We start from the raw sequence: 43,928 nt of genomic DNA, 5'->3' as shown, positions 1-43,928 counted from the left end.
CTTCCCTCCCCGGCGGCAGGGTCAATGACCCGGCAGGAGCCAAAAACTACGCCTCCACCAGGTTGGGCGCCCACGGCTGGGGGCAGGACCAGTTCCTCTGCCTGGCCCAGCTGTGGACCAAGGAATCGAACTGGCTGACCACCGCCACCAACCCCTCTTCCGGCGCCTACGGAATCGCGCAGGCCCTGCCGCCGGGCAAGTATTCAAGTGCCGGTGCCGACTGGCTTACCAGCTACCGGACGCAGGTCGACTGGGGGCTGGGCTACATCAGGGAGCGTTACGGCTCGCCGTGCGCCGCCTGGAACCACTCTGTGGCCAGGAACTGGTACTGACGCCGCGCTAGGCTTTTCCCATGCCCGACTATGAACGGTTCCGGATCCTGCTTGAGGAGGAACGGGAGCGGAAGGTGGCCCTCCTGCCGGCCCTGCGCGCAGACATCGCCTCCGCCAACTCGGCGCGCCAGGATTCGAATGTGGACGACGAGCATGACCCGGAAGGCTCCACCATCGCTTTCGAGCTGTCCCAGGCGTCTGCCCTGCTGAAGCAGAGCAGCGCAGGGCTCGACCAGGTGGAGGCCGCGCTGGCGAGGATCGCCGCCGGCACGTACGGGATCTGTGCCGTGTGCGGGGAGGCCATCGCCGAGGGCAGGCTGGAGGCGCGGCCGTGGACCCCGTTCTGTATCCGCCACGCCTCTGCGGGCCGCAGCCAGTGAGCGGCACCCTGGACCAGGTGGCCGCGGCTGCAGGCTTCGTTGACCGGACCCTGCAGAATGAGGGCGCCTGGTACCGGGCGGACGACGTCGAGGCGAGGCTGGGCGGGCAACTGGCCTCCTACGGCTCCTCGGTGGGCGCAGTCCGGGGAACCGTCCGTGACGCCCTCCGGAAGTACAAGGAACTCGACCACGACGCCGTTGTCCACCTGGCGTCCGCCCTGTGGGGCCAGCCCGGCCCCGGTTCGAGGGCCGTTTTTGAGCGCCGGCTCGCTGCTGTTGTCCTGCTGCAATCCACCAGGACACTCCTGCGCCATTCGGACCTGACCCGCATTGAGGGCTTCCTCCGGTCTGCCGGGACCCGGGAATTGACGGAACCGCTGCTGGCCGACGTCGTGGCGCCGCTCGTGGCGAGGCTCTGCGGGCGGGACAGGCAGCGCGCAGCCGTGGTCCTGGCACGGTGGCGGACGGACTCCGACAGCCAATTGCGCTCCGCCGCCGCCTTCATTGACCAACAAGCCCCACTACAAGGAGACACCCATGAACGATCCCTATAACCTCGACAGGTTCGTCGCCGCCCAGGACAGCGGCGGCACGTACAGCCAGGCGCTGGCGGAACTGCAGCTGGGACGGAAGACCGGCCACTGGATGTGGTTCGTCTTTCCGCAGTTCGCGGGCCTGGGCCACAGCGACATGTCGCGACGGTACGCCATCAGCTCCCTTGATGAAGCACGGGAGTACCTGGCCCATCCGGTGCTGGGTCCACGGCTGCTCGAGTCCGCCCTGGCCGTTACCAACCACTCAGGCAGCCCGGCCGGGGACATCTTCGGGAGCATCGACGCCCGCAAGCTGCACTCCTCCATGACGCTGTTCCTCCGGGCGGCTCCGGGGGAAACCGTGTTCAAAACGGTCCTGGCCCAGTTTTTTGATGGACAGCCCGACGCCGCCACTGACGAACTGCTGGCAGGCGAGGACGAGAAGTAGGGGCCAGGAGCTAAAATGCCGACGGCGGTGCCCCGCGCATCAGGCGCGGGGCACCGCCGTCGGGATTTCGGGACAGCCCGGGGCTACGGCGTGGGGCTGCCGCCGTTGACGTTCAGCGTCTCGCCCACAACATAGCTGGATTCCGGTGAGGCGAGGAAGACGTAGGCGGGGGCGAGCTCCGCCGGCTGGCCGGCCCGGCCCAGCGGCGTCGACTGCCCGAACTCCGGCAGTTCCTCCTTCGGCTGGCCGCTGCTGACCTGCAGCGGGGTCCAGATGGGGCCCGGCGCCACCGCATTAACGCGGATGCCCTTGGGCGCCAGCTGTTGTGCCAGGCCCTTCGTGAAGTTGTTGATGCTGGCCTTGGTGGTGGCGTAATCCACCAGGGTCGGGGACGGGCTGTAGGCCTGGATGGACGTGGTGTTGATGATGGTGGATCCGGCCGGCATATGGGGGAGTGCTGCCTTGGTCAGCCAGAACATTGCGTACACATTGGTCTTCAGTGTGTGGTCGAACTGTTCATCCGTGATGTCGGCGAGGTCCTCCTGCGCCACCTGTTTCCCGGCGTTGTTGACCAGGATGTCGATGCTGCCCAGCACCGCCACGGCTGTGTCCACCACATCGCGGCACACGGAGGCGTCCTTGAGGTCGCCGGGGACCTTGATGGCCTTGCGCCCGGCGGCCTCGATGAGGCCCGCAATGCGGGCGGCATCCTCTTCCTCCTCCGGAAGGTAGGAGAGAACGACGTCGGCCCCCTCACGGGCGAAGGCAATGGCCGTTGCTGCACCGATGCCGGAATCCGCGCCGGTGACGATCGCCTTGCGCCCTTCCAGCCTGCCGGTACCTCGGTAGGTCTCTTCGCCAAGATCGGCCTTGGGTGCCAGCTCCGCGTCCAGTCCCGGCTCGGGCTGGTGCTGCTTCGGCGGGGAGATCTTTTCGTAGGCGGTGACCGGATTGCGGAAGGTGTACTGGTCTGTCATGGTGGTCCTCCTGGTGCTCGGATGACAAAAAGCTAAGCATGCTTACCGTTCAAAGCCTAGGCACCTGGGGCCTGCCTTGCCAAACCCGGTCAATCCCGGAGGACCTCGTGCAGCCGGACGTCCCCCAGCTTTTCGGAATCCACCGTGGCGGTCATGAACGTGCAGGCCGGCTGCCGGCGGCGGTCAGTGGGCGATCCCGGGTTCAGCAGCCGCAGCCCGCGCGGGGTGGTGGTGTCCCACGGGATGTGGCTGTGGCCGAAAACCAGCACGTCCGCCTCCAGGTGCCGGGCCTCGCACCTGGCTTCTCGCCCCTTGGCCTGGCCGGTCTCGTGCACCATGGCAAACCGGACGCCTTCCAGCGTGATCTCCGCCGTTTCCGGAAGGCTCCGGCGCAGTTCCGGTCCGTCATTGTTTCCATAGACGCCCACCAGCAGGCGGCTCCGCCGCCGGAACTCCTCCAGATGGGTTGCCGACACCCAGTCGCCGGCGTGGAAGACCACGTCGGCGCTTTCGACGGCGGACCACACCTGTGCAGGAAGGTCACGCGCGCGCCTGGGGACGTGGGTATCGGCGACCAGGACAAGATTCAGCGGCATGGGAAAGATCCTGCCATGCCCGCCGGGTTCCCGGGGACCGGTCTCTCGCCCCCTCCTGCGGACCCTTCCGGCGTTCTTTCGATTCGCCCTTTTCCCGGCGGGCAGCCGGTCGTACTCTGGGCTCGGAGGTGATTGCCATGGAGGCAACGCAGGGCGACCGCATCATCGTGCACGGCAGGACTGTGGGGGCGGCGGACCGGCATGGGGTGATTCTTGAGGTGCGCGGCCAGGGCGGAGCGCCGCCCTACCGTGTCCGCTTTGATGACGGACACGAGACGATCATGTACCCCGGCGGTGATTTCGCCGTCGAGCGCGGTACAGCAAACCAGGCCTGACCGGCGCAGCGGACTGGCGGGTGCAGCCCACCCGCCCCACCTGTCAGACTGGAACGATGGATCACTTTCCGGCGTCCACCGCGTCCTCCGTCCCTCCCGTCCGTACCGGTCCCAGGGACCCCGGCGACGCCTGGGTCGAGGGAAGCCGCGGGCGCTTCTGGGGGCGTTTCGGCGCGGCGGGGGTGCTGGCCCACGATCCCGGCAAGGGGGTGCTGCTGCAGCACCGGGCCGTGTGGAGCCACAACGGTGGAACCTGGGGGCTGCCCGGCGGCGCACTCCATGAGGGCGAGGAGGCCGTGACCGGCGCGCTCCGGGAAGCCTATGAGGAAGCCGCCGTGCCCGCGGACAATGTGGACGTGCTCTTCACGTCCCGGCTGGACGTGGGGTACTGGAGCTACACCACGGTTGTGGTGCTGGTGCGGGAGGCGTTTGACCCCGTCATCAGCGATCCCGAAAGCCTGGAGCTCCGGTGGGTCCCGCTGCCCGAGGTGGGTGCCCTGGAACTGCACCCGGGATTCGAAGCGTCCTGGCCGGACCTCCGTGCAAGGCTCGAGTCCTAGTAGTCCGGGCCGTACTCGGCCGTGACCAGGATGGGGAGGTGGTCTGAGTTGCCGCGCGGCAGCGTCTCCACGCTTTCGATATCCAGGCCCAGCGACGTCGCGAAATCGAAGTGGCCCTTGAACACCTTGTACCGGGTGTAGGTGCGCCGGTTGCTCAGGGACAGTGCATAGCCCGAGTTTTTCATGTGCAGGTCAAGGTTCTTGGTGAAGAACGGGTAGTTGAAATCGCCCACCATCAGGGTCATCAGGCCCTTGCCCATGCTCAGCAGCTCCGCGTGGGCCGCGTGGATCTGCTTGCGCCGCAGCGAGTTGGAGGCGGTAAGCGGGGCTGCGTGGAACGAGCCGATCACCAGTTCATGCTGCGTTTCATTGTCCATGACACGGGTGCCGATCAGCCGCTCATGGGCCGGGGCCAGGACGCGGTCATGCATCGACTTCTTCAGGGCGAAGGACTGGGTGTCCAGGGCGGTGAAGCGGCTGGTGCGGTAGTAGATGGCCAGCCCCAGCCGGTTGCCCTTCGTGGCGTCCGCCAGATGCAGCGGGCCCAGGGTTTCCGGAAGATCGCTGGAATCCACCTCCTGGAGGCAGAGCGCATCAATGTCATGGTTCCGCGCCAGGGCGAGGAGTTCGCCGCTCGCCTTGTGCTTGCGGAGGTTGTAGCTGATGACGCGCATGGAACACCTCTTCAGAGGGTTGCTGACAGGACCAGTTCCTGAGTCTAGTCGGATGGATCCCGCCAGCGGCCAACATTTCGCCGCGTCCCTTTGGGCGAAATGCCGTGCCCGGGTCCGGCGCAGGCGGGGCACCCGTCCCGGATAGAGTTAAGGCCGATTCACTGGAACTCCAAAGGGGCCAACGTTGACCGCAGAGCTGCCTGAACTGGCTGAAGGAAACTTCTACTACCTGAACCTGGGCGGTGGGCGTTTCCGTTCCACCATCCATGCCCAGGGTGCCTGGAACGTCCACGAGCAGCATATGGCGCCGGCGTCCGGCCTGCTGGCGGACAGCCTGGAACGCCATAACCCGCGGCCAGACATGCGGATGGCGCGGATCAGCTACGAGATCCTCGGCCTCATCCCGGGCGGCGAGTTCAAGATCGCAGCCACCACCCTCCGGCCCGGAAAAACCATCGAACTCCTGCAGGCCGAGCTGGTGGCGGGCGGCCGGACCGCCATCCGTGCCACCGCCTGGCGGCTGGCAACCAGCGATACAACGCCGGTGGCCGCCATCGAGGACACGACCATTCCCGGTCCGGAAGACTGCAAGCCGTACGACGGCGCGTCCGTGTGGCCCGGCGGCTACATCCGCTCGCTGGAAATGCGCGTGGCGGAAGGGCACCGGCCCGGGGCCGGAAAGGTCTGGCTCCGTACGGAACACCCCCTGACGGACCGCGCGGACAGCGGTGCCCTGGCCAGGCTCATGGGCATGGTGGACACGGCCAACGGCATCGCGGCCAGGGTGCCGCCCGGGAAGGACAGTTACTCCTTTCCCAACCTTGACCTGCAGATCCACATGTACCGCCGGCCCGAGGGGGAGTGGCTGGGCCTGGACAACGCGGTCTCGTTCGGTGGGGACGGAATAGGCCTGACCTCCACCGTCCTGCACGACCTCCAGGGGCCGTTCGGGCGCGCGGAGCAGATCCTCACACTCCGAAAAACCTGACGGGACCGCCGGGCGTGGAGCGCGGCAGTGGATGGCGGTCATTTGGGAGCGTTACTTCGCCTGTTCAGGGTTGCTGGTACCGCCTGAAGGAGGGAGCTTGGGACACTCCGGGATCGCGGGCAACCGGCGGTTCGGGATCGTTGCCTTCGGTGCGAAGTTCGTCGGCGAAGACAGGAATGTACTGGGTGGATTGCCAGAGCCTGTCCAGCGTGGTGGTCGCAAGAGTGTCCCATCGATCAGCGCCTCGAATGCCTGATCACGTGAGGTCGTAAAGCTCCCGCTCAGATATTCCGTGAGCAACGTGGTGGACGTCGCGGCGGACGCCGGCGGCCAGAAGATCCGCCTGTTTTCGATGAGTGGACCGATGCCGGTTGAGCTGCCGGGTAGCCAATAAGTTCCGTCGTGGGCTGCTTCGAGGTGTCCCATAACTAATGATTGGTATGCCGAATAAGCCCGCAGGTTTTGAGGCATAGTTATAAGAATCGCCGACCGGGAGGAAGCCGCGGGATATCGCCCGAATTAGGGTCTTGCCGGCTTGGCCTTTTCGACGGGCGTGAGCCGCCACGTAAGACAAGGGTCACGAGACGATGTGATGTGCTGTGTGTGGATTATTCTCCTATGGCACTTACTTGGGGGGTGAGTATCTACTTCTCGAGGACGGGGATACCGAGTCGGGAGCAGACATCCGCAGGACCCGGTATCACTGCGACTGTGTTGTCGACTACGCAGGCCCTGAGTTCAGGCACAAAGTGCCCAGGGCCAAAGGTGTTGGGGAAAGCCGTGCCGGGGTTGCCTTGAGCATCCGTTACGGTCCCTGTCGGGGCGGGAGCCGGGGCAGGCTCTTGGTAATCCGGAGGAATAAGGTCATCGGTGATCCCTCCCGGGTTCATCAGTCCCTGGTCCCAGTTGAAAGCGCAAAGGCCGATCGGATCGCTAATCTGCTTCTTTCCTGCGTTTGGGTCCCCCTGCAGGGCTTCGGCGTCATAATTGAAACCCTCATCCATAGCCCCGGCAAGGAGATAGGGTTCCATCCTGTTTCCGGGGGAATGAGGAGATGGGTAGGTGGCGGTGAGGTCTGCGCGGTAGTAGCACCGGATGTCCCGTTTGTCCTCAACCGGAGCGAAGGCCACGTACGCCACTGCCGCCGTCGAGCCCGCCAACGCGAGGCCGGCCAGGGACAACGCCATCGGTCGGCGCCACCACGGCCTGCGACGGGACTGCGCAGCCGCTTCCCTAACCACCGCGTCCCGCACAGCCTGCCGTGTTTCGGCCGGATAGTGGATGTCTGAAAGTTTCATGACTGCCTCGATTCCACAGGATTGTTCTGCTCGGCCAAGAGCAAGGGTGAGGCCACCGCGGCGGCCCGCAACTTTGTTTTCGCACGGTTCACACGGGACCGGATAGTGCCAACGCGGACCTGAAGGGCCTCCGCCGCCTCAAGGTAGGAGTAGCCGTTGACAGTGCACAGCAACAACGCGTCCCGTTCACCGCGTGTGAGGTTCCCGGCGCCGTCCAGCAGTTCCTTCACGAGGTTTTCGGCGTCGACCCGGTCTGCGATTGAAGACGAATGATCGGGTTCCACAGCAGCGTGCGGCAGCTGCCTGAGGAACTGCTCGTGGCGGCGCACAGACCGGGCTCGGTTCCGTACTGAGTTGGTAGCCACGCCCAGAAGCCAAGGAAGGATTGACTTCCGTTCCAGCGTGAGCCGGGTGCGCTGCCGCCACGCCTCGAGGAACGTGACAGAGACGATGTCTTCGGCATCCTGCCATGACCCGGTCCGGCTCAGGCAGTACCGGAAGACAGCATCTGCATGGCGGTCAAACAGCCCGCCTAGCGCGTCTGCGTCTCCCTGTCTGCACCTATCCCACAGTTCCGCATCTGTTTCCCCCAGCTGTTCCATACCTAATAGTGTCCGGGAGTCCCCAGAAAGTTCCCCGCCCACCACGACGGAGTCCTCCTCTGCCAGATCGTCACAAGGGAGTCAGTCCGAATGTCGCTGACGAACTATGAGAGTTATCTCCCATCCATCCGAGGTGTCCCTCAACCCATATGCCTCGAAACACTAGGGTCTCGAGACTCTGAGGCTAGGAGACACCCAGATGGGCTTAGAGAAGGAGTCGGCGCCAGCGGGCGGATCGAGTACCGTATCAGCCGGTTACTTGTCGGACCTGAACACGATCGAGTCGAAGACGGCGCCTGCCTCCCTCGTCAGCTCCGGATTGATCGACTCGTGGAACTGGACCACCCAGATCACGCCGCGCTGGCCGTTCATGTCGACCACCCGGTAGGTTTCGCGTTCAGCGGCGCTGGAGTACCAGCGTGTGCATTCGTTTGAGAGTGATGAGTGGACACAGAACTTGTCGCGGTCGCAGGCTGTTATGTCCACGTCGCCCTCGACCGAGCGGTCGAACTCGAAGCCGGAGTAATCGCCCAGCAAGACCTCGACGGGAGGAGTACTCACCGTTGACGTTTGAGCCCTTACCGCGTCGACGAAGGCCTGAGCCGACGGATCGACTTTGACGAGCGCGTCCTGCCAGGCGCATGCGTCTGTCGGCACATAATGGGCGGGCCACCAACCTACGAAGACCCCCCATTTATCCGGGTGATCCGGGTCGTCCTTGGCCAGGCCTTCGCCGTCGGTAACCGACCAGCCGTCTGGGACGGTGATCTGGAAAGGCGCCGTGAAGCCGGTGGCGAGGACGAGGTATGTGCCGGCAGCGATGTCACCATTCTCCGGCAGCGGTGAGACCCTACGAGTGTCGTCACTCTCTGGCGTCGGCGGAACGGTGCGAGACTCCGTAGTCGAAGTACTGGCGGACGGGAGGGAGACGCCGTCGGACTCATACTGGCACCCGCCGAGGAATCCAATCAGTGCGATAGCCACCAGGGGCAGGAGATGGCACGGCCGCTGAGCGGCCTTTGGGAGGGGTGCCATGGAGCTCATCGATCCACCAAGCCGCTGCAGGGTAACTGTGAGGCCCCGCAGCCGGGTGGCCCCGCGGGCGGTCCGGGATGGGATGCCGTCGCCCCAAGTCTCCTCCGGCGCAGAACCCGTGACAATGAAGGGTTGTACGGAAATCAGTTTCGATTAATGCAATTACCAGACATGGCAGGCGCGTGCACCCGGTCACCGATCCGAAGCACCTCTCAGCGTTCCCAGAACGCCGCCATATGGCGGCAACTCCTGCGGGCCCGATGGATGTATCGTTGAGTATCGTTGTATATCGTTGGCGGTTTACAGAGGAGATCATCATGCGTGGTTCATACCCGGCAGCCGGATTCGGCGGGAGCAACATCGACGGCATGTGGCAGGCCGTCGAGGAGCTGCGTTCCCGGTTTGAAAAACGCGCCGGAACCCGTGCCGGCAAGGGCGAGGTGAGGTCGGCAGTGCTGGCGCTTCTTGCCGAGCGGCCTATGCACGGCTACCAGATCATCCGCGAGATCGAGGAGCGCAGCGGCGGCAGCTGGAAGCCGAGCGCCGGTTCCGTCTACCCCACCCTGCAACTGCTCGCGGACGAGGGCAGCATCAGCGCCGAGGAGTCCAACGGCCGCAAGATCTATTCGCTGACCGAGGCCGGCCGGGAGGAAGTCGCGCAGGACCGCGGGGCAACGCCCTGGGACACGCCGGGCTCGCACGCCGGCAGCTTTGGATCCCTGCCCAAAGCGGGGGTGGAGCTCGCGCAGGCTGCAGCCCAGGTGGGCCGCACGGGCTCGCCTGACCAGGTGCAGCAGGCCGTGGCAGTGCTCGACGACGCACGGCGCCGGCTCTACGCGATCCTCGCCCAGGATTGACCCGGGTGGCGTCTGTCCGCCTGCATCGTGCCGCTCCGGCCGCGGGCGCCGGGGACACCCGTGCCCGCTACCGCCGGATCCTGCGCTTTGCGGCCTGGAACCTGGCGGTGACGTGGTGGTTTGAACTGTTCCTTCCGCGGATCGGACTTGCCCGGGTCGCGGAGCGTACGCGGCCGCGGAGGATGCAGCGCTTCGCCCGGCGCTTCCATGGACTGGCCGTGGAGCTGGGCGGCTTGATGATCAAGGTGGGGCAGTTCCTTTCCTCCAGGCTCGATATCCTGCCGCCGGAGATCACCAGGGAGCTTGAGGGCCTCCAGGACGAGGTGCCGCCCGTTCCGTTTCCTTCGATCCGCGCTTTGGCCGAGGAGGAGTTGGGCGCTCCGCTGGACCAGGTATTCGCTTTCGTGGAGGAGGTACCGATCGCTGCCGCGTCGCTGGGGCAGGCGCACCGGGCACGCCTTCGTTCAACGGATGCGGCCGACACCGGGTTCACCGATGTGGTGCTCAAGGTGCAGCGTCCGGGCATCGACGCGATTGTCGACGTCGACCTTGCAGCCCTGCGCAAGGTGGGCGGCTGGCTCAGCCGCATTCGCCTGGTGTCCAGCCGCGCCAATATGCCGGCCCTGGTGGAGGAGTTTGCGCAGACCAGTTTCGAGGAGATCGACTACCTGCACGAGGCGGCGAATTCCGAACGCTTTGCCGCCGATTTTTCCGACGACGGCAGGGTCTGCGTGCCCGGCATTGCCTGGGAGCGGAGCACCCGCCGCGTGCTCACCCTTGAAGACGTCACGGCCATCAAGATCACGGAGGCAGGGGCGCTCAGGGCGGCGGGCATCGACCCGGCCGAGGTGGCTCCTGTGTTCGCCGCCGTTATGTTCGACCAGATGTTCACCAATGGCTTCTTCCACGCCGACCCACACCCCGGGAATATCTTCGTCACCCCCGTCGCGGCAGCGGCCGGCGACCGCCCGTGGAAGCTGACGTTCATCGATTTCGGCATGATGGGAGAAATAACCGCCTCCACCCGCAGCGGACTCCGGAAATTGCTGATTGCGGCCGCCGCGCGTGACGGCAGTGGGCTGGTGGCGGCGATCAACGACGTCGGCGTGCTGGCGCCGTCAGCCGACACAGTGGAGATGGAACGCGCCATGACGCACCTCTTCGCCCGCTTCGGCGGGATGGGCTTCGCCGAGCTCCGGGAAGTGGATCCGAGGGAGTTCCGTGACTTCGCGGTGGAATTCGGCGACGTTGTCCGCTCGCTGCCGTTCCAGCTCCCGGAAAACTTCCTGCTCATCATCCGGGCGATGTCGCTGACCTCGGGGGTGTGCTCCTCGCTCGATGAGCGCTTCAACCTCTGGGATTCCGTGGAACCGTATGCTGCCCGGCTCCTGCGCGACGAGCGCGGCAACATCGTGGAGGACGTGGCACAGCAGGCCCTCGATGCCGCGGCAACCGCGCTCCGCCTGCCCAAACGCCTGGATGCGCTGGCCGGCCGGCTCGAGGAAGGTTCGCTCGCCGTCGCAAATCCGCGCCTTGAACGGCGCATCGCCCGGCTGGACCGCTCCACCCGGCGCTCTGCTTCCACCCTGGTGTTTGCCGCCCTCCTCATCGCCGGCGCCATCGTGCGGTCCGACGACGCCGTCCTGGGCGGCATCCTTATGGCCGGTTCGGTGGTTCCGTTGCTGCATGGCCTCTGGGCAGGCCGGCGCGGCCTCTGACAGCGAAGTGCCCAGGCTGCAGCCGTTTCGGGCGCGGGCGTCAGGTGCGGGCGTGGAAAACCAGCCAGCCCGCGAGCGTTGACAGGCCAGTCAGCACGGCTCCCCACAGCATGTCCACGACAATGAGCTGCAGCGGCCACACTTTGAGGGTGGCTGCGTTCGTGAGGTCGTAGGTGGCGTAGGCGAAGGCGCCCAGCGCCGCGCCGTAACCCAGGGCCGCCAGCCAGCTGCCGCCGTCGAGCGCCGGCCGGAGGGCAAAGAACACAATTCCGGCGATGTAAATGACGTAGAACGCCACGGCGTAACCTAGGTGTGGTTTGTCCGCCAGCAGTTCGCCGATGTGGCTGCGGTAAAAGGGGTTCATCAGCTTGAGCCAGATGGCGTCGATCGCTGCGAAGGCGGCGGCGACAACGAGGAATTGCAGAATGACCATAAGGGAGCTTAGCAATATGAACGACGGCGGTCCGGGGCCCCGCACCCTGACAGTGGTGCGGCAGGAAAAGACGCTGGGCGCCGGCCGGGACCTGGAGTTCGGCCTGGAATTGCTGGCCAAGGCCAAAAGCGGGGACATCGGTCCCACGCTGCGGCTGTACCGGCCCGCCCCCACGGTCGCGTTCGGCCAGCGTGACACCCGACTGCCAGGGTTCGACGCCGCTGCGAAGGCGTGCCGTGCCAACGGCTTCGAACCCCTGGTCCGCCGGGCAGGGGGACGGGCGGCCGCCTATCACGAGGGAACCCTGGTGGTGGACCACATTGAACCCGATCCGGACGCCATCGCCGGTTCCAAGACAAGGTTTGGGTACTTCGGGGAGCTTTTTGCGGACGCCCTCCGCCGTGTCGGCGTGCAGGCGGCCGTGGGCGAGATTCCGGGGGAATACTGCCCCGGGGAGTTCAGCGTGCACGGCACGGACCCGGCTGACGGCGCACACCGGGTGAAACTGGTGGGCACCGCCCAGCGGGTGGTGGCCGGCGGGTGGCTGTTCAGTTCGGTGATCGTGGTGGAAAACTCGGCGCCGATCCGCAAAGTGCTGACCGACAGCTACGCCGCCCTGGGGCTGGACTGGGACCCTGCCACGGCAGGGGCGGTGGACGACCTTGTGCCTGGTGTGGACGTCGCAGCGGTGGAGGATGCCCTTCTGTCCGTGTACGCGGACCATGCCACCCTCAAAACCGCTGTGTTCAGCAGCCTTGGGGCATAACCGGCCCATTGACTGCCAGGCAGCACAACGGGACCAACATTGGAAATGCCGGTCCCGTTGTGAAAGGGCTAGGCTGCGAGGCGCTGCTTGACCTCGGCGGCTGACGGGTTGGTGGCAGCAGTGCCGTCCGGGAAGAGGACGGTGGGCACGGTCTGGTTTCCACCGTTCAGCTGCTCCACGAGTTCGGCGGTGCCTTCCACTTCCTCGATGTTGATCTCGGTGTAGCCGATGCCCTGGGCGTCAAGCTGCTTCTTCAGCCGGTTGCAGTAGCCGCACCAGGTGGTGGAAAACATGGTGATAGTGCCGGATTCGGGAGTGAAGTCCACGGAGCTCTCCTCTGTGCTTGATAACGGTTTCGTTCCTGTAACGGTAGCGTGCAGTCCGGTATTCCCCCGCTTCCGGGCCGGCCGCACCCCCGCGGATGACAGCTCCTGCCGCCGATGGCATGCTGGAGCCATGTGTGGACGTTACGTGATGGCACGCGCCGTGGGGGACCTCCTTGCCGAGTTCGACGCCGAACTTGAGGACGAGGTCAACATCCCGCCGTCGTGGAATGTGGCGCCGACGGACCCGGTCCCCATCGTCCTGGAACGCCTGGTGGACGGCGAGGCCGGGAACAGGCACGTCCGCCAGCTCCACGCCGCCCGCTGGGGGCTGGTCCCGTCCTGGGCCAAGGACCCTGGCATCGGCTCGAGGATGATCAACGCCCGCAGCGAGTCCGTCCTTGAGAAACCGGCGTTCCGTAAAGCCATGCAGTCCCGCCGTTGCGCTGTCCCGGCAGACGGCTACTACGAGTGGAAGCAGGGGCCCGGAAAGTCCAAGCAGCCGTACTACGTGCACCCGGGCGTTGGCCATGGCCTGGTGTTCGCGGGCCTCTATGAGTGGTGGAAGGATCCCTCCTGGCCAGCAGGGGAGCCGGGCGGGTGGCTGCTCTCAACGTCCATCCTGACCACGGACACGCCCCCGCCGGGCAGTGAGTCCACGGTGTTCGGCAAACTCACGGCACTCCATGACCGGGTACCCCTTCCCATGGACAAAGCCACGATGCAGGCCTGGCTGGACCCTCAGACCGACGATCCGGCCGGACTCGTGGACCTGGTACGGGCAGGGGTCAAGGACGTAGCCGCCGACTGGCAGGTGGAATCCGTAGGGAAAGAGGTCGGCAACGTCAGGAACAACGGGCCGGAACTGATCCGGCCCGTTGAAGCGCTCTTCTAGCAGCCGGCCCTGTGAGCAGCCCGGGCCAAACCCTGGGGGAGGCTAAACGGTGACCGCGCCGTCGTCGTCCACTGCCCAGGTGGGGTTGTACGCCACCTCCCAGCGGAAACCGTCCGGGTCCGCGAAGTAGCCGCTGTAGCCGCCCCACGGCTGGGTGATGGGCTCGGCAATGATCTCCGCTCCCGCGGCGGCGGCCTCCTCCATCACGCGGTCCACGTCCTCCGTGCCGGGAAGGTTGTGGCTCAGCGTGATGCAGGGGACAGCTCCGGACGCGGTGACGCCGGCGTCGGCCTGCATCTGGCGCACGTCCCACAGGGACAGCACCAGCCCGTGGTTCACCTGGATGAACACCACGTCGCCGGGAACTTCCCGGTGGACAGGCCAGCCAAGCCCGTCAACATAGAAAGCCCGGGACGCGGCAACACTGCGGACGCCCAGCGAAATGAAGTCGACTCTTGGCTGCATGCTTCGATACTGTCAGACGATGGCGACAATTCAAGGAAACGATAGAGATGCTTTGGCCGACAAGGAACAGCTCGCTGCCGTCCGTGTTGCTGTTGACGAGGTGGATGAACAGATTGTCACCCTCATCGCCCGCCGCGAACGGCTGATCCGCATCGCCGGAACACTCAAGGGTGACGACGCCGAAGTCCGCGCCCCTGGCCGGGTGGAGCGGATCATTGAACACGTCCGCTCAGCCGCGGAAAAGAAGGACATCGACCCGGACATCGTCGAGTCCACGTACAGGGCCATGATCTCCGGGTTCATCGAACTGGAACTGAAGGTCCACAAAGAGAACAGCTGACCTCCCGCCCTGCGGGCCTGGTTACAGGTGTTCCTCCACGGGAACGCCGTGCTGGTATTCCCTGCCCTCCGCCTCGCTGAAGGCTGACATGAGGTGTCCCTTGCCCAGGCCGTTCAGGGCGGCAAGGGGAAAGCTGCCGGTGATGGTGTTCTCGGAATGGGTTACCCCGGACAGGTCGTAGTCCTCCTCGACTCCCTGTTCGCGGTTAAAGGAATAGAAGGCAATGGCCTTCCCGTTCATGAACTCAATACACAGCCTCCGCTGCGAGGAATAGTCGGGGGTGGCCCCCATCAGCCCCACCACGTAGGCACCGGAATCCGGGATGGTGCCGTCTATATCGAACGTGGCCACCACGGTGGAATCCTGGGCTGTGATGCTTGCCTGCTTCAGAAGTGCGTCTTGGGTTTTCATGGCACAATCCTGCTCCCTGCCGATCGGTCCGTCCACCCTTCCCGGCCAATCTCTTTGTCCCTCCCGCAGCCCATCTATGCTCCCGTTCAGGGCAGGGGTAGACTGGTTCTATTCGAATATGTGTTCGAATACTTTCAGCTACATCCACTCGGGGAGGGTCCATGGGTATGTTCAGCGAATCCGTGGACGTCGACTGCACTGCGGGCGGCGAACCCATCGGCCTGCTGTGGGCTGGACGGTCCTATGCAGTCTGCGCGGAACCGGTGCGCTGGTACGAGCGCCGGCAATGGTGGGCTGAAGAAACCCGCGCACCGCTGGGCAGTGGCCCCGGAGTGGTGGACCATGAGATCTGGCGGGTCCAGGTGTTGCCTTCCGCACCGGTGCGGGGTGCCCAAGCCGCTGAGCCGCTGACCCTCGACCTCACCCGGCATATCCGCAGCGGCAGGTGGCGGCTCCTGCGCATCCATGACGCACTCCGGCCCAGGACAGCATGAGTTTCACCCATCTTCACGTTGCCACAGCATTCAGCGCCCACTACGGCGTTTCCTGGCCCGAGGAACTGGCGCAGGCAGCAGCCGCTGACGGCGCAACCGCGCTCGCCTGTACGGACAGGGACGGGTTGTACGGGACCATCAAGCACCTCAAGGCGTGCATGGCAGCAGGCATCGATCCCATCGTTGGGGTTGACCTTGCGGTATTCGACGACGACGGCGACTACCGCACGCAGCTGGCGGGCAGGGTGGTGGTACTGGCCCGGGGCCACAACAACGGGTCAGGCTACCGCGCCCTGTGCAGGCTGATTTCCGATGCCCACGCCCGCACCACGGGAAAAGCCGGTGGAACTGTCCCGGTGGCCGTCACCCGGGCCGAGCTGGCGTCCCGCACCCTCGATCCGCAAACCCTAAAACCGGTATTGACTGTCCTGCTGGGGCCTGATTCCGACGTCGGACGGGCCATGGGAGGGCGCCGTTACCTTCGCCCCCGCACACTATTCAAGCAATGGCTGGATGCAATGCCCCCAGGCACGCTGGTGGCCGAGATCGTGACGCAGCTCAGCGCTCCGGGAAAGCCGTTGAGTACCGCCCACGCGGTCCGGATGCTCAAGCTTGCCGAAGAGCATCAGGTTCCGGCTGTCCTGACCAACGCCGTCAGGTACTGCGCCGCAGACGGTGCTCCCACCGCCGATGTGCTCGACTCAGCCCGCACCCTGAAATCCCTTCCCGAACTTGCGGATGAACCGCTGCTGCAGCCAACCGGGCAGGGGTGGCTGAAATCCTCCCCGGAAATGCTCCGGCTGGGCAAGGAGATCATTTCAGCGGCAGGATATGGTGCCGCGGACCTGAAACAGCTGATGGCGCAGACCGAGGCGCTCGCGGACCGCTGCAGGATTGATCCGGAAACGGACATGGGCTGGAAGCAGCCGGTTGTGCCCGAAGCCTCAGTCCTGGGGATCAGCCAGGATCCACACGTTGAACTGGTGCAACGGTGCCAGGCCGGTATCAGCCGCCGCTTTCCGGGGATCAACGGTGCTGCCGGAGAGAAGATGCGATCCCGGCTGGACCATGAACTGGGCATCATCCGCAACCTCGGTTTTTCCTCCTATTTCCTGACAGTTGCAGAAGTGTCACGAATGATCCAGGAGATGGGGGTGCGTGCAGCAGCCAGGGGATCAGGCGCCTCCAGCCTGGTCAATTACCTGATTGATGTCAGCCAGGTGAACCCCCTGCAGCACGACCTCATCTTTGAACGGTTCCTGTCGCGGGACCGGGCCACCCTTCCGGACATCGATATTGACGTTGAAAGCGCTGAGCGGCACAACGTCTACCACCGCATTTTCAAGCGTTTCGGGTCCGAACGGGTCACCCTGATGAGCATGCAGAACGGTTACCGGGCCAGGGGTGCCGTGCGGGATGCCGGCATGGCGCTGGGCATGGACGGCGACGAGGTGGGGGAGATCGCCAAGCAGCTGTGGCGTTTCTCTGCCCGGAAATTCCGTGATGCCCTGCAGGAAAAGCCTGAACTCCGGGAATTTGCCGGCCGGGTGGAACAACGGGAAGTGGACGGCAACCAACAGCTTGACCTGCTGGTTGACCTGACGGAACGGCTTGACCGGCTGCCCCGCCATATTTCCATGCATCCGTGTGGCGTCATCCTCGGTGACGCCACCCTCCTGGACCGCACCCCGGTGCAGCCCAGCGGGCTGGGCCTGCCCATGAGCCAGTTCGATAAGCACGACATGGATCCCATGGGCATGCTCAAACTGGACGTCCTGGGAGTCCGCATGCAGAGCGCCATGGCGTTTGCCGTCCGTGAGGTCATCCGCATCCACCCGTCCAAGGAGGAGGTGGTGGCCGCCGGCCGGCATCCGTCAGGTCCGGGCGGAAGCGGTCCTGACTACATTGCGGAGAACGGCCATATCGACCTGAACGCCGTTCCCCTTGATGACAAGGCCACATTTGAACTCATCAGAAGCACCCACACCCTGGGCTGTTTCCAGATTGAATCACCCGGCCAGCGGGAACTGATCGGCAAGATGGCCCCCCGTGAGTTCAACGACCTCATCATCGACATCTCCCTGTTCCGCCCGGGCCCCATGAAGTCGGACATGGTCCGGCCCTTCCTGGAACACCGTCACGGCTTCGCGCCCGAGGTCTATCCTCATCCTGACCTGAAACCGGTGCTGGCGGAAACCCATGGCGTCACCGTCTTCCACGAACAGATACTGCGGACCTTTGATGTCATGACCGGCTGCGGCCTGGCACGGGCCGACGAATTCCGCCGCGCCCTGGGAAACGAGGCACTCGAACTGGGAGTGGAGGAATTCTTCCGCACAGCGGCCAGGAAAAAGGGGTACCAGCCGGAGGTAGTGGACAACGTCTGGGGAACGCTGAAGGCCTTCGGAAGCTTCGGATTCTGCAAAGCCCACGGCGCCGCCTTTGCCGTGCCCACCTACCAGTCTGCCTGGCTGAAGGCCCATCATCCTGAAGCATTCCTTGCCGGGCTGTGGGAGCACGATCCTGGCATGTACCCCAAGCGGCTGCTGGTGGCGGAAGCCCGGCGGCTTGGCATCCCCATCCTTCCCCTGGACATCAATCGCAGCAAGGGCGAATACCGGGTGGAAAGGATTGAAGCCGGCAAGGACGCAGGAAAACTGGGTATCAGGCTGAGCCTCAACGGCATCTACGGGCTGTCCGCAACGGAGCTCAAGCGGATCGTTGCGGGCCAGCCCTACGACTCGCTGGCGGACCTGAGGGCACGGTCCCGGGTCAGCAAGCCCAACATCAAGAGATTGGCCCAGCTGGGGGCATTTGATTCGCTTCACCGTGAGGCGGGCGGCACGGCCAACCGCGCCGATCTTGTCCACCACCTGCAGCAGCTCCAGGGTTCCGGCAGCGGGCGGAAAGGCGTGGAAGTCCTTGAGGGGCAGCTGTCCCTTCCCCTGGGTGATGTTGAGCTTCGCAATGTTAAGCCGGGACTGCCGGTGCCTTCCCTGGTGGAAAACGTCCGTGCCGAACTGGACCTGATGGCAGTTGATGTCAGCAGCCACCTGATGGACAGCCACCGGCCAATGCTGGACAGGCTGGGCGTCATCACGGCGGACAAACTCCTTGGCCTGCGCAACGGGACGGAAGTCCTGGTAGCCGGGGTGCGGGTGGCAACCCAGACGCCGCCCATGCGGGGCGGGAGGCGGGTGGTCTTCATCAGTATCGACGACGGCACCGGCTGCATAGATTCGGTCTTTTTCCACGAGGCCCAGGAAAAAGCAGGAATGCTCCTGTTCGGCACCAGGCTGCTGCTGATCCGAGGGACCACCAGGCGGACCGGACCGCGGGGAATCAGCCTGAGCGCCAGCATGGCCTGGGACCTTGGCAGGACAGAGACACTGCCGTTCCCGGATTCCCGTCCGCAGGAACCAGAGGTCCGGCACCCGCTGGATGGAGTTACCAGGAGCCTCGCCATCACGGGATTCAGCGGCTGACCCTTCCGTGCGCCGCGTTGGTCGGGCCCCAACGGAACCGATAGCATTGACGATGGCTGGCTGTGGTCCCCGTATGCCACAAGCTATGAAGCCTCAACTTTGAATAGGAGACACCCGTGTCAGATGCCCAGCAGATCACCCTTCTCGTCGATGGCGAAGAGACCAAGGTGACTACCGGGACAACCGGTGCGGAACTCTTCTTTGAGCGCCGTGATGTTGTTGTAGCCCGCGTCAACGGAGAACTGAAGGACCTTGACCAGGAGCTCCCGGAAGGCGCCGACGTCGAAGGCGTCACCATTGACTCGCCTGACGGCCTCAACGTCCTCCGCCACTCCACTGCCCACGTCATGGCCCAGGCTGTCCAGCAGCTGCGTCCCGACGCCAAGCTGGGCATCGGCCCGTACATCACTGACGGGTTCTACTTCGACTTCGATGTCGCCGAACCGTTCACTCCCGAGGACCTCAAGACCCTCGAGAAGATGATGCAAAAAATCATCAACCAGAACCAGAAGTTCGTCCGCCGCGTGGTCAACGAGGACGAAGCCCGCGAAGCCATGAAGAACGAGCCCTACAAGCTTGAACTGCTGGGCAAGAAAAACGAGGCCGCAGAGGCCGGCGAAGGCGTGAACGTCGAGGTCGGCGCGGGCGATATCACCATCTACGACAACGTTGAGCGCAAGGAAGGGACCACCGTCTGGTGCGATCTCTGCCGCGGCCCGCACCTGCCCAACACCAAGCTCATCTCCAACGCCTTTGCCCTCACCCGCTCGTCCTCCGCGTACTGGCTGGGCAACCAGAAAAACCAGCAGCTGCAGCGCATCTATGGCACGGCCTGGCCCACCAAGGACGCCCTCAAGGCCTACCAGGAACGCATCGCGGAGGCCGAACGCCGCGACCACCGCAAGCTCGGCTCGGAACTGGACCTCTTCTCCTTCCCGGATGAACTCGGCTCAGGCCTCCCCGTCTTCCACCCCAAGGGCGGCATCATCCGCAAGGAGATGGAGGATTACTCCCGCCAGCGCCACGTCGAGGCCGGCTACGAGTTCGTCTACACCCCTCACATCACCAAGGGGCATCTGTACGAGGTCTCAGGGCACCTGGACTGGTACAAGGACGGCATGTTCCCGGCCATGCGCGTGGATGAGGAACTCAACGCAGACGGTACAGTCCGGAAGCCTGCCCAGGACTACTACCTGAAGCCGATGAACTGCCCCATGCACAACCTGATCTTCCGTTCCCGCGGACGGTCCTACCGTGAGCTGCCGCTGCGGCTCTTCGAATTCGGCGCTGTCTACCGCTACGAAAAGTCCGGCGTGGTGCACGGCCTGACCCGCGTGCGTGGCATGACACAGGACGACGCCCACATCTACTGCACCCGCGAGCAGATGAAGGACGAACTGACCAAGACGCTGACGTTCGTCCTCGACCTGCTCAAGGACTACGGCCTGAACGACTTCTACCTGGAGCTCTCCACCAAGGACCCGGAGAAGTTCGTCGGCGAGGACGCGGCCTGGGAAGAAGCTACACGTACCCTCGCCGAGGTTGCTGAGGAATCCGGCCTGGAACTGGTCGCGGATCCGGGCGGGGCCGCCTTCTACGGCCCCAAGATCTCCGTGCAGGCGAAGGACGCCCTTGGCCGCACCTGGCAGATGTCCACCATCCAGCTGGACTTCAACCTGCCCGAACGGTTCGAACTCGAATTCCAGGCCGCTGACGGCAGCCGCCAGCGGCCCGTGATGATCCACCGTGCCCTGTTCGGATCGATCGAGCGCTTCATGGGCGTGCTCACCGAGCACTACGCCGGCGCCTTCCCCGCATGGCTGGCACCGGTCCAGGTGGTGGGCATTCCGGTGGCGGAGACCTTCAACGAGTACATGTTCGACGTCGTGGACCAGCTGAAGGCGGCAGGCATCCGCGCGGAAGTGGACACCTCCTCGGACCGGTTCCCCAAGAAGATCCGCACGGCCAGCAAGGACAAGATTCCGTTCGTGCTGATTGCCGGCGGCGACGATGCCGAAGCAGGCGCCGTCTCGTTCCGCTTCCGCGATGGAAGCCAGGACAACGGCGTGCCTGTGGCCGAGGCCGTCAAGCGGATCACGGAAGCCGTCCGTAACCGGACCAGCTAGCGGAACGGAACAGCACCGTGCAGGAGAACACAGGCGCAGGGTATCCAGGAGATGCCGGCGTTACCGACGACTTTGACCTCGCCGGTGTCCCGGACGCCTTCCAGCGCCTGTGGACTCCGCACCGCATGGCGTACATCAAGGGCGGGCAGCACCAGTTCAAGAACGAGAACGACTGCCCGTTCTGCATCGGTCCCGGACGTACTGATGAGGAAGCCCTCATCGTCCACCGTGGAAAGACCTGCTACGTGGTGCTCAACCTGTTTCCCTACAACCCCGGGCATCTCCTGGTTTGCCCCTACCGGCACATCCCCGACTACACCGACCTGACACTCGATGAGACGGCGGAGTTTGCGGACCTCACGCAGACAGCCATGCGGGTGCTGCGGAAGGTGGCCAATCCGGGCGGCTTCAATCTGGGCATGAACCAGGGGGTTGTCGGCGGTGCCGGTATTGCCGCGCACCTGCACCAGCACATCGTTCCCCGGTGGGGCGGCGACGGGAACTTCTTCCCCATCATCGCCCAGACCAAGGCCATCACGCAGACCCTTGACGAGGTCCGCCAGCAGGTGGCCGACGCCTGGCCCGGGGAGACGGATGCTGAATAGGCACGCGCGCGGGTTTTTCACCGCCTTGTTCAGCCCCCTTGCCCGCTGGCTCCTCAAAATCGGGATTTCGCCGGATGCGGTAACGGTCATCGGCACCGCCGGAGTGGTGGTGGGCGCGCTGGTGTTCTACCCGCTCGGCCAGCTGTGGTGGGGAACCCTGTTCATCACGGCGTTCATCTTTTCCGACGTCCTGGACGGAATCATGGCCAGGATGCGGGAGGTGGGAAGCCGCTGGGGGAACTTCCTTGACTCCACCCTCGACCGGATTGCCGACGGCGCGCTGTTCGCCGGCCTGGCCGTCTGGTTCTTCACCGGCGGGGCCAATGTCCCCATCGCCGTGGCTGCCATGGTGTGCCTTGTCCTGGGCATGGTGGTTTCCTACGCCCGCGCCAAGGCGGAGTCGTTGGGCTTCACCGCCAATACCGGCATCGCCGAGAGGGCGGAGCGCCTCGTTTCGGTGCTGGTTGTCACCGGTTTCACCGGCCTGGGACTTCCGGAGGTGGTCCTGCTGGTGACGCTCCTGCTCCTCGCCGTGGCCAGCTTCATCACGGTGGTCCAGCGTGTGGTCTCCGTACGCCGCCAGGCCCTTGCGGAACCCTCGCCGGCCGATTAACGCGAATTAAGCCGGCCGGCCGCGGTGAGACTAGTATTAGGATTGCCCGGTCAATGGATCCGGCAACCCGGTGTGTGTACACGTGGCATCTCCGTGCCGCCCTGCACGACCGGCGAAGGTCATCTATCTACCCATAGGGGTTTTTGTGTCTACACCTGATGTAAGCAGCGAGGCCGGTACGTCCGCGAACAGCGTCACGGGCAGCAACCGCGTAAAGCGGGGCATGGCTGAGATGCTCAAGGGCGGCGTCATCATGGACGTCGTCAACGTCGAGCAGGCCCGCATCGCCGAAGACGCCGGTGCCGTTGCTGTGATGGCGCTGGAACGCGTTCCGGCCGATATCCGCGCCCAGGGCGGCGTATCCCGCATGTCCGACCCCGACATGATCGACAAGATCATCGACGCCGTGTCCGTGCCGGTCATGGCGAAGGCCCGGATCGGCCACTTCGTCGAGGCCCAGGTCCTGCAGTCCCTCGGCGTGGACTACATTGACGAGTCCGAGGTCCTCACCCCGGCCGACTACACCAACCACATCGACAAGTGGAACTTCACCGTTCCCTTCGTCTGCGGTGCCACCAACCTCGGTGAGGCGCTGCGCCGCATCAACGAAGGCGCGGCCATGATCCGCTCCAAGGGCGAGGCCGGCACCGGCGACGTCTCCAACGCCACCACGCACATGCGCCAGATCCGTGCGGAACTGCTCAAGCTCGCGGCCCTGCCCGAGGACGAGCTCTACGTGGCAGCCAAGGAACTGCAGGCCCCGTACGAACTGGTCAAGGAAGTAGCCTCCACCGGCAAGCTTCCCGTGGTCCTGTTCACCGCCGGCGGCATCGCCACCCCCGCCGACGCCGCCATGATGATGCAGCTCGGCGCCGACGGCGTGTTCGTCGGCTCCGGCATCTTCAAGTCCGGCAACCCCGCCCAGCGCGCGGCCGCCGTCGTCAAGGCCACCACCTTCTACGACGACCCCGACGTCATCGCCAAGGCCTCCCGCGGCCTGGGCGAAGCCATGGTGGGCATCAACGTCGACGAGATCCCCCAGCCGCACCGCCTTGCCGAGCGCGGCTGGTAACTTGCTGCCTGGGGTGAGGGACGGCGCCATCCTCGGCGCGCTATTCCCCGCGCGTTCTGGGCAGCTTAGTAGCGGCTTCCGGCGCGGGGCCCCTTTTACGCGCGCTGCCGGATAACGCCGGCCCTCGCCTTGCGCATGTGAGGTACGACGGCGGCGGGTCACCTTGTGGGTGACCCGCCGCCGTCGTTTTAAGGTGTGTTGGGGGTGTGGGTTACTCCAGGCCGCGGCGCTTCAGGAGGGGCTCCAGCGTGGCTTCGCGGCCCCGAAGGATGCGGAACGATTCCAGCGGGTCGCGGCTGTTGCCCCGTGAGAGGAGCTCCAGGCGGAAACGGTTGCCGTTGGCCCGGGTGAGTCCGCCGTTCTCGGTGAACCAGTCCACCGTCTCCGCATCCAGGACCTCGCTCCAAATGTAGGAGTAGTAGCCGGCCGCATACCCTGCACCGGCAAAAACATGCTGGAAATAGCCCGTCCGGTAGCGCGGCGGAATCAAGGCGTGGGCGATGCCCGCGGCGGCCAGGGCTTTGTCTTCAAACGCAACAGCATCCTCTGGAACCCCGTTGCCGTCCAGGACGTGCCAGGCCAGGTCCAGCAGCGCTGCTCCCAGGTACTCGGTGGTGGCAAACCCTTCGCCCCACAGCCGTGACGCGTCCAGTTTCGAAACGACCTCCTGCGGAAGCGGTTCGCCCGTCACATGATGGCGCGCATAATTGTGCAACACGTCGGGCCACATGATCCACATCTCGTTGACCTGGGACGGGTATTCCACGAAGTCCCTGGGGACGGAAGTTCCGGAAAACCGGGGATAGGTCACATTGGACAACAACCCGTGCAGCGCGTGGCCGAACTCATGGAAGGTGGTCCGCAGCTCGTCCAGCGTCAGGAGCGTCGGTTCGCCCGCAGTCGGCTTGGAGATGTTGAGATTGTTGATGACCACCGGCTTTGTTCCCAGCAGCGCAGACTGTTCCACCAGCGAGTTCATCCAGGCGCCACCCCGCTTGGACTCACGGGTGTAGTAGTCACCCAGGAACAGCCCGAGCCCCATGCCGTCCTCGTCGCGGACCTCCCAGATACGGACGTCGGGGTGGTAGCCGGCAAGGTCCTTCCGCTCGTGGAATGTGATGCCGAAGAGCGATGTTGCGGCAAAGAAGACCCCGTCCGCCAGCACCCGGTCCAGCTCGAAATAGGGACCGAGTGCCTGTTCGTCAATGTCGTAGCGTTCCCGCCGGACCTTGGCGGAGTAGAAGGCCCAGTCCCAGGCCTCCAGCGGATGGCCCGCGGCCTCGGCCAGTGCCGAGGCCTCGGCGTCGGCGTTCCGCACCGCCGCCGGAGCCATGCGGTTCAGCATGGACTGGACGGCCCCGAAGTCCGGGGCTGTCTGCCGGTCCACCACCAGTTCGGCGTAGTTGGCAAAGCCCAGAAGCGCCGCCTTTTCCGCGCGGAGCCGGGCCATTGACGTGGCTAAATCCAGCACGTCGAGGCTGCCGCCCCCGCTGCCCCGGGCCACGGATGCTTCAAACAGCCGACGGCGGACTCCGCGGTTCTCGAGGGCGGACAGGGCAGGCTGGTTGGTCGGCTGGATCAGTGTCAGCAGGAATTTGCCGTCATGTCCGGCGGCGCGGGCGGCCTCCGCGGCAGCGGCAACGTCGTCGGCCGGCAGTCCTGCCAGCTCGCCTGCGTGGTCCAGCAGCAGGGCAGCGGATTTCATTCCTTCCTTGACGCGCTGTCCGAATTCGGTGCCCAGGCGGGAGAGCTCGGCGTTAACCTCCTTGAGCCTTTCCCGGGCAGGGCCTTCCAGCTGGATGCCGGACTGCCGGAATTCCTTCAGGTACTCATCAACAAGCCGCGCGGACTCGGCATCACAGCCGGCGGTGTCGATGGCGGCGAAGCGCTCGTACAGTGCCCGGTTGAGGAAAACGTCGTCCTGGTGCGCAGAGAGCAGCGGCGACAGCGCCGTTTCCAGGTCCCGGATCTCCGGGGATGCATCGGCCGAAACGAGCGTGAAGAAGGACGCAGCGGCCCGGTCCAGAAGCCTGCCGGAGCGTTCCATCGCCACTGCCGTGTTCTCGAACGTGGCAGGGGCCGTGTCATCAACGATGGCCTGGAGCTCAGCCAGGTGCTCGTGGAGACCTGCCCGGACGGCGTCGTCATAATCGGCGGTGCTGATCTCCGCGAAGGGCGGAAGTCCGTAGGGCAGGGGACTGGGTGCCAAAAGGGGGTTGGTCATGAAGTAAAACCTTTCACAGCAGGCCACGCTTCTCAATGTGAGCCACGCCATGGTCCCCTCCCTAGAATGCTTCTATGGGGAACACAACCGGCAGGGGGCCGGTGCACTTTCGCCGCGTCATCACTGGCCTTGCACTGGCAGCCGCGATGCTCATGACTGCAGCGCTTGGAGGCTGCGGCCTGGCCGCCGAACAGGCCGGGCCCGCGGCTCCGGCAGGAGGGCCCGGTTCGGTTGGCGCCGGTCCCGGCAACCAGGACAGCGCCAGCCCCGCTCCCGCCGCCCCGTCAACTCCGGCACCGACTCCCACGCCCGGCGAAGGGCCGGCCTGCCCGGTGCTCCGATGCACGTCCGTACTGGTGACCGGCGACATGCTTGTCCACGCAGAGCTGTGGCAGCAGGCGCAGCAGGACGCCGCGGCGTCCGGCAAGCCCGGACTGGACTTCGTGCCGCTGCTGGAGGGGCAGCGGCGGTACATCCGGAACAGCGACCTGGCCATCTGCCATCTGGAAACGCCGGTGGCCGGCCCGGAAGGCCCGTTCTCGGCCTATCCCTCGTTCAACGTCCCGCCGCAGATCATCGCAGCAACAAAAGAGGTGGGGTACGGGGCCTGCACAACGGCCAGCAACCACACCATCGACCGCGGGACGGATGGGCTCCTGCGAACCCTGGACCAGCTGGACGCCGCCGGCCTGAAACACACGGGTTCGTACCGGACTGAAAGGGAGTCGCAGGGGATCCTGGTCATGCAGACCGCCGCCGCGAAGATCGCGGTGATCCAGGCCACCTATGGGCTGAACGGACTGCTTCCCGAGTATCCGTGGCAAGTAGACATGCTGGATGCGCCTGCCATGATCGCCAAGGCGGAGAAGGCCAGGGCGCTGGGGGCGGACATCGTGCTGGCGGCCATGCACGCAGGCGACGAATACGCCAGCGAACCCAACGCCCGGCAGCAGGAGGTGGCGCACGCCCTGGTGGACAGCGGCCAGTTCAACCTGGTCTACGGCCACCACACGCATTCCGTGCTCCCCATTGAGAACTACAAGGGCACGTGGATCGCCTACGGCCTGGGCAACGGTGTCACCGAGCTCTCGCCCTGGTACGTGGTCAACAACGAGGGCCTGCTGGTGCGGGTGCAGTTCGGCCAGGACGCCTCCGGCAGGTGGAGCGCAACGGACCTGGCCTGGGCCCCCTCCGTTATTGTCCGGGATCCCTACCGCTGGTGTTCGGTGGCGTCGGACGCGCCGCAGGGGCCCTGCGCCGGGCCGGAAGCCGACGCCGCCACCTGGCAACGAACCGCGGGCGTGGTGGAGTCTATGGGCGCAGCGGCGGGCGGCGCGCACGAACTCCTGGTCACCCGCGAACCGTGACCTGCCGGCGGGGGCATGTGCCCCGCCCGGGAACCCTGCTTGCCGGTGTGGTCAGCGCGGTCGGCGTGCGGCGTGTTCGCGTGCGAGTTCCGCGTAGCTGTCGTCGGGGTGGCCGGGAACAAAGCTGCCGTACTTGCGCTCAGCTGCCGTGCGGATCAGGAAGTCCGCGATGGCCGGGTTCTTGGGCAGGAGCGAGCCGTGCAAGTAGCTGGCCACGATGTTGCGGTAGCGGGCACCCTCGTGGCCGTCACTGCTGTTGTTGCCCATACCCTTCGGAGTGGAGCCCAAAGGCCGCACGCCGCTGCCCAGGGTTGTCTGCCCGCTGTGGTTCTCGTAGCCGAGCACTTCCCCGAACTCCGGTGTGGCAACCTTGACGTTGCCAATCAGCCTCTCCTCGGTGCCGTGCGTCTCGACGTCGAGGATGCCGATACCCGGGATGACGGCGCCGGTGCGGGTCTTGAAGAAATGCCCGAAGAGCTGGTACAGCCCGCAGATGACGAGCATCGGCGCGCCGTCCTCGGCAAGGTCCTTGAGTACCCCGGCCCGGGCCTGGAGGTCGTCCTGGATGACCAGCTGGCCGCTGTCCTGGCCGCCGCCGCCCACAATGATGTCCACATCGTCCGGGAACGGATCACCCACGTTGTACTCGAGCAGCTCCGGGGTGTAGCCATGCCAGCGGATGCGCTGCTGCAGGACCAGGGCGTTGCCCCAGTCGCCGTAGATGTTCATGTCGCGGGGGTACAGCTGCACCACCCGCAGGGTGCCCTTGCCCGCGGAGTTTTCCGTTGCGGAATCCGTGCCTGCCTGGCTCAAGAGACAACCTCCACGGTGGTGATTTTGGACAGTTCGCGGCGGATCGCCAGCATGGCCGTGTATGTGCAGAAGATACGCTTGGGCTTTCCCTGGGCCTCCCTGATGAAGGCCGCAAGCGCCGGCGTGATGTCCGGCTCCACGTTGCCGATGGGCACGTCGTCATACTGCAGCCGCAGTGCCATGTCGTAGGCCCGTGAGCCGGTGAGCTGGTCCACTCCGCCTTCCCGCAGGGACTCGAATTCCACGTCCCACAGCCAGGACATGTCCCGGCCGTCCGCGTAGTTGTCGTTGATGGCGATCATGGTGGCGTAGCCGCCCGCGGGGAACGACTTCAGGCCGAGCCGGAAGCCGCTGGGATTCTTGACCAAAACCAGGTCCAGGGGCTGGCCGTCAACGGTGAGGCTTTCCCCTCGTCCGAATGCGGGAGCCACACGGGACAGCGCCTCGAGGAGGGCGTCGTGGTTGGCCGTGGCGGCGCCGCTGCCGCAGATGCTGCGCGCCAGCGTCAGCGCCGCGGCCGCATTGAAAATGTTGTAGACACCCCGCAGCTTCATGCCCGTGGTGACCGTGGCGCCGTCGTACTCAAACTCAGCGGTGTCCGCGCCAACCTTGCGGAGTACGACGTCGGCGGCAGGCTTCTCCGGCAGTCCCGCCGGAGCGGGACTTCCTGGAGCGGTCCGCATGTCGTCGTCGTTGGGGAAAGTGCTCAGGAGCGAATCGTCCAGGCCAAAGTATTTGACGTCCTGTCCGGTGAGCGATTCGGCAATCCGGGCAACCCTGGGGTCTTCGCGGTTCAGCACCACCGTTCCGGTGGTTTTCGCCGCGATGTGCTGGAGGAGCTGGGCTGTCTTGTCGATTTCGCCGAAACGGTCGAGCTGGTCGCGGAGGACGTTCAGCAGGAGGCAGTAGCGCGGGGGAACGCTGTTGACGAAGTGCACGGCGTGGGCCTCGTCCAGTTCAAGCACCGCGACGTCCGCATCCAGCCGGCCGCGCCAGTCCACCTCGCCGAGCAGGGCGGCAGCCACGCCGCGGGTGAAGTTGCTCCCAGTGCGGTTGGTAAAGACCTTCAAGCCCTGGCTTTCCAGCAGTTCCACCACCATTTTGGTGGTGGTGGTTTTGCCGTTGGTGCCGCTGACCACCGCGACGCCGTGAGGGAGGGTGCTGAGTGTCCGCCGCATAAAGCCCGGGTCGATTTTTTCAACCACCAGACCGGGCAGGGCGGAGCCGCCACCCCGAAGCCGGGATACCCGGCGGACCAGTTTGCCGAGCGGAACACTGAAGTAGAGCATGTTTTGAATATATCCCAGCAACGGCATGCAACTGCCGCGGACACCGCCACTGCCGGAGCCCGCGGAGGGCGAACCCGTATGCTGGATGGATGACAAATTCCCTTTCGGCTGCTTCCGCGCGCCCGGGTTCAGGCCTTCGGATCGGCGTGCTGGCGCTCCAGGGCGATTTCCGCGAGCACCTGCGGGCCATCGAAGCCGCCGGTGCCGAGGCCGTGGGCATCCGCCGGCCCAAGGAACTCGACGGCCTGGACGGGCTCATCATCCCCGGCGGGGAATCCACCGCCATCGACAAACTTGCACGGGCCTTTGAACTGGCCGGACCGCTGCGGGAGCGCATCGCCGAGGGCCTGCCGGTCTACGGCTCATGCGCAGGGATGATCCTGCTTGCCAACGACATCGCCGATCCCGCGACGGACCTCTCCGGGGCTCCGCAGCAGACCTTCGGGGGACTGGATATCACCGTCCGCCGCAACGCCTTCGGCCGGCAGCGCGAGTCCTTTGAAACAGACCTTGACTTCAAGGGACTGGACTTCAGCGCCACCGCCTCCGGTGTTGCACCTGTCCACGCCGTCTTCATCCGCGGGCCGTGGGTGGAACGCGTTGGTCCCGGCGTCGAAGTCCTCGCCCAGGTTGAGCCCGCCGACCCGGAGCACGCGTCCCACGCCGCACCGCTGCCGGGGACGGCTAGAATTGTTGCAGTGCGTTCCGGCCACCTGCTGGCCACCTCCTTCCACCCGGAAGTGACTGGGGAGAAACGCGTACACGAACTTTTTATCCGCATGATCAGAGGAGAAGCGTAAAGCATGTCAGGCCACTCCAAATGGGCAACGACCAAGCACAAGAAGGCCATCCTCGACAGCCGCCGCGCCAAGTCGTTTGCCAAGCTGATCAAGAACATCGAAGTTGCTGCGCGCATGGGCGGACCGGACCTGCAGGGCAACCCGGGCCTGGAGCTCGCCGTCACCAAGGCCAAGAAGACCTCCGTCCCGGCAGACAACATCGACCGTGCCATCAAGCGCGGCGCCGGGCTCACCGGTGAAGTGGTCGACTACACCGAGATCATGTACGAATGCCGCGGCCCGCAGGGTTCAGCGCTGCTCATCGAGTGCCTTACGGACAACAAGAACCGCGCTGCCTCGGAGGTGCGCCTTGCCATTTCCCGCAACGGCGGCACCATCGCCGATCCCGGTTCGGTGAGCTACCTGTTCAGCCGCAAGGGTGTGGTGACCCTGCCCAAGAAGGACCTGACCGAGGACGACGTCCTGATGGCTGTCCTGGACGCCGGTGCCGAGGAAGTCAAGGACAACGGCGACACCTTTGAGATCCACTCGGACCCCAAGGACCTCCAGGCCGTCCGTGACGCCCTGAAGGACGCAGGCATCGAGTACGACACCGACGAGGCGGAATTCGTTCCGTCCATGGAAGTGCCGCTGGACCTGGAAGCCGCAAAGAAGTTCATGAAGCTCGTTGACGCCCTTGAGGACCTCGACGACGTCCAGAACGTCTACAGCAACGCCGACCTCAGCGACGACGTCCAGGCCGCCCTGGACTCTGAGTGACGCTCCGCCTGCCTGCCGGGCGCTTGCACCTGTGACGCTGCGCGTCCTGGGCGTGGATCCCGGACTGACCCGTTGCGGGATCGGCGTTGTCGACGTCGAGCGGAACAGGCAGGCCACCATGGTTGCCTATGGTGTGGTGGGAACGTCGCCCGAGGACAGCCTGGACCAGCGGCTCCTGGTGATCGCCCTCGCCATCGACGAATGGCTTGACCGCCACGAGCCGCACGTCCTCGCGGTCGAGCGGGTCTTTTCCCAGCTCAACGTCAGTACCGTGATGGGCGTGGCCCAGGCATCCGGGGTGGTAATCGCCGCAGCGGCCCGGCGGGGGATCCCGGTGGCGCTGCACACGCCGTCGGAAGTCAAGGCCGCAGTCACCGGCAGCGGGTCCTCGAACAAGGACGCGGTGACCAAGCTCGTCACCAAGATCCTGCGACTGGATGCACCGCCGCGGCCTGCGGACGCCGCAGACGCCCTGGCGCTGGCCATTACCCACGCCTGGCGGGCCGGGAGCGGGGCGGCCGTCGCCACTACCGGCCCTGGCAGCTCTTCCCTGACCCCGGCCCAGCGGGCATGGGCGGAAGCCGAAGCAAAGGCGCGCCGCGCCCGGTGAATGTCCTGCCGGCTTGCTAGGGTATTCGTAGATATGTTCGGATAGCCGGTCCTGCTCCCTGGAGCCCGGCAAGACACCAGGAGCCAGGCCTTGATCAGTTTCCTTCGCGGAACGGTAGCGCATGTGGGTCTTTCCACTGCCGTGATTGACCTTAACGGGGCGGGCATGAGCGTCAACGCCACGCCCCAGACCCTCAGCAGGCTGCGCACCGGCGAGGAAGGCCAGCTTTTCACGTCCCTGATCGTCCGGGAGGATTCGCTCACGCTCTTTGGCTTCGCGTCCGACGACGAACGGGAGGTTTTCGATGTCCTCCTCAGTGTGAGCGGGGTAGGGCCGCGCCTGGCGCTGGCAGTCCTGGCGGTCCACGAACCGGAGGCGATCCGCGTGGCCGCGCACACCGGGGACAGCAAGACGTTCACCAAAGTTCCCGGCATCGGTCCCAAAGTCGCAGGGCGGATCGTGCTGGAGTTGGCAGGAAAGCTGGTTCCGCACGGCACGGCGGGCACGGCCGCGGCGTCCACTCCGGCCGAGGCCGCCTGGAAACCGCAGGTGGTGGCCGCCATGACGAGCCTCGGCTGGTCCGAAAAGGACGCTTCCTCCAGCATCGACAAAGCACTGGCAGATGATCCCGAGGTCTCGTTCCGCGGCAATGTGCCGGAGATCCTGCGGACCACGCTCCGGTGGCTGGGGCAGGACGGAGCCCGGGCCGGCAACCGCGTAGGCAGCCGTGGCTGAACCGTCACTGGTGGCCGCGGGGGAGGAGCCTGAGGAACGGGCCATCGAGGCGGCCCTCCGGCCCAAGAACCTGGACGACTTCGTCGGCCAGCACCGGGTGCGGAAACAGCTGTCCCTGGTGCTCCAGGCTTCCCGGATGCGCGGGCGCAGCGCGGACCACGTACTCTTCTCCGGCCCGCCGGGTCTGGGCAAGACAACCCTCGCCATGATCGTTGCGTCCGAAATGAACGCGCCCCTGCGGATCAGCAGCGGCCCTGCCATCCAGCACGCGGGGGACCTCGCTGCCATCCTTTCCTCCCTTTCCGAGGGCGAAGTCCTGTTCCTTGACGAAATCCACCGGATGTCCAGGCCGGCCGAAGAGATGCTGTACATGGCCATGGAGGATTTCCGGGTGGACATCGTGGTGGGCAAGGGCGCAGGTGCCACCGCAATCCCGCTCGAGCTGCCGCCTTTCACCCTGGTGGGCGCCACCACCCGCGCGGGCCTGCTGCCGGGACCCCTCCGGGACAGGTTCGGGTTTACCGGCCACCTCGAGTTCTACTCCGTGCCGGAGCTGGAACTTGTGCTGCGCCGCTCCGCCGGCCTGCTGGACCTCAAGGTCAACTCGGCAGGGTTCTCCGAAATCGCGGGGCGCTCCCGCGGCACTCCCCGTATTGCCAACCGGCTGCTGCGGCGTGTCCGGGACTGGGCCCTGGTTCATGGAATCGACCAGATCGACGCCCGGGCGGCGTCCGCCGCGCTGGACATGTATGAGGTGGACAAGAAAGGCCTGGACCGCCTTGACCGCGCAGTCCTCGAAGCCCTGATCACCAAGTTCGGCGGCGGGCCGGTGGGGCTCTCCACGCTCGCCATCGCCGTCGGTGAGGAGACCGAAACCGTGGAAACCGTGGCGGAGCCGTTCCTGGTCAGGGAGGGACTGCTGGGCCGCACCCCGCGTGGCCGGATTGCCATGGCTCCGGCCTGGACCCACCTCGGCTATGCCATTCCGTCGGGTGTCTTTGCCCAGGAGCAACTGGACCTGTTTGAACCGGCTGAAGAGGACGCCTGAGCCCGGGCTGACTGGCCCCTAAAGCCAATAGCAGGCTCCGTTCAGCTTTTCCCTTTAGACTGGTATGACGCTCGGCACGTTCGGGTCTTTGTTCCCGCGGGCAGCACCACCGGCAGCCCGCGGATGGATGGCAAGCAGCTTCGCCAGGCCACTCGTTCAAAGCGGACGGCGCTGTCAACCGGCTCAATGCAAGTACAGCTCAATGCACGTACAGAATGGAACTTCCCCGTGTTCGGACACATCACTGCCCAGACCACCACTACCCAGCCCGGCGGCGGCATCGACATCATGTCGATCCTGCTGTTCGTGATGCTCGGCATCTTCATCTTCATGATGTTCCGCCGCAACAAGAAGACCCAGCAGCAGCAGGCAACGCTTCAGTCGCAGTTCGCCCCCGGCGTTGAGGTCATGACCAGCTTTGGCCTGTTCGGCCGCATCGTCGACATCGACGACGAGGAAAACAAGGTCACCCTGGAACTCTCCCCGGGCAACCTGGCCACCGTGCACCGCCAGGCTGTCACCAAGATCATCGAACCCGCAGCAGGGGTACCCGCTGCGACTGAGGTGCCGGATGATGCCTCTTCCCTGACGGCCGCGGACAACGGAAACACCCCCGCTGCAGCCGAGACCCCGGACGAAACCCTGAAGCGCCTCAATGACGAGGGCAAGAAGGACAACTAGTCCCCGCTGCTTCCACAACACCTCTACCGCTGCGGACCACCGCCGGTGCAAGCGTCAGCAGGCACCGGCGGTTCCTCCGTGAATAAGAGAAAGATCGACAATGGCACGAACTGGCCCCAAGAAACCAGGCCTCAGGGTCCTGGTCTGGCTCGGTGTACTCCTCGCCACACTCACTGCCGTCCTGGCCGGCGGCACCCTTGCCGGGCAGGCAAGCTGGGCGCCCAAGCTGGCGCTCGACCTCGAAGGCGGCACCCAGATGATCCTGGCGCCGAAGGTCGAGGGCGGTTCGGACATCAACGAGGAACAGCTGAACCAGGCCGTGGCGATCATCCGCCAGCGCGTTGACGGTTCGGGTGTTGCCGAAGCAGAGATCAGCACCCAGTCCGGTCGCAATGTGGTGGTCAGCCTTCCCGGCACCCCCTCCAGCCAGACGCGCGACCTGATCCAGGCCTCCGCCGACATGAACTTCCGGCCGGTGCTGCTCGCCGGTGCCGGCGCTCCCGTCCCGGAAGAGCAGCGGGCGCCTGAAGACCAGCTGCCCAAGCCGACGGCGGAACCCGCCAACAGCAGCGACATCAACTGGATCACTCCGGAGATCTACCGCGAGTTTGAGACCCTGGACTGCGACAACCCGGCCCAGGACAAGCGGGAACGCTCCGATCCGGCCAAGCCGCTGGTGACCTGCGAGCCCGCTTCCGACACGAACCCTGCGATCAAGTACATCCTTGGTCCCGTGGAGGTGAAGGGCAGCAACATTGTCACGTCCTCCTTCCAGCTCCAGCAGGGCGCACAGGGTGCCGTTACCAATGACTGGGCAGTCAACATCCAGTTCGACGATGAAGGCACGGCAAGGTTCAAAGAGGTCACCGAACGCCTGAACCAGTTCTACGTTGCCGCCGGCGGCGACGCGGGCAACGATCCGAAGGCCCAGTTCGCCATTGTGCTGGATGACCAGGTCATTTCCGCGCCCCGCTCCCTCGCCGTCATCACCGACGGCCGCCCGCAGATCACCGGCGGGTTCACCGAGCAAAGCGCCAAGGCCCTGTCCGACCAGCTCCGCTTCGGTGCCCTGCCCATCAGCTTCGAGATCCAGAGCGAGCAGCAGATTTCGGCCACCCTCGGCGGTGAACAGCTGCGCATGGGCCTCCTGGCGGGCATCATCGGCCTCCTGCTGGTGGTGGTGTACTCGCTGTTCCAGTACCGGGCGCTCGGTTTCGTGACCATCGCGTCACTGGTGGTCGCCGGCATCCTGACGTACCTCGCCATCGCCATCCTGGGCTGGACGGAAAACTACCGGTTGTCCCTGGCCGGCGTGGCGGGCCTCATCGTGGCAATCGGCCAGACAGCGGACTCCTTTATCGTCTACTTCGAGCGGATCCGGGACGAGCTCCGTGAGGGCCGCGGCCTGGTCTCCGCCGTCGAAAACGGCTGGAAGCGGGCCAAGCGCACCGTGCTGGCGTCCAAGGCCGTCAACCTGCTTGCCGCGCTGGTTCTCTATTTTGTGGCCGTGGGCAACGTCCGCGGATTTGCGTTCACGCTGGGCCTGACCGCCATTGCCGACCTCATTGTGGTGTTCATGTTCACGCACCCGACGCTGCAGATGCTGGCGCGCACCCGGTTCTTCGGTGAGGGCCACCGGCTGTCCGGCCTTGATCCGAAGCGGCTCGGAGCCGTTCCGCTGTACCGCGGTGCCGGCCGCGTCCGGACCCCGGCAGACAAGCCCGCCGCGGTCCGGACCAAGAACGCCGGTGCGGCCGCCGAGGCGGAACGCAGAATGACCATCGCCGAACGCCGCCTGGCGGAGAAGCAGGAACAGCTCGCGGGTTCCTCGAAGTCCTCAGCGAAGGAGAACAAGTAATGTCAGGCTTCGCCAACTTCGGCAACGAGCTCTACACCGGAAAGCGCTCCTACAACTTTGTGGGAGCCAAGAAACTCTGGTTCATCATCGCGGCGGTGGCTGTTGTCCTGTCCATCATCATTCCGCTGGCCAAGGGCGGCTTCAACCTCGGCATCGAGTTCCGCGGCGGCTCCGAATTCACCGTCTCCAACGTGCAGACCACGGATGCGGCCCTGGGGGAGAAAGCCGTAACCGACGTGGTCCAGGGCAGCGTGCCGCGCGTGGCGAACGTTGCCGGCACCACCATGCGGATCCAGACGGACAAACTGACCGACGACGAGACGCTCCGCATCAAGGAGGGACTCACAAGCGCGTACGGCGTCACTGACAATGAGGTGACCTCGACGTTTGTTGGACCCACCTGGGGCGCCGACGTCACCAGGCAGGCCCTGATCGGCCTGGTGGTGTTCGTCCTCCTCGCCGCAGTGCTGATGGCGCTCTACTTCCGCACGTGGAAGATGTCCCTCTCTGCCATTGCGGGCATGGCGGTGACGATGTTCATCACCGCAGGCGTTTACGCCCTCAGCGACTTTGAGGTCACTCCGTCGGCAATCATCGGGTTCCTGACCGTGCTCAGCTACTCCCTTTACGACACGGTGGTGGTCTTCGACAAGATCCGCGAGAACACCGCCGACCTGGACGCGTCCACGCGCCGCACGTTCGCAGAAGAGGTCAACCTCGCCGTGAACCAGACCCTCGTCAGGTCGATCAACACCATGATGGTGGCGATCCTCCCCGTGGGAGCCATTCTGTTCATCGGCGCCGGGCTGCTGGGGGCAGGTACCCTGCGCGACCTTTCGCTGGCACTGTTTGTCGGGATCCTGATCGGCACGGCGGCCACCATCTTCGTGGCAGCCCCGCTGTATGCCTGGCTGCGCCAGAACGAGCCCGACCTCGTGAGGCAGGCGAAGCGTGTTGAGCACCGGCGCTCCGGTGCCGGCGCAGGGTCCGCTTCCGGCTCCTCAGCCGTGGAAACAGCCTCCGCATAACCCGTGCACCGACGGGCCGGCCGGCGTCAGAAGCCTGACGCCGGCCGGCCCGTCCGCGTTTAAGGCCCTGGTTATAATTCTCACCGCCGCGGGGAATAGACTGAAGTAATTAAAACGGTGGTGAGGGGTACTTCATTGGAAGAGCGTTCGGCGTCAGCGCCAGCGGCACAGGGTGACAAGGGTGCTGCCAACGGTACGCAGGCCGGGGTGGCCTCGTCCGCGCGCCCTGGCCCGCTGGTTCCGGTCGACAACTCCGGCTCCCGGCCCACCTTTCCCGGCCGCAGGGAACGCACGCGTTCCAGGCTCGCCCGGCTGACAGGGCGCAGCACGGCGACGTACTCACCCATCCTCGAGCCCCTGCTGAGGACGGTCCGGGCCAACAACCCCAAAGAGGACTTCGACCTCATCCAGCGGGCTTTCGACGTTGCGGAACAAAGCCACCGCGGGCAGAAGCGCAAGAGCGGCGATCCGTACATCACGCATCCCGTGGCCGTGGCCACCATCCTCGCTGAACTTGGACTGAGTGGAACCACCCTGGCCGCGGCTTTGCTGCACGACACGGTGGAGGACACGCCCTACACCCTCGCTGACTTGAAGCGTGATTTCGGGCCCGAAGTTGCCATGCTTGTTGACGGCGTGACCAAGCTGGACAAGGTCAGCTTCGGTGAGGCGGCACAGTCCGAGACTGTCCGCAAAATGGTTGTTGCCATGGCCAAGGACATCCGTGTCCTGATGATCAAACTCGCGGACCGGCTGCATAACGCCCGGACCTGGCGGTTCGTTTCCGCTGAATCGTCCGCCCGGAAGGCACGGGAGACGCTGGAGATCTTTGCCCCCCTGGCGCACAGGCTGGGCATGAACACCATCAAGTGGGAGCTTGAGGATCTCTCCTTCGCTGCGCTCTACCCGAAGGTCTACGAAGAGATCGTCCGGATGGTGGGGGACAGGACCCCCGAGCGGGAGAAGAGCCTGAGCGTCATCCGCGACCAGATCACCGAAGACCTCCGTACCGCCAAAATCAAGGCCACCATCACCGGCCGCCCCAAGCACTACTACTCCATCTACCAGAAGATGATCGTCCGCGATAAGGACTTTGACGACATCAACGACCTCATGGGCGTGCGTGTCCTCGTGGACTCCGTCCGTGACTGCTACGCTGCCCTCGGCACCATGCACTCGCGCTGGAACCCGCTGCCCGGCAGGTTCAAGGATTACATCGCGATGCCCAAGTTCAACATGTACCAGTCACTGCACACCACGGTGATCGGGCCCGGCGGCAAGCCGGTGGAAATCCAGATCCGGACCCATGAGATGCACCGCCGCGCCGAGTACGGCGTGGCTGCGCACTGGAAGTACAAGGACCAGCCCAACCGGACCGCGGTTGGTCCCGGAAGCCCCCGCGACGGAGACATGGGCTGGCTGCGGTCCCTGGTGGACTGGCAGCAGGAAACCTCGGATCCGGGTGAATTCCTGGACTCCCTCCGCTTCGAGATCAACGCTCGGGAAGTGTTCGTCTTCACCCCCAAGGGCGAAGTCATGGCGCTGCCCGCCGGGTCCACTCCGGTGGACTTCGCGTACGCTGTCCACACCGAGGTCGGCCACCGGACCATCGGTGCCCGGGTCAACGGAAAACTGGTACCGCTCAACAGCGAACTGAACCACGGCGACTGGGTGGAGATCTTCACCTCCAAGGCCGAGGGCGCCGGGCCCAGCCAGGACTGGCAACACTTCGTCAAGAGCGCCCGGGCACGGAACAAGATCCGCCAGTGGTTCAGCAAGGAACGCCGGGAAGAGGCGATTGACCGCGGCAAGGAACTGCTGACCCGTGCCATGCGGAAGCAGAACCTTCCGCTGCAGAGGCTGATGACCCACGAGGCCCTCGCCGCCGTGGCAGAAGAGTTCAAGTACGTTGACATTTCGGGACTCTACGCCGGAGTGGGCGACGGACATACGTCCGCCCAGTCGGTCATGGAAAAGCTGGTCGAAAGTCTTGGCGGCAATGAGAGCGCCGACGACGACATCGCCGAAGTCAGCATCCCCACCCAGGTCACCAAAGCCCGTTTCTCGGACTCGGGCGTGGTGGTGCGAGGTGTCGGCGACGTCTGGGTCAAACTGGCCCGCTGCTGCACGCCCGTCCCCCCGGATCCCATCCTCGGTTTTGTGACCAGGGGCTCGGGAGTCTCCGTGCACAGGACGGACTGCACCAACATCTCGGACCTGAAGGACCAGCCCGACCGGATCGTGGACGTGGAGTGGGCGCCAACGCAATCCAGCGTCTTCCTGGTTGAAATCCAGGTGGAGGCGCTGGACCGCAAGTCACTGCTCTCGGACGTCACCCGCGTGTTGTCCGAGAACCATGTGAACATTCTGGCAGCCAGCGTGCACACCTCCACGGACCGGGTGGCGATTTCAAAGTTTGCCTTCGAAATGGGCGACCCCAAGTACCTGAGCCACGTCCTCAGCGCTGTCCGCAGGATCGACGGCGTGTTCGACGTCTACCGGACCACGGGCAACAAGCGCCGGAGCTAGGGCGGCGAGCTTTTCCAGGGCGGCCCGTTTGTGGGGCACGCGGGGTGTCGCTTCGATGGCCAGGATGAGCAGGCGCAGGCGCACGTCCTTTTGGGGGCGCGCCAGCAAACCCTCCAGTGCGGGGATGGCCCTGCCGGCGTCCACGTGCAGGGCAATGTCCAGGGCGGTCCGCAGCGGGCTGGAGACCATCAGGCCGCCAAGGCTGACAACGTCGAACGGGCCAAGCTTCACCTCGTGCAGTGTGCAGCCACGGGTGTTCCGGAGGCTTGAAACCCTTCGTTTGGCGTCCACCAGCAGCGCGAGCCTGTCCGGCTCTGCCGCGCAACCGTAGATCCAGGCTGCTGTCATGCGGCCGGCAACTACCCTCTGCCTGACTGACGGCGGCACAGCGCCCGCCGCAGCCCGTGCACGCAGCTGCGGGGAAGCGGCAACTCCGGGCAGTGTGTAGCCGCGGTGGTGCAGCCTGGCCAGGAGTCCGTCCGCGGCGAGGGCCTGCAGTTCGGGCATGGCGAAGGGCATCTCCGGGACATAGAGCTCCGGGAAACGTTGTGTTGCCGCCTCTGCTGCGGCTGGATGGTCATTGCCCGGAGAAGCCGATGGAGTCGCCATTCGTCCATCCTGCCGCGCGGAGCCTTAACGGGGACAGGCCCGGTCCGGTTATGTGGATAACCGGGCCGGGCCTGCACCGGACGGCGGCCTGCGGAGCAGGCGGACGAGCCGGAGGGTGGCTTAGGAAAGTTCGCTGGCCGAGCGCTGGATCTGGTCGAGCCAGGCCTGGCGGGCCTCGAGGGCCTCCTGGGCCGCTTTGATCTTGCGCTGGTCACCGGTCTTCTCCGCCTTGGCAAGGTCGTCCTGGAGGCTTGCGATCGCGGATTCCAGCTGGGACAGGGCACTGTTGGTGCGCGCCTTGCGCTCCGGGTTGGAGCGCTGCCACTGCTCTTCCTCGGCGTTCCTGACTGCATCCTCAACCTTGCGCAGCCCGGCTTCGATGCGGCCCATGTCGCCGCGCGGGACCTTGCCTGCTTCTTCCCAGCGGTCACGGACGGACTGCAGCGCCTTCTTGGCCGCGGCCAGGTCCTTCACGGGAAGGATGGCGTTGGCCTCCTGCAGGAGGGCTTCCTTGACGGTGAGGTTGGCAGCGTATTCCTGGTCGATCTCCTCGTTGGCGGCCTGCCGGTTCGTGAAGAACACATCCTGCGCCGCGCGGAAACGGGCCCAGAGTGCGTCGTCGTCCTTGCGGCTGGCGCGCGGTGACGCCTTCCACTGGTCCATCAGCCTGCGGTACTCGCCGGCGGCAAAACCCCAGTCGGTGGACGTGGACAGTGCTTCAGCCTCGGCGATCAGCTTTTCCTTGGCGGACTTGGCCGCGGAGTTGTTGCTGTCCAGCTGGGAGAAGTAGGCGCGGCGGTGGCGGTCAAAGACGGTCCGGGCCGCCCGGAACCTCTTCCACAGGGCGTCCTCGTTGCTGCGGCCCAGGCGCACGCCGCTCTTCTGCGCTGCTTTCCAGCTCTCGAAGAGTTCGTTCATGCGGGCGCTGGAGGTCTTCCACTGTGTTTGAGCGGGGTCCTGGCCGGAGATCTGCTCGGCTTCGGCAACAATCGCCTCGCGGGCCGCCAGTTCGGACGCACGGACGGCGTCGTGCTCGGCTTTTTCGGCCTTCTCCAGCTCGCTGATCTGCTCTGAAAGCCTGTGCAGCCGCGCCTCGGCTGCGCGCAGGTCGCCCACCATGTTCCGCTCCGCAAGCTGCTCGCGCAGGTGGGTGACGGTTTTCTGCATGTCCGTGCTGGGCGCTTTGGAGCTGACGCGCTGTTCGAGCAGCACAATCTGTGCCACGACGTCGTCATATTTGCGCGCAAAGTAGGCGAGGGCTTCGTCGTCGCTCACGCCCGGGTACTGCCCTACGGCGTGCTCGCTGCCGTCAATGGTGAGGAACACATGCCCGTCGCCTTCAACCCGGCCCCACTTCGAGGCTTCGGCCAGGGAGGTGGCAGGTGCTGCCGGAACAGCCGCTGCCGCCGGAGCGGCAGCTGCAGGCTTGGGGCGGGAAGCGAAGGCGGCCGGCGACGGAGCTGCTGACCGGGGGGAAGGAGCCGGTGAGGGTGCTGGTGCAGTTGCCGGTGCTGGGGCAGGTGAAGGATCGGAAGCCTCTTCAGCGGGAGTGTCCTCCGCGGGAGCAGAAGGATCAGCCTCGCTTGCCGCGGGTTCTTCTGCGGCTGCCCCGGCTTCAGGAGCTTCCACTGCTGGGGTGCCGGGTGCCTCAGTCCCTGCGACGTCAGCCGCGGGGGCCGCCGCTTCGGTCAGGTCTGTTGCTGTTTCGTCGGATTTCTGACTGTCTGTCACCGCTAAAAGTCTTTCGCTTGGAGGGAAATACTCACGTACTGCACCGCGGCCGTGCCGGCCGGGCTTCCTACTTCAGAGAAAACGAGTCTATCGTGACTGGTTCAACGGGCGCGCCGTCCGTGTCGCTGCTGCCCGGCGTGATTCCGGCGGCAGCCAGGTTGGCCACCACGTCCAGCCCCGATGTCACCTTGCCAACCACGGTGTAGCCGCCGGCGCTGTCCGACGGGATGACCGTGTCTTTGTAGACAATGAAGAACTGGGTGCCGTTTCCGTACGCGTTGTTACCCGTCCGGGCCACCGCGATGGTTCCGGCCGGATAGGTGCCGTCCGCGGGCGTGTTCTCCAGCGGCCCCCAGGTGTAGTCGGGGTCCCCCTGGCCGTCACCGGTGGGGGAGCCGCACTGCAGGACGCCGAAGGTCTCTCCGGTGGTCAGGCGGTGGCAGGTCTTGCCGCTGAAATAACCCTCGTCGCTGAGCGATTTGAAGACCGCGGTTGCCTGCGGGGCGTCCGTCCCGTTCAGCTCCACGCCGAGCGGGCTGCCGTTCAGGACGAGTTCGCCGGTGAAGGTCTGGCCTGCGGCGGTGTCCGCGGCGGGGATGTTGGGGCCGTTTGTTGCCTGGGCGGACGGGCTTGCGGACGGCTCGGCCGACGCGGACGGGCTGCTCAGCCCTGCCTCTGCAGCAGCAAATTCGTCCTCGGAGGGATTGCCGGAAAAGGCAGTGAGCTGGAGGACGACGGCGAGGACAACGGCGGCCGCCCCGGCACCGGCGGCGATGAGATTGTCGCGCTTGCGCCGGGCTTCCTGGTCCCGCCGCATCTCCCGCTTGGCTTCCATCTGCTGGATGCGCCGTTTCGTTTCGCGGGCACTGCGTGAACTGGCCGCCAAGGGTCCTCCTCATAGTCGGGCTGCTGCACGGCACGGCTGTGGGCCGCATGCGCAGGTGCGTGGCCGCCGGGCCTGCCGATCCGCCGCATTGGAGATGCCGGCGGACGACGACATAAACTGACTGCCGCACATAGTTTATGCATGACCGGCTGGACTGCCGCCGTCGTACGCCCGTTTCGGGCCGGATAGCCGCGCACGTCCCTGCCGCCGTTCACCAAGAGGAGAAACTCCACCATGGCACGCACCGCCTCCCTGTCCGGATTCCCCGAGTGGCTTCCCGAGGAGCGGCTGGTGGAGCTCCATGTGCTGGATACCCTGCGCCGGGTGTTCGAGCTGCACGGATTCTCCTCCATCGAAACGCGGGCCGTGGAAACGGTCGGCCAGCTGCTGCGCAAGGGGGAAATCGACAAAGAGGTGTACGGCCTCAGCCGCCTCCAGGAGGACGAAGGCGAGGCAAAGGGCAAATCCGACCCGCACGCACTTGCCCTGCACTTCGACCTGACTGTTCCCTTTGCCCGCTACGTCGTCGAAAACGCCGGCTACCTGGCGTTCCCCTTCCGGCGCTACCAGATCCAGAAGGTGTGGCGCGGCGAACGCCCGCAGGAAGGCCGGGCCCGCGAATTCACCCAGGCGGACATCGATGTGGTGGGTGACAGCGACCTGCCGTTCCGCTACGACGTCGAGATCGCGCTGGTGATCGCCGAGGCGCTCAGCGCCCTTCCCATTCCGGACTTCCGCCTCCGCATCAACAACCGGAAGCTCGCCGAGGGCTTCTACCGCGGCATTGGCCTGGATGACACAGCCGGCGTGCTGCGGAGCATCGACAAACTCGAAAAGATCGGCCCCGCGAAAGTCGCGGAACTGTTGAAGTCTGAACTGGGCGCCACCGACGACCAGGCACAGAAAGCCCTGCAACTGGCGGGAATCCGTACCGAGGACACCTCGTTCGTGGCCCAGGTCCGGGCGCTGGACGTCAGCAACGATCTGCTTGACGAGGGCCTCAGCGAGCTTGAACAGGTCATTGACGCGGCCGTCCAGCGTGCCCCGGGCAAGGTGGTGGCTGACCTCAGCATTGCCCGCGGCCTTGACTACTACACCGGAACAGTGGTGGAAACCGTCCTGGTTGGCCACGAACAGCTTGGTTCCATCTGCTCCGGCGGCCGGTATGACGCGCTGGCGTCGAAGGGCAACCGGAAGTTCCCGGGTGTGGGACTGTCCATCGGCGTCACCCGGCTGGTGTCCCGCATCCTGAGCCAGGACCTGGCCAGGGCTTCACGGTCGGTTCCCACTGCCGTGCTTGTGGCCCTGACGCACGATGACAGCTGGAACGCCGCGCAGGACGTCGCCGCCCAGCTGCGCAGCCGCGGCATCCCCACCGAGGTGGCCGCGAAGGCGGAAAAGTTCGGCAAGCAGATCAAGTTCGCGGACCGGCGCGGCATCCCGTTTGTCTGGTTCACGGACGACGACGGCACGCACCAGGTCAAGGACATCCGCACCGGCGAGCAGGTAGTCGCAGCCCCGGAGACCTGGACGCCGCCGGCCGAAGATCTGGCAGTGCAGGTGTCCACGGCGGCGGAGCCGGCTGCGGCAGCCGTCTAGC

45 protein-coding genes are annotated in these 43,928 nt (G+C 65.4%); 29 read left to right on the top strand and 16 right to left on the bottom strand.

Annotated features, from left to right (window positions below; all coding sequences use genetic code 11):
• From HTS88_RS19015 to HTS88_RS19000, 4 genes are all read left to right on the top strand, one after another.
• On the top strand, positions 1-332 hold a 332-nt coding region (locus tag HTS88_RS19015), incomplete at its 5' end, for an aggregation-promoting factor C-terminal-like domain-containing protein (protein ID WP_485062238.1).
• A 20-nt stretch (positions 333-352) separates the two neighbouring features.
• The gene (locus HTS88_RS19010) at positions 353-712 is read left to right on the top strand and encodes a TraR/DksA family transcriptional regulator (RefSeq protein ID WP_174181179.1); all 360 of its coding nucleotides are present in this window, start codon (positions 353-355) and stop codon (positions 710-712) included.
• Positions 709-1,266 carry a DNA alkylation repair protein gene (locus HTS88_RS19005; RefSeq protein WP_174181175.1) on the top strand — a complete coding sequence of 186 codons (558 nt, stop codon included), beginning with the start codon at positions 709-711 and terminating at the stop codon, positions 1,264-1,266. The genes HTS88_RS19010 and HTS88_RS19005 overlap by 4 nt, the downstream gene beginning before the upstream one ends.
• Positions 1,250-1,693 (top strand): DUF1810 domain-containing protein, encoded by a 444-nt coding sequence (locus HTS88_RS19000; RefSeq protein ID WP_174181165.1) that lies wholly within the window; start codon positions 1,250-1,252, stop codon positions 1,691-1,693. The genes HTS88_RS19005 and HTS88_RS19000 overlap by 17 nt, the downstream gene beginning before the upstream one ends.
• An 83-nt stretch (positions 1,694-1,776) precedes the next feature.
• Here the strand turns inward: HTS88_RS19000 and HTS88_RS18995 are convergent, their stop codons facing one another.
• Both HTS88_RS18995 and HTS88_RS18990 read right to left on the bottom strand, forming a co-directional pair.
• Positions 1,777-2,670: a glucose 1-dehydrogenase gene (locus HTS88_RS18995; RefSeq protein ID WP_174181163.1), complete on the bottom strand. Its 894-nt coding sequence runs from the start codon at positions 2,668-2,670 to the stop codon at positions 1,777-1,779.
• 89 nt (positions 2,671-2,759) lie between these two features.
• On the bottom strand, positions 2,760-3,266 hold the full coding sequence (locus HTS88_RS18990) for a metallophosphoesterase family protein (protein ID WP_174181161.1): 507 nt from the start codon (positions 3,264-3,266) through the stop codon (positions 2,760-2,762).
• Between the two features lie 137 nt (positions 3,267-3,403).
• Between HTS88_RS18990 and HTS88_RS18985 the strand changes: the two genes are divergently transcribed.
• Positions 3,404-3,601, top strand: a complete 198-nt coding sequence (locus tag HTS88_RS18985; protein ID WP_174181159.1) for a DUF1918 domain-containing protein — start codon at positions 3,404-3,406, stop codon at positions 3,599-3,601.
• Between the two features lie 56 nt (positions 3,602-3,657).
• Complete coding sequence (locus tag HTS88_RS18980; protein ID WP_174181157.1) at positions 3,658-4,161, top strand: NUDIX domain-containing protein; 504 nt, start codon at positions 3,658-3,660, stop codon at positions 4,159-4,161.
• Here the strand turns inward: HTS88_RS18980 and HTS88_RS18975 are convergent.
• Positions 4,158-4,835, bottom strand: a complete 678-nt coding sequence (locus tag HTS88_RS18975) for an endonuclease/exonuclease/phosphatase family protein (protein ID WP_066276355.1) — start codon at positions 4,833-4,835, stop codon at positions 4,158-4,160. The two genes, HTS88_RS18980 and HTS88_RS18975, sit on opposite strands and share 4 nt — an antisense overlap.
• A gap of 184 nt (positions 4,836-5,019) precedes the next feature.
• Here HTS88_RS18975 and HTS88_RS18970 point away from each other — a divergent pair, with 184 nt between their 5' ends.
• A complete protein-coding gene (locus HTS88_RS18970) occupies positions 5,020-5,823 on the top strand; it encodes a thioesterase family protein (RefSeq protein ID WP_174181155.1) in 804 nt (267 codons plus the stop codon).
• A gap of 644 nt (positions 5,824-6,467) precedes the next feature.
• On the opposite strand, the gene HTS88_RS18965 is transcribed toward HTS88_RS18970, so the two are convergent.
• The 3 genes from HTS88_RS18965 to HTS88_RS18955 form a co-directional block, all read right to left on the bottom strand.
• Positions 6,468-7,121 (bottom strand): hypothetical protein, encoded by a 654-nt coding sequence (locus HTS88_RS18965; RefSeq protein WP_174181153.1) that lies wholly within the window; start codon positions 7,119-7,121, stop codon positions 6,468-6,470.
• Positions 7,118-7,723, bottom strand: a complete 606-nt coding sequence (locus HTS88_RS18960) for an RNA polymerase sigma factor (protein WP_174181151.1) — start codon at positions 7,721-7,723, stop codon at positions 7,118-7,120. The genes HTS88_RS18965 and HTS88_RS18960 overlap by 4 nt, the downstream gene beginning before the upstream one ends.
• A gap of 255 nt (positions 7,724-7,978) precedes the next feature.
• Positions 7,979-8,707 (bottom strand): hypothetical protein, encoded by a 729-nt coding sequence (locus HTS88_RS18955; RefSeq protein ID WP_425515574.1) that lies wholly within the window; start codon positions 8,705-8,707, stop codon positions 7,979-7,981.
• A 368-nt stretch (positions 8,708-9,075) separates the two neighbouring features.
• Between HTS88_RS18955 and HTS88_RS18950 the strand changes: the two genes are divergently transcribed.
• Both HTS88_RS18950 and HTS88_RS18945 read left to right on the top strand, forming a co-directional pair.
• Positions 9,076-9,615 carry a PadR family transcriptional regulator gene (locus HTS88_RS18950; protein ID WP_174181147.1) on the top strand — a complete coding sequence of 180 codons (540 nt, stop codon included), beginning with the start codon at positions 9,076-9,078 and terminating at the stop codon, positions 9,613-9,615.
• Between the two features lie 5 nt (positions 9,616-9,620).
• Entirely contained in the window at positions 9,621-11,333 is a 1,713-nt protein-coding gene (locus HTS88_RS18945) for an AarF/UbiB family protein (RefSeq protein WP_174181145.1), read from the top strand.
• Positions 11,334-11,373: 40 nt separating this feature from the next.
• Here HTS88_RS18945 and HTS88_RS18940 read toward each other — a convergent pair whose 3' ends face one another.
• Complete coding sequence (locus tag HTS88_RS18940; protein ID WP_104185968.1) at positions 11,374-11,766, bottom strand: DUF2177 family protein; 393 nt, start codon at positions 11,764-11,766, stop codon at positions 11,374-11,376.
• Here HTS88_RS18940 and HTS88_RS18935 point away from each other — a divergent pair.
• Positions 11,759-12,532, top strand: a complete 774-nt coding sequence (locus HTS88_RS18935; protein WP_425515573.1) for a lipoate--protein ligase family protein — start codon at positions 11,759-11,761, stop codon at positions 12,530-12,532. The two genes, HTS88_RS18940 and HTS88_RS18935, sit on opposite strands and share 8 nt — an antisense overlap.
• Positions 12,533-12,600: 68 nt before the next feature.
• On the opposite strand, the gene HTS88_RS18930 is transcribed toward HTS88_RS18935, so the two are convergent.
• A complete protein-coding gene (locus HTS88_RS18930; RefSeq protein WP_066276302.1) occupies positions 12,601-12,858 on the bottom strand; it encodes a mycoredoxin in 258 nt (85 codons plus the stop codon).
• Positions 12,859-12,988: 130 nt separating this feature from the next.
• Between HTS88_RS18930 and HTS88_RS18925 the strand changes: the two genes are divergently transcribed.
• A complete protein-coding gene (locus HTS88_RS18925) occupies positions 12,989-13,750 on the top strand; it encodes an SOS response-associated peptidase (RefSeq protein WP_174181142.1) in 762 nt (253 codons plus the stop codon).
• 42 nt (positions 13,751-13,792) lie between these two features.
• Here the strand turns inward: HTS88_RS18925 and HTS88_RS18920 are convergent, their stop codons facing one another.
• Complete coding sequence (locus HTS88_RS18920) at positions 13,793-14,215, bottom strand: VOC family protein (protein WP_174181140.1); 423 nt, start codon at positions 14,213-14,215, stop codon at positions 13,793-13,795.
• 19 nt (positions 14,216-14,234) lie between these two features.
• Here HTS88_RS18920 and HTS88_RS18915 point away from each other — a divergent pair, with 19 nt between their 5' ends.
• Positions 14,235-14,555 carry a chorismate mutase gene (locus HTS88_RS18915; RefSeq protein WP_066276294.1) on the top strand — a complete coding sequence of 107 codons (321 nt, stop codon included), beginning with the start codon at positions 14,235-14,237 and terminating at the stop codon, positions 14,553-14,555.
• A gap of 21 nt (positions 14,556-14,576) precedes the next feature.
• Here HTS88_RS18915 and HTS88_RS18910 read toward each other — a convergent pair whose 3' ends face one another.
• On the bottom strand, positions 14,577-14,966 hold the full coding sequence (locus HTS88_RS18910) for a hypothetical protein (protein WP_174181138.1): 390 nt from the start codon (positions 14,964-14,966) through the stop codon (positions 14,577-14,579).
• Between the two features lie 161 nt (positions 14,967-15,127).
• On the opposite strand from HTS88_RS18910, the gene HTS88_RS18905 reads away from it, so the two are divergent.
• The 6 genes from HTS88_RS18905 (at position 15,128) to pdxS (ending at position 23,361) form a co-directional block, all read left to right on the top strand.
• Entirely contained in the window at positions 15,128-15,460 is a 333-nt protein-coding gene (locus HTS88_RS18905) for a DUF6504 family protein (RefSeq protein WP_174181136.1), read from the top strand.
• Entirely contained in the window at positions 15,457-18,945 is a 3,489-nt protein-coding gene (locus HTS88_RS18900) for a DNA polymerase III subunit alpha (RefSeq protein WP_174181134.1), read from the top strand. Before HTS88_RS18905 ends, HTS88_RS18900 begins: the two co-directional genes overlap by 4 nt.
• A 116-nt stretch (positions 18,946-19,061) precedes the next feature.
• Positions 19,062-21,071, top strand: coding sequence for a threonine--tRNA ligase (gene thrS / locus HTS88_RS18895; RefSeq protein WP_174181132.1), 2,010 nt, complete (start codon positions 19,062-19,064; stop codon positions 21,069-21,071).
• A 17-nt stretch (positions 21,072-21,088) separates the two neighbouring features.
• Positions 21,089-21,676 (top strand): HIT family protein, encoded by a 588-nt coding sequence (locus HTS88_RS18890; protein WP_174181130.1) that lies wholly within the window; start codon positions 21,089-21,091, stop codon positions 21,674-21,676.
• Positions 21,666-22,289: a phosphatidylinositol phosphate synthase gene (gene pgsA / locus HTS88_RS18885; RefSeq protein ID WP_174181128.1), complete on the top strand. Its 624-nt coding sequence runs from the start codon at positions 21,666-21,668 to the stop codon at positions 22,287-22,289. Before HTS88_RS18890 ends, pgsA begins: the two co-directional genes overlap by 11 nt.
• A gap of 145 nt (positions 22,290-22,434) precedes the next feature.
• Positions 22,435-23,361, top strand: coding sequence for a pyridoxal 5'-phosphate synthase lyase subunit PdxS (gene pdxS, locus HTS88_RS18880; RefSeq protein WP_174181126.1), 927 nt, complete (start codon positions 22,435-22,437; stop codon positions 23,359-23,361).
• 211 nt (positions 23,362-23,572) lie between these two features.
• Here the strand turns inward: pdxS and HTS88_RS18875 are convergent, their stop codons facing one another.
• Positions 23,573-25,585, bottom strand: a complete 2,013-nt coding sequence (locus HTS88_RS18875) for a M3 family metallopeptidase (RefSeq protein ID WP_174181124.1) — start codon at positions 25,583-25,585, stop codon at positions 23,573-23,575.
• Between the two features lie 74 nt (positions 25,586-25,659).
• On the opposite strand from HTS88_RS18875, the gene HTS88_RS18870 reads away from it, so the two are divergent.
• A complete protein-coding gene (locus HTS88_RS18870; protein WP_246256470.1) occupies positions 25,660-26,952 on the top strand; it encodes a CapA family protein in 1,293 nt (430 codons plus the stop codon).
• Positions 26,953-27,003: 51 nt separating this feature from the next.
• Here the strand turns inward: HTS88_RS18870 and HTS88_RS18865 are convergent, their stop codons facing one another.
• Positions 27,004-27,765: a type 1 glutamine amidotransferase gene (locus HTS88_RS18865; RefSeq protein WP_174181122.1), complete on the bottom strand. Its 762-nt coding sequence runs from the start codon at positions 27,763-27,765 to the stop codon at positions 27,004-27,006.
• The gene (locus tag HTS88_RS18860; protein WP_174181120.1) at positions 27,762-29,054 is read right to left on the bottom strand and encodes a Mur ligase family protein; all 1,293 of its coding nucleotides are present in this window, start codon (positions 29,052-29,054) and stop codon (positions 27,762-27,764) included. The genes HTS88_RS18865 and HTS88_RS18860 overlap by 4 nt, the downstream gene beginning before the upstream one ends.
• An 89-nt stretch (positions 29,055-29,143) precedes the next feature.
• Here HTS88_RS18860 and pdxT point away from each other — a divergent pair, with 89 nt between their 5' ends.
• The 9 genes from pdxT (at position 29,144) to HTS88_RS18815 (ending at position 39,102) form a co-directional block, all read left to right on the top strand.
• Complete coding sequence (gene pdxT, locus HTS88_RS18855) at positions 29,144-29,854, top strand: pyridoxal 5'-phosphate synthase glutaminase subunit PdxT (RefSeq protein ID WP_174181118.1); 711 nt, start codon at positions 29,144-29,146, stop codon at positions 29,852-29,854.
• 3 nt (positions 29,855-29,857) lie between these two features.
• Positions 29,858-30,613 (top strand): YebC/PmpR family DNA-binding transcriptional regulator, encoded by a 756-nt coding sequence (locus tag HTS88_RS18850; RefSeq protein ID WP_104185953.1) that lies wholly within the window; start codon positions 29,858-29,860, stop codon positions 30,611-30,613.
• A gap of 31 nt (positions 30,614-30,644) precedes the next feature.
• The gene (gene ruvC, locus HTS88_RS18845) at positions 30,645-31,223 is read left to right on the top strand and encodes a crossover junction endodeoxyribonuclease RuvC (protein WP_174181116.1); all 579 of its coding nucleotides are present in this window, start codon (positions 30,645-30,647) and stop codon (positions 31,221-31,223) included.
• 90 nt (positions 31,224-31,313) lie between these two features.
• Positions 31,314-31,958 carry a Holliday junction branch migration protein RuvA gene (gene ruvA, locus HTS88_RS18840; protein ID WP_174181114.1) on the top strand — a complete coding sequence of 215 codons (645 nt, stop codon included), beginning with the start codon at positions 31,314-31,316 and terminating at the stop codon, positions 31,956-31,958.
• A complete protein-coding gene (gene ruvB, locus HTS88_RS18835) occupies positions 31,951-33,006 on the top strand; it encodes a Holliday junction branch migration DNA helicase RuvB (protein WP_174181112.1) in 1,056 nt (351 codons plus the stop codon). The genes ruvA and ruvB overlap by 8 nt, the downstream gene beginning before the upstream one ends.
• Positions 33,007-33,294: 288 nt before the next feature.
• Complete coding sequence (yajC, locus tag HTS88_RS18830) at positions 33,295-33,687, top strand: preprotein translocase subunit YajC (protein WP_174181192.1); 393 nt, start codon at positions 33,295-33,297, stop codon at positions 33,685-33,687.
• Positions 33,688-33,787: 100 nt separating this feature from the next.
• On the top strand, positions 33,788-35,545 hold the full coding sequence (secD, locus tag HTS88_RS18825) for a protein translocase subunit SecD (protein WP_174181110.1): 1,758 nt from the start codon (positions 33,788-33,790) through the stop codon (positions 35,543-35,545).
• A complete protein-coding gene (gene secF, locus HTS88_RS18820; RefSeq protein ID WP_174181108.1) occupies positions 35,545-36,573 on the top strand; it encodes a protein translocase subunit SecF in 1,029 nt (342 codons plus the stop codon). The genes secD and secF overlap by 1 nt, the downstream gene beginning before the upstream one ends.
• 135 nt (positions 36,574-36,708) lie before the next feature.
• A complete protein-coding gene (locus HTS88_RS18815; protein ID WP_174181106.1) occupies positions 36,709-39,102 on the top strand; it encodes a RelA/SpoT family protein in 2,394 nt (797 codons plus the stop codon).
• Here the strand turns inward: HTS88_RS18815 and HTS88_RS18810 are convergent.
• The 3 genes from HTS88_RS18810 to HTS88_RS18800 form a co-directional block, all read right to left on the bottom strand.
• Positions 38,983-39,711: a type IV toxin-antitoxin system AbiEi family antitoxin gene (locus HTS88_RS18810; protein WP_246256469.1), complete on the bottom strand. Its 729-nt coding sequence runs from the start codon at positions 39,709-39,711 to the stop codon at positions 38,983-38,985. The two genes, HTS88_RS18815 and HTS88_RS18810, sit on opposite strands and share 120 nt — an antisense overlap.
• Positions 39,712-39,831: 120 nt before the next feature.
• Positions 39,832-41,442 carry a DUF349 domain-containing protein gene (locus HTS88_RS18805; protein WP_174181104.1) on the bottom strand — a complete coding sequence of 537 codons (1,611 nt, stop codon included), beginning with the start codon at positions 41,440-41,442 and terminating at the stop codon, positions 39,832-39,834.
• Positions 41,443-41,509: 67 nt separating this feature from the next.
• Positions 41,510-42,328 (bottom strand): peptidylprolyl isomerase, encoded by an 819-nt coding sequence (locus HTS88_RS18800; protein ID WP_174181102.1) that lies wholly within the window; start codon positions 42,326-42,328, stop codon positions 41,510-41,512.
• A 234-nt stretch (positions 42,329-42,562) separates the two neighbouring features.
• On the opposite strand from HTS88_RS18800, the gene hisS reads away from it, so the two are divergent.
• Complete coding sequence (hisS, locus tag HTS88_RS18795) at positions 42,563-43,927, top strand: histidine--tRNA ligase (RefSeq protein ID WP_174181100.1); 1,365 nt, start codon at positions 42,563-42,565, stop codon at positions 43,925-43,927.
• Position 43,928: the final 1 nt, after the last annotated feature.

The organism is Pseudarthrobacter oxydans (genome assembly GCF_013314975.1).
Lineage (GTDB): Bacteria > Actinomycetota > Actinomycetes > Actinomycetales > Micrococcaceae > Arthrobacter > Arthrobacter oxydans.
The sequence above is the reverse complement of the archived record's forward strand: the minus strand, read 5'-3'. Positions and strand labels throughout refer to the sequence as shown.

What these genes read in the sequence shown, in the direction of transcription:
- HTS88_RS19010 (WP_174181179.1), top strand. Translation starts at nt 353, where the DNA reads ATGCCCGACTATGAACGGTTCCGGATCCTGCTTGAGGAGGAACGGGAG.
- HTS88_RS19000 (WP_174181165.1), top strand. Translation starts at nt 1,250, where the DNA reads ATGAACGATCCCTATAACCTCGACAGGTTCGTCGCCGCCCAGGACAGC.
- HTS88_RS18995 (WP_174181163.1), bottom strand. Translation starts at nt 2,670, where the DNA reads ATGACAGACCAGTACACCTTCCGCAATCCGGTCACCGCCTACGAAAAG.
- HTS88_RS18990 (WP_174181161.1), bottom strand. Translation starts at nt 3,266, where the DNA reads ATGCCGCTGAATCTTGTCCTGGTCGCCGATACCCACGTCCCCAGGCGC.
- HTS88_RS18985 (WP_174181159.1), top strand. Translation starts at nt 3,404, where the DNA reads ATGGAGGCAACGCAGGGCGACCGCATCATCGTGCACGGCAGGACTGTG.
- HTS88_RS18980 (WP_174181157.1), top strand. Translation starts at nt 3,658, where the DNA reads ATGGATCACTTTCCGGCGTCCACCGCGTCCTCCGTCCCTCCCGTCCGT.
- HTS88_RS18975 (WP_066276355.1), bottom strand. Translation starts at nt 4,835, where the DNA reads ATGCGCGTCATCAGCTACAACCTCCGCAAGCACAAGGCGAGCGGCGAA.
- HTS88_RS18965 (WP_174181153.1), bottom strand. Translation starts at nt 7,121, where the DNA reads ATGAAACTTTCAGACATCCACTATCCGGCCGAAACACGGCAGGCTGTG.
- HTS88_RS18960 (WP_174181151.1), bottom strand. Translation starts at nt 7,723, where the DNA reads ATGGAACAGCTGGGGGAAACAGATGCGGAACTGTGGGATAGGTGCAGA.
- HTS88_RS18950 (WP_174181147.1), top strand. Translation starts at nt 9,076, where the DNA reads ATGCGTGGTTCATACCCGGCAGCCGGATTCGGCGGGAGCAACATCGAC.
- HTS88_RS18935 (WP_425515573.1), top strand. Translation starts at nt 11,759, where the DNA reads ATGACCATAAGGGAGCTTAGCAATATGAACGACGGCGGTCCGGGGCCC.
- HTS88_RS18940 (WP_104185968.1), bottom strand. Translation starts at nt 11,766, where the DNA reads ATGGTCATTCTGCAATTCCTCGTTGTCGCCGCCGCCTTCGCAGCGATC.
- HTS88_RS18925 (WP_174181142.1), top strand. Translation starts at nt 12,989, where the DNA reads ATGTGTGGACGTTACGTGATGGCACGCGCCGTGGGGGACCTCCTTGCC.
- HTS88_RS18920 (WP_174181140.1), bottom strand. Translation starts at nt 14,215, where the DNA reads ATGCAGCCAAGAGTCGACTTCATTTCGCTGGGCGTCCGCAGTGTTGCC.
- HTS88_RS18915 (WP_066276294.1), top strand. Translation starts at nt 14,235, where the DNA reads ATGGCGACAATTCAAGGAAACGATAGAGATGCTTTGGCCGACAAGGAA.
- HTS88_RS18910 (WP_174181138.1), bottom strand. Translation starts at nt 14,966, where the DNA reads ATGAAAACCCAAGACGCACTTCTGAAGCAGGCAAGCATCACAGCCCAG.
- HTS88_RS18905 (WP_174181136.1), top strand. Translation starts at nt 15,128, where the DNA reads ATGGGTATGTTCAGCGAATCCGTGGACGTCGACTGCACTGCGGGCGGC.
- HTS88_RS18900 (WP_174181134.1), top strand. Translation starts at nt 15,457, where the DNA reads ATGAGTTTCACCCATCTTCACGTTGCCACAGCATTCAGCGCCCACTAC.
- pgsA (WP_174181128.1), top strand. Translation starts at nt 21,666, where the DNA reads ATGCTGAATAGGCACGCGCGCGGGTTTTTCACCGCCTTGTTCAGCCCC.
- HTS88_RS18875 (WP_174181124.1), bottom strand. Translation starts at nt 25,585, where the DNA reads ATGACCAACCCCCTTTTGGCACCCAGTCCCCTGCCCTACGGACTTCCG.
- HTS88_RS18870 (WP_246256470.1), top strand. Translation starts at nt 25,660, where the DNA reads ATGGGGAACACAACCGGCAGGGGGCCGGTGCACTTTCGCCGCGTCATC.
- HTS88_RS18860 (WP_174181120.1), bottom strand. Translation starts at nt 29,054, where the DNA reads ATGCTCTACTTCAGTGTTCCGCTCGGCAAACTGGTCCGCCGGGTATCC.
- pdxT (WP_174181118.1), top strand. Translation starts at nt 29,144, where the DNA reads ATGACAAATTCCCTTTCGGCTGCTTCCGCGCGCCCGGGTTCAGGCCTT.
- HTS88_RS18850 (WP_104185953.1), top strand. Translation starts at nt 29,858, where the DNA reads ATGTCAGGCCACTCCAAATGGGCAACGACCAAGCACAAGAAGGCCATC.
- yajC (WP_174181192.1), top strand. Translation starts at nt 33,295, where the DNA reads ATGTCGATCCTGCTGTTCGTGATGCTCGGCATCTTCATCTTCATGATG.
- secD (WP_174181110.1), top strand. Translation starts at nt 33,788, where the DNA reads ATGGCACGAACTGGCCCCAAGAAACCAGGCCTCAGGGTCCTGGTCTGG.
- secF (WP_174181108.1), top strand. Translation starts at nt 35,545, where the DNA reads ATGTCAGGCTTCGCCAACTTCGGCAACGAGCTCTACACCGGAAAGCGC.
- HTS88_RS18810 (WP_246256469.1), bottom strand. Translation starts at nt 39,711, where the DNA reads ATGGCGACTCCATCGGCTTCTCCGGGCAATGACCATCCAGCCGCAGCA.
- hisS (WP_174181100.1), top strand. Translation starts at nt 42,563, where the DNA reads ATGGCACGCACCGCCTCCCTGTCCGGATTCCCCGAGTGGCTTCCCGAG.